The organism is Puia sp., from assembly GCF_035546395.1.
Lineage (GTDB): Bacteria > Bacteroidota > Bacteroidia > Chitinophagales > Chitinophagaceae > Puia.
Genome location: NZ_DASZXR010000002.1, coordinates 57672 through 115342 on the forward strand (window position 1 = coordinate 57672; position 57671 = coordinate 115342).

At 54.4% G+C, this 57671-nt stretch carries 54 protein-coding genes and 1 tRNA gene (2 of these 55 cut by a window edge); 38 read left to right on the forward strand and 17 right to left on the reverse strand.

All coding sequences use genetic code 11. From position 1 onward, the window contains the following. The 7 genes from VHE34_RS01270 to VHE34_RS01300 form a co-directional block, all read left to right on the forward strand. A protein-coding gene (locus VHE34_RS01270) for a SusC/RagA family TonB-linked outer membrane protein (protein ID WP_325583739.1) crosses the window boundary here: on the forward strand, positions 1–417 show its 3' portion. The gene continues 2820 nt to the left of window position 1, outside the view; 417 of the gene's 3237 nt are visible here — the last part of the coding sequence; its start codon lies beyond the left edge, outside the window; it ends in the stop codon at positions 415–417. 30 nt (positions 418–447) lie between these two features. Beyond that, a complete protein-coding gene (locus tag VHE34_RS01275) occupies positions 448–1953 on the forward strand; it encodes a SusD/RagB family nutrient-binding outer membrane lipoprotein (RefSeq protein WP_325583741.1) in 1506 nt (501 codons plus the stop codon). A gap of 21 nt (positions 1954–1974) precedes the next feature. Next, the gene (locus VHE34_RS01280; protein WP_325583743.1) at positions 1975–2916 is read left to right on the forward strand and encodes a DUF1735 domain-containing protein; all 942 of its coding nucleotides are present in this window, start codon (positions 1975–1977) and stop codon (positions 2914–2916) included. Between the two features lie 82 nt (positions 2917–2998). Beyond that, the gene (locus VHE34_RS01285; protein ID WP_325583745.1) at positions 2999–3748 is read left to right on the forward strand and encodes a hypothetical protein; all 750 of its coding nucleotides are present in this window, start codon (positions 2999–3001) and stop codon (positions 3746–3748) included. A gap of 311 nt (positions 3749–4059) precedes the next feature. Then, positions 4060–7317, forward strand: coding sequence for a SusC/RagA family TonB-linked outer membrane protein (locus VHE34_RS01290; RefSeq protein WP_325583747.1), 3258 nt, complete (start codon positions 4060–4062; stop codon positions 7315–7317). Between the two features lie 11 nt (positions 7318–7328). Next, complete coding sequence (locus tag VHE34_RS01295; protein ID WP_325583749.1) at positions 7329–8756, forward strand: SusD/RagB family nutrient-binding outer membrane lipoprotein; 1428 nt, start codon at positions 7329–7331, stop codon at positions 8754–8756. 72 nt (positions 8757–8828) lie between these two features. Further along, positions 8829–9143, forward strand: a complete 315-nt coding sequence (locus VHE34_RS01300; RefSeq protein WP_325583751.1) for a DUF3467 domain-containing protein — start codon at positions 8829–8831, stop codon at positions 9141–9143. On the opposite strand, the gene radC is transcribed toward VHE34_RS01300, so the two are convergent. Next, positions 9140–9841, reverse strand: a complete 702-nt coding sequence (radC, locus tag VHE34_RS01305) for a RadC family protein (RefSeq protein ID WP_325583753.1) — start codon at positions 9839–9841, stop codon at positions 9140–9142. The two genes, VHE34_RS01300 and radC, sit on opposite strands and share 4 nt — an antisense overlap. Before the next feature lie 153 nt (positions 9842–9994). On the opposite strand from radC, the gene VHE34_RS01310 reads away from it, so the two are divergent. The 6 genes from VHE34_RS01310 (at position 9995) to VHE34_RS01335 (ending at position 15409) form a co-directional block, all read left to right on the forward strand. Then, complete coding sequence (locus VHE34_RS01310; RefSeq protein ID WP_325583755.1) at positions 9995–10201, forward strand: hypothetical protein; 207 nt, start codon at positions 9995–9997, stop codon at positions 10199–10201. Positions 10202–10325: 124 nt separating this feature from the next. Continuing rightward, a complete protein-coding gene (locus VHE34_RS01315) occupies positions 10326–11279 on the forward strand; it encodes a ribose-phosphate pyrophosphokinase (protein WP_325583757.1) in 954 nt (317 codons plus the stop codon). A gap of 29 nt (positions 11280–11308) precedes the next feature. After that, a complete protein-coding gene (locus VHE34_RS01320; protein ID WP_325583758.1) occupies positions 11309–11962 on the forward strand; it encodes a 50S ribosomal protein L25 in 654 nt (217 codons plus the stop codon). A 78-nt stretch (positions 11963–12040) separates the two neighbouring features. After that, on the forward strand, positions 12041–12619 hold the full coding sequence (gene pth / locus VHE34_RS01325) for an aminoacyl-tRNA hydrolase (protein ID WP_325583759.1): 579 nt from the start codon (positions 12041–12043) through the stop codon (positions 12617–12619). Between the two features lie 115 nt (positions 12620–12734). Continuing rightward, positions 12735–13346, forward strand: a complete 612-nt coding sequence (locus VHE34_RS01330) for a fumarylacetoacetate hydrolase family protein (RefSeq protein WP_325583761.1) — start codon at positions 12735–12737, stop codon at positions 13344–13346. Further along, a complete protein-coding gene (locus VHE34_RS01335; RefSeq protein WP_325583762.1) occupies positions 13343–15409 on the forward strand; it encodes an alpha-ketoacid dehydrogenase subunit alpha/beta in 2067 nt (688 codons plus the stop codon). The genes VHE34_RS01330 and VHE34_RS01335 overlap by 4 nt, the downstream gene beginning before the upstream one ends. Here VHE34_RS01335 and moeB read toward each other — a convergent pair. The 3 genes from moeB to VHE34_RS01350 are packed head-to-tail and all read right to left on the reverse strand — an operon-like array spanning position 15406 to position 18211. Next, positions 15406–16830, reverse strand: a complete 1425-nt coding sequence (gene moeB / locus VHE34_RS01340; RefSeq protein WP_325583764.1) for a molybdopterin-synthase adenylyltransferase MoeB — start codon at positions 16828–16830, stop codon at positions 15406–15408. The genes VHE34_RS01335 and moeB overlap by 4 nt on opposite strands. A 14-nt stretch (positions 16831–16844) precedes the next feature. Then, entirely contained in the window at positions 16845–17273 is a 429-nt protein-coding gene (locus tag VHE34_RS01345) for a M67 family metallopeptidase (protein ID WP_325583766.1), read from the reverse strand. After that, complete coding sequence (locus tag VHE34_RS01350; protein ID WP_325583768.1) at positions 17270–18211, reverse strand: cysteine synthase family protein; 942 nt, start codon at positions 18209–18211, stop codon at positions 17270–17272. Before VHE34_RS01350 ends, VHE34_RS01345 begins: the two co-directional genes overlap by 4 nt. A gap of 325 nt (positions 18212–18536) precedes the next feature. On the opposite strand from VHE34_RS01350, the gene rpiA reads away from it, so the two are divergent. Genes rpiA through VHE34_RS01365 form a run of 3 tightly spaced genes read left to right on the forward strand, consistent with a single transcriptional unit; the run spans position 18537 to position 22145 of the window. Next, complete coding sequence (gene rpiA / locus VHE34_RS01355; RefSeq protein WP_325583770.1) at positions 18537–19226, forward strand: ribose-5-phosphate isomerase RpiA; 690 nt, start codon at positions 18537–18539, stop codon at positions 19224–19226. A 4-nt stretch (positions 19227–19230) separates the two neighbouring features. Then, entirely contained in the window at positions 19231–21105 is a 1875-nt protein-coding gene (locus tag VHE34_RS01360) for a beta-galactosidase family protein (RefSeq protein ID WP_325583772.1), read from the forward strand. A 32-nt stretch (positions 21106–21137) separates the two neighbouring features. Further along, positions 21138–22145 (forward strand): metal-dependent hydrolase, encoded by a 1008-nt coding sequence (locus tag VHE34_RS01365; RefSeq protein WP_325583774.1) that lies wholly within the window; start codon positions 21138–21140, stop codon positions 22143–22145. On the opposite strand, the gene VHE34_RS01370 is transcribed toward VHE34_RS01365, so the two are convergent. Beyond that, entirely contained in the window at positions 22142–23341 is a 1200-nt protein-coding gene (locus VHE34_RS01370) for a phospholipase D-like domain-containing protein (RefSeq protein WP_325583776.1), read from the reverse strand. The genes VHE34_RS01365 and VHE34_RS01370 overlap by 4 nt on opposite strands. Positions 23342–23529: 188 nt before the next feature. On the opposite strand from VHE34_RS01370, the gene VHE34_RS01375 reads away from it, so the two are divergent. Further along, entirely contained in the window at positions 23530–24084 is a 555-nt protein-coding gene (locus tag VHE34_RS01375) for a hypothetical protein (protein WP_325583778.1), read from the forward strand. Here the strand turns inward: VHE34_RS01375 and VHE34_RS01380 are convergent. After that, positions 24059–24631 (reverse strand): hypothetical protein, encoded by a 573-nt coding sequence (locus tag VHE34_RS01380; RefSeq protein ID WP_325583780.1) that lies wholly within the window; start codon positions 24629–24631, stop codon positions 24059–24061. The genes VHE34_RS01375 and VHE34_RS01380 overlap by 26 nt on opposite strands. 126 nt (positions 24632–24757) lie before the next feature. Here VHE34_RS01380 and VHE34_RS01385 point away from each other — a divergent pair, with 126 nt between their 5' ends. Then, complete coding sequence (locus VHE34_RS01385; protein ID WP_325583782.1) at positions 24758–27136, forward strand: ABC transporter permease; 2379 nt, start codon at positions 24758–24760, stop codon at positions 27134–27136. Here VHE34_RS01385 and VHE34_RS01390 read toward each other — a convergent pair. After that, positions 27122–29377, reverse strand: coding sequence for a helix-turn-helix domain-containing protein (locus VHE34_RS01390; protein ID WP_325583784.1), 2256 nt, complete (start codon positions 29375–29377; stop codon positions 27122–27124). The two genes, VHE34_RS01385 and VHE34_RS01390, sit on opposite strands and share 15 nt — an antisense overlap. Before the next feature lie 156 nt (positions 29378–29533). On the opposite strand from VHE34_RS01390, the gene VHE34_RS01395 reads away from it, so the two are divergent. Continuing rightward, entirely contained in the window at positions 29534–30931 is a 1398-nt protein-coding gene (locus VHE34_RS01395; RefSeq protein ID WP_325583786.1) for a sialate O-acetylesterase, read from the forward strand. A gap of 1 nt (position 30932) precedes the next feature. Here VHE34_RS01395 and VHE34_RS01400 read toward each other — a convergent pair whose 3' ends face one another. From VHE34_RS01400 to VHE34_RS01410, 3 genes are read right to left on the reverse strand one after another with little or no spacing between them, the layout of a single operon-like run. Further along, the gene (locus tag VHE34_RS01400; RefSeq protein WP_325583788.1) at positions 30933–32042 is read right to left on the reverse strand and encodes an AI-2E family transporter; all 1110 of its coding nucleotides are present in this window, start codon (positions 32040–32042) and stop codon (positions 30933–30935) included. A 47-nt stretch (positions 32043–32089) separates the two neighbouring features. After that, positions 32090–33373 carry an RNA polymerase sigma factor gene (locus VHE34_RS01405; RefSeq protein WP_325583789.1) on the reverse strand — a complete coding sequence of 428 codons (1284 nt, stop codon included), beginning with the start codon at positions 33371–33373 and terminating at the stop codon, positions 32090–32092. Further along, positions 33360–33713 carry a YciI family protein gene (locus VHE34_RS01410; protein ID WP_325583791.1) on the reverse strand — a complete coding sequence of 118 codons (354 nt, stop codon included), beginning with the start codon at positions 33711–33713 and terminating at the stop codon, positions 33360–33362. The genes VHE34_RS01405 and VHE34_RS01410 overlap by 14 nt, the downstream gene beginning before the upstream one ends. Positions 33714–33839: 126 nt before the next feature. On the opposite strand from VHE34_RS01410, the gene VHE34_RS01415 reads away from it, so the two are divergent. Further along, positions 33840–34346 carry a GNAT family N-acetyltransferase gene (locus VHE34_RS01415; RefSeq protein WP_325583793.1) on the forward strand — a complete coding sequence of 169 codons (507 nt, stop codon included), beginning with the start codon at positions 33840–33842 and terminating at the stop codon, positions 34344–34346. Continuing rightward, complete coding sequence (locus VHE34_RS01420; RefSeq protein WP_325583797.1) at positions 34343–34816, forward strand: MarR family winged helix-turn-helix transcriptional regulator; 474 nt, start codon at positions 34343–34345, stop codon at positions 34814–34816. The genes VHE34_RS01415 and VHE34_RS01420 overlap by 4 nt, the downstream gene beginning before the upstream one ends. On the opposite strand, the gene VHE34_RS01425 is transcribed toward VHE34_RS01420, so the two are convergent. Further along, complete coding sequence (locus VHE34_RS01425; RefSeq protein WP_325583799.1) at positions 34813–35394, reverse strand: nitroreductase; 582 nt, start codon at positions 35392–35394, stop codon at positions 34813–34815. The two genes, VHE34_RS01420 and VHE34_RS01425, sit on opposite strands and share 4 nt — an antisense overlap. Before the next feature lie 52 nt (positions 35395–35446). Here VHE34_RS01425 and VHE34_RS01430 point away from each other — a divergent pair, with 52 nt between their 5' ends. From VHE34_RS01430 to VHE34_RS01505, 16 genes are all read left to right on the forward strand, one after another. Next, positions 35447–35797, forward strand: coding sequence for an NADH-quinone oxidoreductase subunit A (locus tag VHE34_RS01430; protein ID WP_325583800.1), 351 nt, complete (start codon positions 35447–35449; stop codon positions 35795–35797). Next, the gene (locus VHE34_RS01435; protein ID WP_325583802.1) at positions 35788–36303 is read left to right on the forward strand and encodes an NADH-quinone oxidoreductase subunit B; all 516 of its coding nucleotides are present in this window, start codon (positions 35788–35790) and stop codon (positions 36301–36303) included. The genes VHE34_RS01430 and VHE34_RS01435 overlap by 10 nt, the downstream gene beginning before the upstream one ends. Next, positions 36300–36755: an NADH-quinone oxidoreductase subunit C gene (locus VHE34_RS01440; protein WP_325583804.1), complete on the forward strand. Its 456-nt coding sequence runs from the start codon at positions 36300–36302 to the stop codon at positions 36753–36755. Before VHE34_RS01435 ends, VHE34_RS01440 begins: the two co-directional genes overlap by 4 nt. A 90-nt stretch (positions 36756–36845) precedes the next feature. Beyond that, a complete protein-coding gene (locus VHE34_RS01445) occupies positions 36846–37961 on the forward strand; it encodes an NADH-quinone oxidoreductase subunit D (protein ID WP_325583806.1) in 1116 nt (371 codons plus the stop codon). A 14-nt stretch (positions 37962–37975) separates the two neighbouring features. Then, positions 37976–39052 (forward strand): NADH-quinone oxidoreductase subunit NuoH, encoded by a 1077-nt coding sequence (gene nuoH, locus VHE34_RS01450; protein WP_325583809.1) that lies wholly within the window; start codon positions 37976–37978, stop codon positions 39050–39052. Beyond that, positions 39040–39519 (forward strand): 4Fe-4S binding protein, encoded by a 480-nt coding sequence (locus VHE34_RS01455; protein ID WP_325583811.1) that lies wholly within the window; start codon positions 39040–39042, stop codon positions 39517–39519. Before nuoH ends, VHE34_RS01455 begins: the two co-directional genes overlap by 13 nt. Beyond that, entirely contained in the window at positions 39519–40043 is a 525-nt protein-coding gene (locus VHE34_RS01460) for an NADH-quinone oxidoreductase subunit J (protein ID WP_325583813.1), read from the forward strand. Before VHE34_RS01455 ends, VHE34_RS01460 begins: the two co-directional genes overlap by 1 nt. Beyond that, positions 40040–40348: an NADH-quinone oxidoreductase subunit NuoK gene (nuoK, locus tag VHE34_RS01465; RefSeq protein ID WP_325583815.1), complete on the forward strand. Its 309-nt coding sequence runs from the start codon at positions 40040–40042 to the stop codon at positions 40346–40348. The genes VHE34_RS01460 and nuoK overlap by 4 nt, the downstream gene beginning before the upstream one ends. Positions 40349–40359: 11 nt before the next feature. Continuing rightward, positions 40360–42288: an NADH-quinone oxidoreductase subunit L gene (nuoL, locus tag VHE34_RS01470; protein ID WP_325583817.1), complete on the forward strand. Its 1929-nt coding sequence runs from the start codon at positions 40360–40362 to the stop codon at positions 42286–42288. Further along, positions 42285–43727 carry an NADH-quinone oxidoreductase subunit M gene (locus VHE34_RS01475; protein WP_325583819.1) on the forward strand — a complete coding sequence of 481 codons (1443 nt, stop codon included), beginning with the start codon at positions 42285–42287 and terminating at the stop codon, positions 43725–43727. The genes nuoL and VHE34_RS01475 overlap by 4 nt, the downstream gene beginning before the upstream one ends. An 11-nt stretch (positions 43728–43738) precedes the next feature. After that, positions 43739–45151, forward strand: a complete 1413-nt coding sequence (locus VHE34_RS01480; protein ID WP_325583821.1) for an NADH-quinone oxidoreductase subunit N — start codon at positions 43739–43741, stop codon at positions 45149–45151. A gap of 93 nt (positions 45152–45244) precedes the next feature. Further along, positions 45245–45592, forward strand: a complete 348-nt coding sequence (locus VHE34_RS01485; protein WP_325583823.1) for a hypothetical protein — start codon at positions 45245–45247, stop codon at positions 45590–45592. A gap of 57 nt (positions 45593–45649) precedes the next feature. Next, entirely contained in the window at positions 45650–46585 is a 936-nt protein-coding gene (locus tag VHE34_RS01490; RefSeq protein WP_325583825.1) for a hypothetical protein, read from the forward strand. 18 nt (positions 46586–46603) lie between these two features. Then, entirely contained in the window at positions 46604–47053 is a 450-nt protein-coding gene (locus tag VHE34_RS01495; protein WP_325583827.1) for a hypothetical protein, read from the forward strand. A 57-nt stretch (positions 47054–47110) separates the two neighbouring features. Then, positions 47111–49507 carry an ABC transporter permease gene (locus VHE34_RS01500; RefSeq protein ID WP_325583829.1) on the forward strand — a complete coding sequence of 799 codons (2397 nt, stop codon included), beginning with the start codon at positions 47111–47113 and terminating at the stop codon, positions 49505–49507. A 24-nt stretch (positions 49508–49531) separates the two neighbouring features. Further along, positions 49532–49744 (forward strand): YwbE family protein, encoded by a 213-nt coding sequence (locus tag VHE34_RS01505; protein ID WP_325583831.1) that lies wholly within the window; start codon positions 49532–49534, stop codon positions 49742–49744. A gap of 48 nt (positions 49745–49792) precedes the next feature. Here VHE34_RS01505 and VHE34_RS01510 read toward each other — a convergent pair whose 3' ends face one another. The 6 genes from VHE34_RS01510 to VHE34_RS01535 all read right to left on the reverse strand — a co-directional run bounded on the left by VHE34_RS01510 (position 49793) and on the right by VHE34_RS01535 (position 55502). Further along, the gene (locus VHE34_RS01510; RefSeq protein WP_325583833.1) at positions 49793–50194 is read right to left on the reverse strand and encodes a VOC family protein; all 402 of its coding nucleotides are present in this window, start codon (positions 50192–50194) and stop codon (positions 49793–49795) included. 31 nt (positions 50195–50225) lie between these two features. After that, complete coding sequence (locus VHE34_RS01515) at positions 50226–52400, reverse strand: xanthine dehydrogenase family protein molybdopterin-binding subunit (RefSeq protein WP_325583835.1); 2175 nt, start codon at positions 52398–52400, stop codon at positions 50226–50228. Between the two features lie 278 nt (positions 52401–52678). Further along, positions 52679–52752 (reverse strand) — tRNA-Met (locus tag VHE34_RS01520). Between the two features lie 595 nt (positions 52753–53347). Next, a complete protein-coding gene (locus tag VHE34_RS01525) occupies positions 53348–54547 on the reverse strand; it encodes a pyridoxal phosphate-dependent aminotransferase (RefSeq protein WP_325583837.1) in 1200 nt (399 codons plus the stop codon). A gap of 62 nt (positions 54548–54609) precedes the next feature. Further along, positions 54610–55041 (reverse strand): DUF1573 domain-containing protein, encoded by a 432-nt coding sequence (locus VHE34_RS01530; RefSeq protein WP_325583839.1) that lies wholly within the window; start codon positions 55039–55041, stop codon positions 54610–54612. Between the two features lie 5 nt (positions 55042–55046). After that, complete coding sequence (locus VHE34_RS01535; protein ID WP_325583841.1) at positions 55047–55502, reverse strand: DUF1573 domain-containing protein; 456 nt, start codon at positions 55500–55502, stop codon at positions 55047–55049. Between the two features lie 132 nt (positions 55503–55634). Between VHE34_RS01535 and VHE34_RS01540 the strand changes: the two genes are divergently transcribed. Beyond that, positions 55635–57671, forward strand: partial view of an alpha-ketoacid dehydrogenase subunit alpha/beta gene (locus VHE34_RS01540; protein ID WP_325583843.1) — the 5' portion only. It continues 357 nt past the right edge of the window; only the first 2037 of its 2394 coding nucleotides appear in the window; the start codon lies at positions 55635–55637; its stop codon lies off the right edge, out of view.

The following is a 57671-nucleotide window of genomic DNA, read 5'->3' on the forward strand; positions in this document are numbered from 1 at the left end:
GGTTGGACCACCGCCCAGACCGGCAGACAACGCTTCGTATTCCCCAACTCCGTGATCCTCCAGAATGGGAAATATGTGCCGAATACCAACGTAACGGTTGCCGACGCCAATTTCAACTTCTGGCCCAGCATCTACAACTCGGTTGGCGCCAACTATGTTGTCAGCGCCGCAGCCTGGAAGCTTCGCGAAGTGATGATCAGCTACGATCTCCCCACTGCATGGATCGCGCCTACCAGGATCATCAATAGGGCAACCCTCACGGTTTCCGGCCGGAACCTGCTCATGATCCGCCCGAAGACCAACAAATGGACGGATCCGGAATTCAACGAAGGCACAGGTAACGACGTAGGTCGGACCGGCGAATCTCAAGCGCCTCCCACCCGCATCTTCAGCGCTACCCTCGCCCTCCAATTCTAATCATTGTTAAAGCAGACAAAACGAATTATTATGTTTCAACGAATAAAAAGCTATCTATCAGTTTCCTCGGCGCTGTTGCTCCTGGTCACGGCCGGCTGTAAAAAAGGAACATTCGATATCAACACACCGAATCCGAACCAGCCCTCCAGCGTTTCCCCGCAATTCCAGCTTTCCGCTGCATTGACGGCGTCTGCCTATGCCTCGTTCAACGCCAGCGGATACACCGAATTTGCCAACCTGTATATGGGCTATTGGGCATTCAGCGGTGATTACGGCGGCTATGGAACCACCGCAACCTATAATCTCAACAACGGTAGCTATACCGGCAACTGGGATTATGTCTATAACACCATCCTCGTGAATTACCAGGGGATCATCAATTCCTCCCGGAAAGACGTCAAACAGGCAAATTTCTTCGGGGTGGCCGAGATCATGGAAGCGTTCCATTTTCAGCGGCTCGTCGATGAGTATAACAATATCCCGTACACCCAGGCTCTCCAGGGCGGGATCGTCAACTATCCGAAATACGATGATGGCAAGACCGTGTATGCCGGGATCCTCAAACAAATCGACTCCGGTATCGCGGCAATACAGGGTGCTCCCGCCGATGCCGTAAGCCTCCCGTCGAAATATGATGTCATGTTCGGCGGCGATATGGACATGTGGGTCAAGTTCGCCAACACCGTGAAACTGCGGATCGTAATGAACCTTACCCAAACCGACGAGGCGACGACAAAAGCCGAGCTCAACGGACTTGGCACCGGCGACTTCCTCGGAGTGGGAGAAGACGCGGCCATCAATCCTGGCTATTCCAATGCCAATGCCCAGCAGCAGAATCCATTCTGGGGATCGGTTGGCTTTACCCCGTCAAACTCGCAAACGGGTAATCATCAGTTCTACCGCGCAAACGCCTATGCCGTCAACTTCTATTCGAACCACAACGATCCGCGGCTGAATGCTTTTTATGATACTACATCGGACGGCCAGGTGCATGGTCGCGTCTTTGGTAGCCAAAATGGCGCAGAACATAATACAGTCATCTCCGCGATCGGCTCCGGCGTGCTTCAATCGCCCAGCCAGAATGCCTACATCCTCCCTGCTTTCGAAAGCCTCTTCCTGCAGGCCGAGGCGGCACAACGCGGATATATTTCCGGAACTGCTTCCGCACTTTACAAATCTGCGGTCGAAGAGTCCTTCCGCATCCTTGGGATAGACGATGCAAAGACAGCAGCCGACACCTACATGACTCAATCGGACGCTGTAACCAACTATTCCCTCGCCGGTGACAAGATCACGTTCCTGGTGACCCAGGAATGGGCCGCCCTGAATATGTTCGACCCGGTGACCAGCTGGAATAACTGGAAAAGGCTGAAGGTCCCCGCTACCCTGCCGGTCTCCATCTACCCGGGTACCACGGCGCCGCATATTCCCATCCGGTTGATCTATCCCCAAAGCGAATACACGGCCAATACCGCCAATGCAAATGCCCAGGGAACTGTCGATATCATCAACGGAAAGATCTTCTGGATGCCTTAATCACTCTAATCTTTTACAATCATGAAACGAATCTCAATAATATCTGCTTCTCTCGTCGCCATCAGCCTCTCGGCCTGTCTTAAGGATAAGCCGAACACGGACTTTACCGGTACCCAGAGCCAATACGTCGCTGAGATCTCCACCGCAAGCACCAACGCAACTCCGAATGCCCCCTCGGGTGGAATACAATACTTTGGAGGCGCTACCCTGTCGCTGTTAGGCACCGATCTGGATAGTGTTATGTTTACGGTTAACATTGCTTCGGACTATCCCCCAACAAAGGATATCCAGGTCACCCTGGCTGTGGATCCGAGCGCCATTGCCTCATACAACGCCGGGGGCTACAGCTCGGTGACGTATTCCCAGATGCCCGATTCCATCTACACCTTCGCTCAAAAGACCGGTACGATCAAGGCCGGAAGCCGTCTCGATACCTTCTATGTCGTATTCGATCCTACCAAAGTGGATCTTACCCAAAGCTATATGCTGCCGATCTCCATCACTGCGGCGCCGGGAACCATCATCAGCGGAAACATGGGAACCATTTATTTCCATATGATCGGAAACCCGCTGGCCGGCCCCTACAATTCCGTCGGCTTCCGGTATAACTACACCGGCTCCATCGGCTACACCGGCGGTCCTTATCCCAGCGGCGGCGCGGCTACCAACCTGGCGCCTTTGAGTCCCAAGTTCGGCACTCCTATCGATCAAACGACGCTCTCCATCGATTATGCTAACCTCGGACCCGGCGACTACTATGTGATCAGCTATGACAAGTCCAACCCGGATACCATTTCTGTAACAGTGAACAAAAGCTTCCTGAACAGCATCTCTCACTTCGGAGTTATCACCCAATCCTACAATCACCTGACTAAGACCATGCACATCGTCACGACCTACAATAATCAGCCGGACGGTTCAGGTAATGATCGGATCGTGGATGAGACTTTCGTGCACCAGTAACGATCTCCCAATATTTAAAAAAGGCCGGCATCGCCGGCCTTTTTTTTCTGTTCAAAAGTCGTAAATTTAAAAGAAAAAAATCATGAGAAAAACTGCCTTCCTTCTTATCCTGGCAGCCTCCTCCTTCACTGCTTCAGCACAATCCGATGCCAATTCCACCACCATCAGTAATGCTATTCAGGAGTTGAGCTCCACCGTCGCCGGCAACAGTACCACATCCGCAGTCGGCAGCTTCGTTTCCTTTCACGCCGCCAAAGAGAACACAAAAGGCCGCCGCTTCCTGCTTGCAGACTGGGCAAAAGGAAGTGTGACCACCAACCAGGAACTCGTTCTCCAGAACGACAATCTCGCGATCAATTATGATAAAGTATCGCATGACCTCTACTATTCGCTCGACCATAAGAATGTCATCGAAGCCGAACGGTCGCATATCAAGAGTTTTCACCTGATCGCCGCCGACGGAACAACCATGGATTTCTGCCGCCTCGATCTCATAAAGCCCGAGGTCTTCTTCCAACTGTTCGTCCCCTTCGACAACGCCCACTATGGGCTGTACTCCCTTACAACGACCACATTCAAAAAAGCCGACTATCGCACCGACGGCATGGTCGAGACCGGCAACAACTATGATGAATATGTAGATAATGTACAATATTATATCGTGTCGCCCGGCGGAAAAGCTTACCAGCCCGTTGATTTGAAGAAAAAATCGGTACGCGCATCCATGCCGAATGCAAAAACAAAAGTAGAAGAGTATCTGTCGCAACACAAAAATGACGACATCAACGAACTATTCTTAAAAGGTCTAATAGACTATGTCAATAAAAGCTAGTGCATTGGGTTAACCAGGTGTTAACAAAAATGAACCCAGCATGATTATTGCATACCACCCTTTTCTCATCTAACAAAGGCCCACTCTGAAAGGCCCGCCCTCACTGGTTTGCCGGGAATGCGCTCTTATCGCACGATGCGCTTTCCCGGCAGTTCTTTTTCTGCCTCTACAGGTTTTTTTTACCTCTTGCAGCATCCCGTATTATTTTTTTGTCAAACTAAATACTTAATCTTTGCAAATCTTAACTATTTGATAAGTTAAGATTTCACCCGGCTGTAGAGTTAACATTAAGTCACACAAAACCTGTAAACATGAGGAAACTTTTGACCTTGTTTGCAGTGGCCATGCTTTGTTCCATCCTGGCCATTGCACAGACAAAAACCTTGTCCGGAAAAATTACCGATGCGAAAGGGCAACCTGTACCCTTCGCCACTATCCGGATAAAGGGAACGAAGATTGGAACGAGCGCAGATGCAGATGGCAACTACACCATCAAAGTAAGTCCTTCCCAAACATTGATCGTCTCCGGCGCCGGAGTTAACACGAAAGAAGTGGTAGCTCCCGACGCATCGGTATTCAACATCAACGTCACCATGAAGGATGCCGCCATGACCGAAGTGGTGGTCACTGCCCTCGGCATCCGCCGCAGCAAGAACGAACTGCCCTATGCCGTTCAACAGATCGGCGGGGACGAGGTTAGCAAAGAACGCTCCAGCAACTTCATCACCAACATGGAAGGCAAGGTCTCCGGCGTCACCATCAACCAGTCCAACACACTGGGTGGCTCGACCAACGTGGTTCTCCGCGGGTACAAATCCATCCTTGGTGACAACCAGGCGCTCTTCGTCATCGACGGGGTACCCTTCGATAACGCGAACACCAACCAAACAAATAACACTCCGGACAACGCGAAGCGTCAGACTTCGGGCCTCGGCGGCTATGACTATGGCAATGCCGCCGCCGACATCAATCCCGACGACATCGCTTCCATCAGCGTTCTCAAAGGGGCGGCCGCAAGCGCGCTTTACGGCGAACGCGGCTTCAACGGCGTTATTCTCATCACTACCAAAAAAGGCCGCAAAGGTTTGGGTATCACCGTTAATGGCGGCGTCACAACCGGCGCCATCGACAAGAGCACCTTCGCTAAATACCAACACCAGTATGGGGCGAACTACGGTTCTCTCAATGGCTATGGCTCGCCCGACGGCAACTTCCTCTATTTCGACGTCAACGGCGACGGCACTCCGGACCTCGTAACGCCGACCACGGAGGATGCTTCCTGGGGCGCCAAATTCGATCCCAACCTGATGGTCTACCAATGGGAGGCGTTCGATCGGACTTCTTCTACTTATCATAAGGCAACACCCTGGGTGGCAGCTGCCCACGATCCGACTACCTTCTTTGTCAAGCCGTTCTCCTACAACACCAGCGTATTGATCGATGGCGGCAACGACAAGGCAACCTTTAAGGTTGGCTACACCCGCAACAGCGATAAGGGTATTCTTCCCAACAGCCAGGTCCTCAAAGACCTCGTCAACAGTTCCGCCACCTGGAACCTCAACAGCAAGCTCACCGCAGGTGCAAGTATCAACTTTTCCAAGATCAGCGGTCTCGGCCGCTACGGTACCGGATACGATCCCAATAACGTCGCAACCAATTTCCGCGAGTGGTGGGAAACAAACGTGGACATCCAGGACCTCAAGAATGCGTACTTGCGCACTCATAAGAACGTCACCTGGAACTGGGCCGACCCTTCCGACGAGGTCAACGGACTGGTACCCATCTACTGGAACAACCCCTATTACAATCGCTACGAAAGCTACGAGACGGACAGCCGTTACCGGTATTTCGGCAATGTCTATTTGAACTACAAACCCACCGAAGGCCTGAACTTCCTTGCCCGTATCTCGCTCGACAGCTATGACGAGACGCAGGAAGAACGGTACGCCATTGGTAGCATCGGAGTTCCTTACTACTCCCAGTACAACCACACGTTCCGCGAATACAACTACGACTTTCTCGCCAACTACAACAAGGACCTCACGTCTGATCTCAACCTGAAGGCCCTCGTCGGAACGAACCTCCGGCAGGACCTCAATAACTCGGTATTCGCTCAGACCAACGGCGGCCTGTTCATCCCTCGCTTGTATACGCTCGCCAACTCCATCAATACGCCAAATCCTCCCACGGAAAATAACTCCAATGTAGAAGTAGGTGGAGTATTTGCCGGAGCGACGCTGACCTGGCGCCGGATGCTGACCCTGGACGGTACTATCCGCCGGGATGTCTCTTCTACGCTGCCAAAGGGTAATAACTCGTACTACTATCCCTCGGTTTCGGGCGGCTTTATTTTCTCCGAGCTCATGAAGGACGTGAGCTGGCTGTCTTACGGAAAATTAAGAGCCAACTACGCCGAGGTCGGTCACAGCGCGCCTTCGTATTCCATCTATGACACTTACACCATCGGTACCTCCTTCGGTTCTCAGCCCGTTACTTCTGCGAACGGCGTCAAGAACAATCCGAACCTGGTCCCCGAAAGGAACAAAAGCTATGAGTTCGGTTTGGAATCCCGGTTCCTGCATGACCGCGTTGGCTTCGACGTGACCTACTACAATGCAAGGACCTTACACCAGATCCTGCCTACCCAGATCTCCGATGCCACCGGCTATGACGCTCGCTTCCTTAATGCGGGCGAAGTAGAAAACAAAGGCTTCGAAGTTTCCGTCACGGGAACGCCTGTCAAGACCCGCGACTTCTCCTGGGATATCACGGTAAACTGGACCCGGAACCGCAACAAAGTGATATCGCTCTATGACACGGCCTCCAATATCCAGATTGCGGCCTTCCAGGGTAACGTGACATTGAATGCTACCAAGGGTCAGCCCTATGGTACCATTCGTGGTAACGACTTTGTCTATCTTAACGGGCAACGTGTTGTCAAGGCCAGTGGCTACTACCAGATGACCTCGACTTCCAACAGCATTATCGGAAACCCCAACCCGGACTGGATTGGTTCTGTTTCCAATACCTTCCGCTATAAAGGCTTCTCGCTTAGCGCGCTGATCGATGCCCGCAAAGGCGGCGACGTCTTCTCCCTGGATATGTACTATGGCCTGGCAACGGGTCTCTATCCCGAGACCGCCGGCAAGAACGATCTCGGCAACCCGGTCCGCAACTCGGTCGCAGACGGCGGCGGGATCATCTACAAAGGTGTGACGGCAGACGGCCACACGAACACGAAACGGGTGGATATCAGCTCCCTGTTCGGTGCGTACGGTTACTATCGCAATCCCGCCAAGGCCTTTGTCTATGACGCCGGATTTGTCAAGCTTCGTGAGGTCGCCATCAACTACTCCATTCCCGAAAAGGTGGTGTCGAAGATCGGCAATAATGTCTTCAAAGGTATAGACGTATCCCTCGTAGGTCGCAACCTCTGGATCATCCACAAGAACCTGCCTTACGCCGATCCCGAAGATATCATCAGCAGTGGCAACGCCGCGCTGGGCTACCAGGTAGGATCTTATCCCACCGCGCGTACCTATGCCTTCAATCTTAAATTACGTTTCTAAACTTATCGGACATGAAAAGAATACTTTCTTTCTCCCTCCTCATATTGACGTTCGCATCCTGTCAGAAAAACATGACGGGACTGAACACCGATCCAAAACATCCGACCGAAGTTCCGTCGTCCACACTCATTACCCAGGCAGAACTGAACCTGGCGAGCAACCAATCCAGCTCGAATGTCAACCTCAATATCTTCCGCCTCATTCAGCAATACTGGACGGAGACCACTTACACGGATGAAAGCAACTACATCCTCGCCACCCGCGCCATCCCGGACAACTGGTGGAACGCCTGGTACCGGGATGTGCTGAACAATCTGCAACAGGCAAAGAGCTTCGCACGAACGGATGTAACGGCCGCCGATCCCGGCGTCCTGCAGAACGATACGACCATCATCGATATCATGCAGTGCTATTCCTTCTATACACTTGTGACCACTTATGGTAACATCCCGTACACGCAGGCGCTGGATCCCAACAACACCTTCCCGAAGTACGACGATGCCAAGACGGTGTATTATGCGTTGCTCACCCGTCTCGACACGGACATTAAGAACCTCGTCTCCGGCTCGGCCAGTTGGGGAAGCGCGGATGTGATCTACAACGGCGACCCCGATGCATGGAAGAAATTCGCATATACCCTGGAATTGAAAATGGGTGCATTGATCGCCGATGATGATCTCGCCAAGGCAAAGGCCGTAATGGAAGCCGCAGCACCCAATGTCTTCACCTCCAATGCAGACAATGCGATATTCCCCTTCCAGTCGGCGCCCCCCAACACGAACCCCATCTGGGTCGACCTCGTTCAAAGCGGCCGGCAGGATTTCGTTGCAACGACCACCATCATCAATATGATGAATTCACTCAACGATCCGCGTATCCCGAATTATTTTACTCAGGATGCCAACAACTCCTATTCCGGCGGCGTGCCGGGCAAGAGCAACACCTACTCCCTGTTTTCTCACGCCGGCGCTTCTATCGTGCAACCGAATTACCCGGGTGATCTGCTGGATTATGCCGAAACGGAATTCTACCTGGCAGAAGGCGCGGCCAGAGGATTCAATGTTGGCGGCACCGCCGAGCAGCATTATAACAACGCGATCACGGCTTCCATCACCTACTGGGGCGGTACGGACGCGCAGGCAACTACCTACCTGGCCCAACCCACGGTAAATTACGCCACCGCAGTCGGTACCTGGCAGCAAAAGATCGGTACCCAGCTGTACATCGCATTGTATAACCGGGGATTCGATTCCTGGACGGCTTATCGCCAGCTGAATTATCCTACCCTGGTCGCACCGTCGACGGCTTCATCCGTCTTCCCGCAGCGCCTTCTCTATCCTACCAAGGAAGAGAACGCCAACACCGGAAGCTGGGAGGCCGCATCCACCGCTATCGGCGGAGATGATGTGGGCACTAAGCTCTGGTTCGACAAGAATTGAGGATCGCATATTTACTTCCTGCAAAAGGACGCCTGTAAAGCGTCCTTTTGTATTTTTACGAAAATATTTCGCATGACAGACCAACAAGCAGGGAATAACCAGCTGAATATCGAGATCAGTGAGGAAGTGGCCGAAGGCCAATATGCCAACCTGGTGATCATCACCCATTCGCACGCCGAATTTGTCATCGATTTCGTCAATGTAATGCCCGGGACGCCCAAAAGCAAGGTGAAATCCCGGATCATCCTTACCCCTCAACACGCCAAACGGTTTATGAAGGCCCTGACGGAAAACATCACCCGTTTCGAGGCCGGCAACGGGAAGATCCAGGACCTCGAGGAAGTGCAACTGCCGATGAATTTTGGCGGCCCTACCGCACAGGCCTAAGCCGCCAGCAAACCTTCATCCGCAAAGCTGAAATACCCTTCCCTTCCGATAATGACATGGTCTAATAGTTTGATATCCAAAAATTTAGACCCTTGTAGAAGCTTTTGGGTCAAGGCTTCGTCCGCCTTACTGGGCTGCACGTTGCCCGAAGGATGATTGTGAGCGACGATCATGCTGACCGCCCCTATTTCCAGTGCGCGACGGAAGATCTTTCGCGGGTCCACCGTCGTACTGGTGATGCCCCCGGTACTGATGATCTCGAAATCTTGCTTGATCTTCCCGGACTGCGCCAGGTATAATACCCCAAAGACTTCATAGGGTTGGTGCTCCAGCAGCGGTCGTAGATAGTTTTCGGCGCCGCGGCTGTCCTTTAATATAGGATAGAGTTTTGCCGCCAGACCGCTATTCCAGCGCCGCCCTAATTCCAGCGCGGCAACCAGCGTACAAGCCTTGGCCATTCCGATCCCCCGAATCTTCATCAGATCATGCACCGACTGCCTGCCCAGTTCCAGCAAATTTTGCTGACAGTTATCAAGAACGTCCCTGGCCAGTTTGACGGCATTGGTCTCATAACCCCCCCGTATAAAAATGGCTAATAACTCCGAATCGCTCAGGGCCGCCGCCCCTTTCAGCACCAGCTTCTCCCTCGGCCGGTCGTCCGGCGCCCAGTCCTTTATCGTTCGTTTCTTCCCTTCCATAAAATAACAGTTTTCACTTGCAAATATCGAAATTTAGGATTATTTTGTGATTCTAAACGGGAGGATGAAATAAGCGTTCCATTCTTCCGTTCTGTAGTCCGGTACGTACAGTTTATCATAACTGTAGCCTTTTGAAAACTAATCTAAAATCCAATGAATCGAACTACCTTTAACGCAATCGGCGGCTGGCAGCCCTTCTTCTTCTGTGTAGGTATGTATGTTGTCGCCCTCTTCTTTTCCATTTTCGTTTGTTCCTCGATCTTTTACGCGTTCAACGCTAAGTCCCAGGCAAAAGCTGCCGAGAAGACTGCCGTTATCGCAGCTCCTGCCACCAATCAGCTGGCATCGGTGAACCATTAACAGGAACAACTGACCCCTCCAAACGAATTGAGGCCGCCTCCGTTGTATAGCACGGGGCCGGCCTTTTATTGCCTTTTATTGTTGCAAGGCATGCCCTATCTTCGCCACATATTTTACCATCTCTATGCAGCATTTAGCCAAGATTTTTTCCGGTACAGGCTCCCAGTACCTCGCCGAAAAGATTGCCCAGCAATTCGGCCATCCCTGCGGAAAGGTTACCATTCAGCATTTCAGCGACGGCGAGATCCAGCCAATCTTTAATGAAAGTATCCGTGGCGACATGGTCTTCCTGGTGCAAAGCACCTGCGCGCCGGCCGAGAACCTCCTCGAACTGCTATTGATGATCGACGCCGCCCGCCGTGCCTCCGCCTATAAAGTGGTTGCCGTTATCCCATATTACGGCTATGCCCGGCAGGACAGGAAGGACAAACCCCGGGTGGCAATTGGTAGCAAATTGATAGCCAATATGTTAGTCGCTGCAGGCGCCGATCGGGTGGTTACCATGGACCTTCATGCTCCCCAAATCCAGGGTTATTTCGACATCCCCGTCGACCACCTGGACAGCTCGGCTATTTTTATTCCCTATATTCAGCAACTTCCGGTGGAAAATCTTACCTTTGCGGCCCCTGACGTGGGCAGTGCCAATCGCATCCGGGAAGTCGCCAGCTATTTCAATGCCGAAATGGTCATTTGTGACAAGCATCGGAAAAGGGCAAACGAGATAGCCAGCATGGTGGTCATCGGGGATGTGACGGATAAAGACATCGTGCTGATCGATGATATCTGCGACACAGGCGGCACGCTGGCGAAGGCCGCCGGGCTGTTGAAGGAAAAAGGGGCCCGTAGCGTGAGAGCGCTCTGTACGCATCCGGTGCTCAGCGGCAAAGCCTACGAGAACATCGAGAACAGTGTGCTGGAAGAACTGGTGGTCTGCGATACGATACCGTTGAAGCGGTCCAGCCCGAAGATAAAAGTGCTCAGCGTGGCGGAACTTTTTGCAGTCGCCATCCGCAACGCGCATGAGAACAGGAGTATAACGGGCTTGTTCATCCACTCGCAGCTGAAGGAGAAACGGTAAGAAAGTCAATAATAAACACTCATAACAAAATGAAGACAATTACAATCGAAGGACAACTCAGGACCGAAATTGGCAAACAAGCCACCCGCCAACTTCGCTCTGAGGAAAAAGTGCCCGGTGTAATTTACGGGGGTGCAAAAGAGGTGAATTTTTCAGCTCCTTTGGCGTCGTTTAAAACACTGGTGTATACACCTGATTTCCAGCTGGCCGAGATCAAAGTAAATGGGCAGTCGTACAAATGCATCCTGAAGGACCTGCAGTTCGACAAGGTGAGCGACGACCTGATCCATGCCGATTTTCTCGAGCTGGTCGAAGACAAGAAGGTCATCGCTACCATCCCGATCAAATTCACCGGCGCCGCAAAAGGCGTAAAGGATGGTGGTAAGCTGATCACCAAGATGAAGGCGCTGAAGGTAAAGACCTTCCCGAAATTCCTGAAGGAAAATATCGAAGTGGACCTGACTAACCTGGAACTGAACGGTAACGTTCGCGTCGAGGACGTGAAGGCGGAGAACTATGAGATCCTCAACTCTCCCCGGATTCCTATCGCGTCGATCGTGCTGACCCGTCAGCTGAAACAGGAAGAAGCAGCAGGTACTCCTGCGGCAGGTGCTAAACCCGCAGCAGCCGCACCGGCAGCAGCCGCTCCCGCAGCAGCAAAACCTGCGGCAGCCAAAAAATAAATGATTTAATTAGCAGGAACCCGGTTAGACATTAACCGGGTTTTTTGTTATTTTAGTCCCCCCCAGCCCGCCGAAACTATGGGAAAGTATTTAATTGTCGGCCTCGGTAACATAGGCGCCGATTATGCCGGCACCCGCCACAACATCGGTTTCGATGTGGTGGACGCCCTCGCAGCAAGCCTCAACGGGCAATTTGCTAATGTGCGTCTGGCCGAAAAGGTAGAACTGAAATGGAAGGGGCATAGCTTTATCTGTATCAAGCCCACCACCTATATGAATTTGAGTGGCCAGGCCGTGAAATATTGGATGGACAGGGAAAAGATCCCGTTGGATCATATCCTGGTCATCGTGGACGAACTGGCTCTTCCATTGAGCAAGCTAAGGCTGAGACCCGGCGGTAGCGACGCCGGACACAACGGCCTCCGTAATATCCAGGAAACACTCGGAACCGATGCCTACCCCAGACTCAGGTTCGGCATCGGCAACAATTTCCCAAAGGGAAGACAGGTGGATTTTGTGCTGGGCAAATGGTCGGACGACGAATTACCCATTGTCCGTAAGAAGGTCGGAATATGCGTCGAGATCGTTGAAAGCTTTGCTGCTATTGGACTTGAGCGGACCATGAACCAGTACAATAAATTGGAGTTTGAACTATGATTTGTAAAGGGGAATCTTTATTTTCGCATAAATATTGCATTCATCCTTAATGAGTAAGTATTTTGATATTCAATATGCCTATGATATATTGTCTATTTAAAAACCCTGATTGAATATGAAAATATTCTGCGTTGGCCGTAACTATGTGGCTCATGCCAAGGAATTGAATAATGAGATTCCGGATGAGCCGATCATTTTTATGAAGCCGAAGAGCGCATTGCTCCAGGCACATACCCCGTTCTATTATCCCGAGTTCACTAACGAGCTGCACTACGAGTGCGAGCTTGTTCTTCGCATATCCAAGAACGGGAAATACATCCAGGAACGCTTCGCCTCCAAATACTATGACGCTGTCACTGTCGGCGTCGACTTCACCGCCCGTGATATCCAGAACGAGTTGAAGGAAAAAGGGCTGCCCTGGGAAAAGGCGAAGGCCTGGGATAATTCCGCCGCCATCGGCAAATGGATCCCGTTGCAGAATATCAAGAACAAGAAGGATATCAACTTCTGTATGTATAAGAACAAGGAATTGGTGCAGCAGGGCAATTCCAGTCTGATGATCAATAATTTTGACAAGATCGTTGCCTATATCTCCAATTACTTCTCGGTGAATATCGGCGACCTCGTCTTTACCGGCACACCCGCCGGTGTCGGCGAATGTGTTGTTGGCGACGAACTGGAAGGCTTTATTGAAGACGATAGTCTGTTCACAGTGGAAATAAAATGATCTCCCTCGATATCTTGCTAAAAGGCTGGCGGCTGATGTGCACAGCGGCAGAGATGGCTGCCACCTACGAGAACAATCGATCCACCTGTAAATACGTTCATTCTACTTCCCGCGGGCACGAAGCCATTCAGCTGGCGACCGCCTTTCACCTTCTTCCCTGTGATTGGATAAGTCCCTATTATCGGGACGAAAGTATTCTACTGGGCCTGGGTTTCGAACCCTACAAGCTGATGTTGCAGCTGCTCGCCAAAGGAGAAGATCCTTTCACGGGCGGACGGGAATACTACAGCCACCCAAACTACTCCGGCGAAGACCGGCCCCGCATTCTCCATCAGAGCAGTGCCACCGGTATGCAGGCAATACCCGCGACAGGCATCGCGCAGGGACTCCAATATCTTGAAAGTATCTCTTCTCCTCAACTACGCAGGGGTCCGCAGCATGAATCTCCCATCGTCGTTTGCTCGCTGGGGGACGCCAGCGTCACCGAAGGCGAAGTCAGTGAAGCCTTTCAATTCGCAGTGCTCAAAAAGCTTCCCATCCTCTATCTCGTCCAGGATAATGGCTGGGGCATCAGCGTCCGTTCGGACGAAGCCCGGGCCATGGATGCCTACGACTATGCAGGCGGTTTCAAAGGCATGGAACGCATCCGCATCGATGGAAGCGATCTTCTCGGCGCATACGAATCGATGGGCGAGGCGATCCGCCAGGTCCGCAGCTGGCAGGGGCCCTGGCTCGTACAGGCCAAGGTACCCTTGTTGGGGCATCATACCAGCGGAGTTCGCAGGGAATTCTATCGGGACGCCGAAGACATGGCCAAACACTCTTCGGACGATCCATTGCCAAAGCTAAAGGCGCGCCTGCTGGCGCTGGGTGTCGAAGAATCCCTGCTGGTCTCCATCGAACAGGAAGCAAAGGAATCGGTAACCCGCCAATTCCAGCAGGCGGTGGCCGCTGCCGAACCAGATCCGGCCACCGTCGCAGATCATGTCTTCGTGCCGACACCCGTCATCGAAGAAGCAGGCGTCCGTACCCCGGAAGGCGGCCAGAAAGTGATTATGGTCGACGCTGCTTTGTTTGCCATCCGCGAGATCATGGCGGAACACGCCGAAGCCCTCCTGTATGGCCAGGACGTCGGCCGCCGGCTTGGCGGAGTTTTTAGAGAGGCGGCGACTCTTGCAGAACAGTTCGGCGATCACCGCGTGTTCAACACCGCCATCCAGGAAGCCTACATCGTAGGTTCCACCGTCGGAATGAGCGCCGTCGGAGCCCTGCCCATCGTCGAGATCCAATTCGCGGACTATATCTATCCCGCCTTCAACCAGCTCGTCACCGAGATATCGAAATCAGCCTATCTCAGCCAGGGCAAATTCCCCGTCCGTACCATCATCCGTATCCCGATCGGCGCCTATGGCGGCGGCGGCCCCTATCACAGCGGCAGCATCGAAACGACCTTACTTTCCATCAAGGGAATAAAAATAGCCTATCCTTCCAATGCGGCGGATATGAAGGGCCTCATGAAAGCCGCCTTCCTCGATCCCAACCCGGTGATCATGCTCGAACACAAAGGTCTCTACTGGAGCAAGGTTCCCGGAACCGAAGAGGCAAAGACGATCGAACCCGCCGCGGACTATATCCTTCCGCTGGGCAAAGCCGCCCGGGTGCTCGCCGCGGAGGATTCCCTCATCGCCACTGGCGAGTCGGCCTGTATCATCACCTATGGAATGGGCGTATACTGGGCAAAAGCTGCCGCCGCCCGTTTCCCGGGCCAGATAGAGATCATCGATCTCCGGACGCTGTTCCCGCTGGATGAAGAAAAGGTGTTCGAAACGGTCGGCCGTCATGGAAAATGTCTCGTGCTGACGGAAGAACAGCAGAACAACTCTTTTGCCGAAGCCCTCGCCTGGCGTATTACCCGCAATTGCTTTACCCGGTTGGACGCGCCGGTGGAAGTGGCAGGCGCCCTCGATCTTCCCGCCGTGCCGATGAACACGGGCCTGGAAAACGCAATGCTTCCCAATCCCGACAAGGTCAGCCAGATCCTCGACCGGTTACTCTATTCTTAATATTTGGTCAGCTCCGGTTGTATCTGATCCACCCAGGCAAGGATACCTCCCTTGAGATTATAAAGATTGGTGAACCCGAATTTCTCTTCCAGTTCCCGGATCGCCTTGGCGCTGCGACCACCCACCTTGCAATGCACGACAACCTTCCTGTCCCGGTCGAACCGCTCGCTGTTGGCCGCTACCGTCGCCAATGGGATCAGCTCCCCACCGATATTGACGATGTCGTACTCGTGAGGTTCCCGGACGTCGATCAGCTGGAAAGGCTCGCCCTTCACCTGCCAGCCATAAAGCTCCTTCACCGTGATCTCCTTCAATGGTTTCTCTTCCACCGCCCGCATTCCGCAGAATTGCTCGTAATCCATCAGCGCCGTTATTGTCGGATTCTTCCCACTGATCGGATTGTCTTCCCGCGGCCTGATACGGAAGGTCCGGCTTTCGAAATTCAGCGCGTCAAAAATATAGAAACGGCCGGAAAGCGTTTCGCCTACGCCGGTGATCACCTTGATCACCTCCAACGCCTGCAGACTGCCAATGATCCCCGGTAACACACCCAGCACTCCACCTTCGGCGCAGCTGGGCACCAGGCCCGGCGGGGGCGGGGTAGGGTAGAGGTCCCGGTAGTTCGGCCCCAGCTGCCCCTCCTTGTCGCGGTAATTGAATACGGAAACCTGCCCTTCGAACTGGAAGATGGACGCGTAAACATTCGGTTTGCCCAGCAGCACCGATGCGTCATTCACCAAATACCGCGTAGGGAAATTATCCGTTCCATCCGCAATGACATCGTAGTCGCGAAGGATATCCAACGCATTCGAAGAGTTGAGATGCGTATTGTAAATGTTGATCTGAATATAAGGGTTCAGGGCCTCCAGCCGGCGCCTGGCAGCCTCCACCTTCGGCTTACCGATCTCATCGACCCCGAACAACACCTGCCGTTGGAGGTTGCTGTCGTCGACGACGTCGAAGTCCACGATCCCGATGGTGCCGACACCCGCCGCCGCCAGGTAGAGCAGCACAGGGCTGCCAAGCCCACCCGACCCGATCACCAGCACCCTCGCCGCCTTCAATTTCTGCTGCGCCTCGAAGCCGAATTCGGGGATGATGATATGACGGTTGTACCGGGCAAGTTCTTCTTTTGTGAATACGGCGCCGCTGCCACCGGCAATGGCCGGAACTATGCTGATCACCGCATCCTCTTTTACCTCGCTGTTCTCCTGCTGAAGATCGCGGATATCATCGTTTCCGATGAAAATATTGACAAAGCTGCGAATCCTGCCGTGTTCGTCGAGCAGGTGTTTCTTCAGATCGGGAAAGTTTTGCGTAAGCTCTTTGACCGTGTCCTGGACCGTACCGGCGCCGACATGCAGCCGCGCCGTATTATTGGTGAATTTCCGTAAAGGAGTGGGAATAATAACCGTTGCCATTTTAGTGATGCTTTTTATGAGTATATATAATCAAGAATTTGTTCTTCTTCGAATTGCCGCTCGTCGTTGAGCAGCCAGCTACGCAGCTCGATGGTATCTTTATCCATCACCGAGACGATCACGTAGGAAAAATAAGGTTGCGCCGCCAGCCTGTCCGTCTCCGAGGGAATGGCCGGATGCTTGGGATGCGAATGATAAATACCCAGCAGGGTCCAGTCATGATCCAGCGCATGCGCCTCCGCCGCCATATAATCCTGCGGCGAGATCTCGAATCGCCTGGTCTTGTCGCCCTCCTTGCTATTGTCGACGACAAGGATATCGACCACCAGCCGGGTGCCGTCATGCTCCTCTCTGCCGAAAAGAAAGCCGCAACACTCATCCGGAAAAGTATTCAACGCGTCTTCCACTAACAATTGCCTTACCCTGGGTTCGATAATGATCATACGATGAGTTTTTGGATGATTTCACTGTATTTGTCTGCGTTGTCGGGAAGCACCGTAACGACGATCCCCTCTTCCAGCCGCCTGGCCACCCGGATGGCGCCGGCCAGGTTCGCGGCGGCCGACGGACTTAGCTTCAGCCCTTCCTGGCGCCAGGCCTCCACTATCCACCTTTGTGCTTCTTCGGTACTGACCTCCTCATTTTCATCTGCGACCAATGGGTCATAGATGCCCGGAACGATGGCTGTTTCGAGATGCTTCCATCCTTCCAACCCGTGCATCGGCAGGTCCGGCTGCAGCGAGATCAGGCGGATATCCGGATTTATCTCTCGCAGCCGCCGTCCCGTCCCCACAAACGTCCCGGTAGTCCCAAGGCCCGCCACAAAATGCGTGATCCCCGGCAGCGCCCCGGCGATCTCCAGGGCCGTACCATTATAATGCGCCTTCCAGTTGTTGGCGTTCTTGTATTGATCAGCATAAAAATACGCATCCGGATCGGCTTCCGCCATAGCCCGGGCAACCTGCTGGGCCCCGTCCGTCCCTTCAAACCGCGAGGTCAGGATCAGGCGGACCCCAAGGGATTGCAGGATATCCTTGCGTTCCCGCGAAGCGTTCTCCGGCAGGCAGAGGGCGACGGGAATGTTCAATCGCCCGGCGATATGGGCGTAGGCGATGCCGGTGTTGCCGCTGGTGGCGTCCAAAAGGGTCTTTCCCGGCGTGAGTTGCCCTTCCTCGATGGCCCGGCGGATGATCGAGTAGGCGGCCCGGGCCTTGACGCTACCCGACAGTTGCATCCATTCTTTCTTGGCATAGATCTTAACCCTGGGATGTTGAAAGAGATTTGTCACCGTGTGCAGCGGGGTGTGACCGATCTCCTTTTCCAGGGCCCGAACCTCGGAAAGAAGCGTTGCTGTTGAAGGATATAAAGTTGTCGTTGACATAATTCGCGTTTAAATAAAAAAAGCTCCACTTTTGGTGGAGCTTTCACTATTGTATCAATACAGTTCGATCAGCTTACAAGAGGTCATCCTCCACCCATATAGTCGTGGCTTGCCGACAACAGCAACAACAACAATTCTTATATACAACTATCTGGGTCATGATAAAAGAGGACCATACAAAACTAGGGAAATTTGCGATATTTCCTACCGATCTACTAGGAATTAGGTAAAAACCCGGGAAAATTAATGATGGACGGTATCCCGATCCCCCCTATTTTTACAACCAAAAGCCCCTGCAAGGGGGCCAAATCTAACTACTTTTCTCATGGACAATCAAGCCGTTAATGGCAAAAAGATCGCGGCAGGCAAGGCCATCGAATACATCCGGAATGGTATGACGCTCGGTTTGGGCACCGGCTCCACCGCCTATTGGGCTATCCAGGGTATCGGTGAAATGGTAAAGCAGGGACTCAGTGTTCAAGCCGTGGCCACGTCGATCCAGTCGGAAAGCCTCGCCCGCGAACTGGGCATTCCACTCATGCCTTTCTCTGAGGTCGATCGCCTTGACATTACCATCGACGGAGCAGACGAGGTCGACGAAAAGCTCAACCTCATCAAAGGCGGCGGTGGCGCCCTGCTTCGCGAGAAGATCGTAGCCGCGGCTACCCGATTCTATATCATTATCGTCGACGAGAGCAAGCTGGTGCGTCACCTCGGCAAATACCCGCTGCCGGTAGAAGTCGTTCCCTTTGCCTGGGAACTCACCCAACGCCGGCTTGCCGAATTGGACTGCAAGCCACACATGCGCATGGCCGGCGACAAACCCTATCTCACCGACAACCATAATTATATTTTCGACTGCCAGTTCGGCGAGATCCTGGATCCTCCTTCCCTGCACAAAAAAGTAAGTGCCATCACCGGTGTGATGGAAGATGGATTCTTCATCAATATGGCCGATATCGTCATAGCGGGCTCGCCAGGTGGAGAGACCCGGATCATCAATAAGCCTTCCTGATCAAATGAACGCCAACAAGATCACCGCAGCCCTGCTTGCCGTATGCCTTCTCGCCGGCGCTTCGCTGCGCGCACAAAGCAGCAGTCCCCAAGCCAGCCGGCCGCAAACCAACAGCCCACAAGACAGCCGGCCTCAAACCAGCCAAAGCCTCCACCGTTTCTCACTGGGCAACACCGATTTCCTGCTGGATGGCAAACCCTTCCAGATCATCAGCGGTGAAATGCACCCCGCCCGCATTCCCCGCGAATACTGGCGCCACCGCATCCGCATGGCGAAGGCCATGGGCTGTAACACGATCGCAGTATATGTTTTTTGGAACTATCAAGAGAGCTCACCGGGCGTATTTGACTTTACCACCGGCAACAAAGATATAGCTGCCTTCATCCGCCTTTGTAAAGAGGAAGGACTGTGGGTCCTGCTCCGGCCGGGGCCTTATGTCTGCGCCGAATGGGATTGGGGCGGTCTGCCCAGCTACCTCCTGAAGATACCCGATATCCGCATTCGTTGCAGCGACCCCCGCTACCTGAGTGCAGTCACCCGCTATGTAACGCGCCTCTCGAATGAGATCGTCCCGCTGCAATGCGATCATGGCGGCCCTATCCTCATGGTGCAGGTGGAGAATGAATATGGCAGCTATGCCAATGACAAGACCTATCTGGAAACCCTTCGCCGTCTCTGGCAACAGCGGGGGATCACCGTGCCCTTCTACACGGCCGACGGCCCTACCGACTTCATGCTCGACGCCGGTAACCTGGACGGTTGCGCCATCGGCCTCGACAGCGGCGGAAGCGACGGCGACTTTGAAGTGGCCCACCGCCATAATCCCCATGTCCCAGCCTTCAGTAGCGAGACCTATCCGGGCTGGCTCACCCATTGGAAGGAAAAATGGCAGCACCCCGATACGGCAAGCATCCTAAAAGACATACGATATCTTTTGGAACATCACCGTAGCTTCAATCTGTACGTCATCCATGGCGGCACCAATTTCGGCTATACGGCCGGAGCCAACGCCTTCACCCCCGTGCAGTTCCAACCCGACGTAACCAGCTATGACTATGATGCGCCCATTAACGAACAGGGCCGCGCAACGGCAAAATACGATGCCCTGCGGCAGCTGATCGCAAAATATACCGACCACCCGTTACCCGAGCCGCCGGCGCCGGTCCCGGTGATGGAGATCCCGGAGATCGCGATGGAAAAGGCCGGTTCGCTCTGGGACCATCTGCCCAACCCGAAGTTCTCCCCACAGCCCCAACCTATGGAACACTTCGATCAATCCTGCGGCATGGTCCTCTATCGCACCAGGCTCATCGGACATAAGAGTGGAACGCTGACCATCACCGAACCCCACGACTTCGCGTTGGTATTCCTCAACGGCCGGTTCATCGACACGGTCTACCGCGACGGAGGCAACTGGACCGTCAAACTGCCCAAAACGGACGTGAAAGATCCGCAGCTGGATATCCTCGTCGAAGGCATGGGCCATATCAATTTCGCACAATATATGATCGATCGGAAAGGCATAACCGATCGGGTCACCCTCAACGGCATGACGCTGTTCAACTGGGAGACCTATAACCTGCCCCTGACAGCGCCGCCGCCAATGGCAAAAATCAGGGATGCTCACGACAACGGGATTTTCTTCAAAGGCCACTTCACCCTCGATCACACCGCCGACACCTATTTCGATCTTAGCGCCTATAAAAAAGGGGTCATCTGGGTCAACGGCCATAATTTGGGCCGCTATTGGTATGTTGGACCGCAACAACATCTGTACTGCCCCGCCTCCTGGCTGAAGAAAGGTACAAACGAGATCGTCGTACTCGATCTGCTCCAGGATACTCCGGCCCCGGTCAAAGGCGTCAAAACCCTGGAATAACCCCGGGAACAATTTTTGATCCGGCAACCGCAATGGACTCACTAACCCATATCGTCCTCGGGGCCGCCATCGGCGAGCTGCTGGCCGGTCGCACTCTCGGCAAAAAAGCCATGCTCATCGGTGCCGCGGCCAACAGCCTCCCCGACATCGACTTTGTTGCCGCGATGTGGCTCCCCACCGCCCGGGACGTCTGGGCCCACCGGGGAATAACTCACTCGATCCTGTTCGTCATAGTCATGAGCCCGTTGCTGGCCCTGCTCGCCCAACGAGCGCTCCCCCGGAGCAATATGAGCCGGCGCCGCTGGCTGATCTTCTTCGGCATCGAGCTGCTCACCCATATTTTTATCGATGCCTTCAACGCATACGGCACCGGTTGGTTCGAACCCTTTTCCCACCAGCGTATCTCCTTCCACGTTCTCTTTGTGGCGGACCCCTTCTATAGCGTCTGGCTGGGTATCGCCTTTGTGGCCCTGTTGATCCTGAAAGCAAGACACCCGGCGCGGCGGAAATGGGCGGCCGCAGGCCTCCTGCTCAGTACCCTGTACCTGGTGTACGGCATCTCTAACAAGCTGCGGATCGACAACCATGTAAAAGACGATCTGCAGGCGCAGCATCATCCCTATACCCGCTATTTCTCCACGCCGACCCCGCTCAATACCTGGCTCTGGTACGTCGTTGCCGAAGACAGCGACGGGTTTTATACCGGCTACCGGTCCATGTTCGACCACCAGCCTACATCATTCAGGTGGCAACCCAAGGCAAAACGCCTGCTGAAGCCCTTTATGGAACATCCGGACGTTCATTATCTGCTGCGGTTTTCGCAGGGATTCTACACCTGCGAGCAATGGGGGGACACGGTCGTGTTCAACGACCTGCGTTTTGGAGAAATGAAAGGATGGGAGGACCCGAAGGCCCGGTTCGTGTTCCACTATTTCCTGCAACGACCCGACGCCAATGAAGTCGTTGTACAACGGGGCCGTTTTGCCGGCTGGGACGGCCGCACCCTGCGGATCTTCGTCCGTCGCATCCGGGGCAATTAATGGTTACCGTGCTCTTTTTCCTGCCGCCAGTAAAAAGTAAATAAAAAGAAGATCACGCGTACGATCTCATAGGCGCCCCATTGGAGGAGCTGCCGCAGCGGCCCGGTCTTTTTAAAATATTCCTCGGGTACTATCTCCTTGCAATGGTCGCGGATCACTGCCTCCAGTTCCCGCTCGATACATGCCGCGAACTTCTCATTGCGGACGTCCAAATTCAATTCTACACTGGCATAGGCGCTGATCTGGTTGACATTGTAGGATCCGTCGGTCATCCAGATCCCATCATAGGTCGCCATCTTGCCGTGTAATACGGTATCCTGGTATTCGAACACCCTGATCTTGTTTCGGAACAGCCAGCGATACATATACTGCTCGGCCAGCCGCGAAATACGGACGTCCGAAACCGCCCCGACGATGATCCGGATCGCAACCCCGCGCCTAGCCGCCTGGGCCATCAGCTTGCGGCCGACCGCGCTGGGTAGAAAATAGGCCGAAAGCACGATGACATGCGACTTCGCCTGGCGGAATAGTTCCACATAGCTGCGCGAGATCTCGTTCTTTCCCTGTACCCAATCGTTTTGCCGCACCCTTACCAGACACTCTTCGTCGGGCACAAATGCCGGCACCCACGCGAATTCATCCTTCTTCGAACGCCCCGACTTCCAGTAGGCCTTGGTCCACATATCCCGGCAGACGACGTGCAACTTTAAGGCAGCCTGCCCCTCCACCAATAGGGCAAAATCCAACCAGGCCTTGACACCGCCGATGTCATTGTATCTATCGCTGATATTCACCCCGCCTGCCATTCCCCGCGCCGCGTCCACCACGATCACCTTGTGATGCATCCTCCGGCCCAGGTAGAATTTCTTCGCCTTCAACAACGGCCAGAACCAACGGAAACGGATACCCGCCGATTTCCAGCCGGCGATCATCTCCCGCGAAAGATGCTGCGAGGCATAACCATCGAGCAGAACAAATATCTCCACCTTCCGCCCGGCGGCGCGAAGCAGCGCATCCGAGACCAGCCGGCCCGTTTCGTCCCCGTCAAAAATATAGGTCTGTAAATGGATCGACTTTTGCGCGCCGTCGATCAACTGTACGATCGTGTCGAAAAAGTCTTTGCCGCCATGGACCAGGCGCACTCTGTTATGATGCGTATAACCCTTTAATAACCTTGGGGTCTTTTTTCTGGACATAGATTCAGTGAGGTCAGTAGTGGCCCCGAATTTCGGCAAAAACCGGCACACTCTCGCTTCGCCCCGTCCGCTCTGCGGCCGCCAAATGCCATGGGCGAAAAAAACCAATTAAGGTAGGTGAAAAAATATTTCAGTGTGTATTATTAAATTGTTAACTTAAAGGAAGGAAAGACCAAAAGCCATACATAATGAAAGCTTGCCTTAATTGGTTGATTGGGAGCCTTGTAGCCGTTTTGGCCCCCACAATCGCGTCCGCTCAGGCCGACATCCACAACGCCATCTACACCCCCAACCAGGGTGGCTCCGCCTTCTCCGGCAACGTTCCAATGAACGAGATCAACGCTCATGCTTACCGGCATTTCCAAAAGCTCTTCCCCGTCGGCACCACCAATGAATATTGGTTTGCCTCCGCAGACGGCTACCAGGTCTCCTTTCAAAAAGAAGGCCATCAGTTCCAGGCCTGGTTCGACAAGCACGGCGCCTATCGCTACTCGTTGCAGTATTATCCGGGAAAAGAGATCCCCCGGCTGGCGGGGGATCTGATAATGGCCAAGTATCCTGGTTACCGTATTGACGTTGTTACCGAGATCACCGATGGGGAAAAAACCTTCTATCTCGTCAAGATCGTCAATCCCATCAGTATAAAAACCCTCTCCGTCTCCGATGGCAAGATCGATCTGCTCGAAGAGCTGGCCAATGCAGGGCTGGAGACGCCGCTTATTTCCCTACGGTCCTACCCTTGAGGGTCCTGGACTTCCGTTCCATTTTGTCCAGCACGCTCTTCTTGATCACCAGCGTTGCCGAAGCAACATCCGAACAATCCCCACAACGCGCGCGGTACTTGTTCGAATCATAGGTCACCAGCGCCGTTCCGTTCTTCCACTCCGTGCCATATAACACATATTGATTATAGCTGTAGCCGCTTCCTGGGCCAAAGGCCAGGTCGTTATTCCCTTTTTCAAAATTGATCATCAGCCTGTCCCCATCGACGTTGTCGCATAGACCGGGGGTCAGAGAGGGAATGATCACCTCATTGATGTACTTGCCATTCTCCAGCTTGACGACACCTGAGCTCACCACCACCTTCTGGTCACCCAGGTTGCGGTTGAGGATAAGTTTCTGATCTACGTAGAATTGCACTTGCTTCAGGTCAATGTTCTCTTTTTCAAGCTTTTGCTTAAGGTCACGGGTAAAAGGTACGTAGCCGGACAACTTCCGGCTGCTGCTGCAGCTGCTCAACAGCAAGGTTAGCGATGCAAAACAAAGGATCACGGTGAGGATTCTTCTCATATTGAACGAAATTATGGTCTGTTTGACCGCCGTCGGGCCAAAAAGTTTAAAAACGACGTCATTTTTTGGCGGTTTCCTGCAACATACGGGTCGTCACTAACGTCTATTTAACAAATTCCCGCTTCCATGCTAAAGAACTTCCTGAAAGTCGCCCTCCGCAACCTCTGGAAACACAAAGGATACAGCTTCCTCAACATCTTCGGCCTGGCCCTGGGGATCACCTGCTGCCTCCTCATCCTCCTCTGGGTCAACGATGAGCGCAGCGTCGACAACTACCACGCCAACGGCGCTCGGCTCTATAGCGTCTACGAGAACCAATTTTATGACGGCAAGATATCCTCCGGTTTCTATACCCCCGGCATCATGCCCGAACAAATGAAGAAGGACCTGCCCGAGGTCGAAATGTCCACTGGCTTCACCTGGATGAACAACTATACCTTCCAGGTGGGCAATAAGATCCTCAAGCAACAAGGCCGCATCGCCGGCGCCGACTTCTTCCGCATGTTCAGCTACCCCCTTCTTGCCGGCACACCGGCAACCGCCCTGGCCTCGCCCGTCAGCATCGCTATCTCCCGTAAAATGGCCAATGATTTCTTCGGGAGCCCCCAGGCCGCCATCGGCAAGCCGATCCTTTACGAGAACAAAAAACAGTTCAGCATCACGGCTGTCTTCGAAAATGTACCCGACAATACATCGAACAAATTCGACTTCCTCATCAATTGGCCCGCGTGGCTCGAGGACAACACATGGGCAAAGGATTGGGGCAACAATGGCCCGCAGACCATCCTGCTCCTCCGCAAGGATGCCGACCCCGTCGCCTTTGAAAAAAAGATAAAGCACTATCTCGATACCTATAACAAGGACCAGGGGAAATCATTCCGTATCGAACTGGCCATGGAACGTTACGGCGACGTCTATCTGCACTCCAATATCAAAGACGGTAAGATCGAAGGCGGCCGGATCGAATATGTCCGCCTTTTCAGTATTGTAGCCGTCTTCATCCTCCTGATCGCCTGCATCAATTTCATGAATCTTACCACTGCCCGATCGGTAGGCCGGGCAAAGGAGATCGGCATCCGCAAGGTCGTCGGCGCACTGCGCCCCGCCCTCATCCGGCAGTTCATCGGCGAGGCCATCGTCCTCTCGGTCTTTTCCGTGATCCTCGCGATGGGCATGGTGCTGCTGATCCTGCCCGCATTCAATCACCTTACGGAAAAGAATATCCACTTCCCCTTTACCGTCACCTCGTTCTGGCTGACCATGGCGGCGCTCACCCTCATCACCGGGCTGGTCAGCGGCAGCTATCCCGCCCTCTTCCTATCCGGGTTCCAGCCGATCCGCGTTCTAAAAGGTACGCTGAAGTTCTCGTCCGGTACTGCCTGGTTCCGGAAAGGCCTCGTCGTCTTCCAATTTGTGCTCTCCATCATGCTGATCATCGGAACCATCGTCATCTCCGAACAGGTGAACTACGTGCAATCGATCAACCTTGGGTATGATCGCGACAACCTGGTGTCCATCCCGCTCGATGGCGATCTCCCGGCAAAGTATAAGGCTTTCAAACAAGCGGCGCTGCAACTTCCTACCGTCGCCGCCGTGACAAGGAGCACCGACAACCCCACTCAGATCGAAAACGGCACCGGAGGAGTTCAATGGGACGGCAAGGATCCGAACAACCTGGTCATGTGGACCAATGTGGCGGCGGGCTATGATTTCGTCAGCACGCTGAAGCTGAAGCTGACCCTGGGCCGGGAATTCTCCCCTGAATTTGCCACTGACACCGTCAGCTATTTGGTCAACGAGGAAGGCCTGCGTCGCATCGGCTACAAGGATCCCATCGGCCGCAACCTCACCATGTGGGGTAAAAAAGGCAGGATCATCGGCGTGATCAAAGATTTCCACTTCGCTTCCTTACACGAGCCGATCCGCCCCCTCATCGTCCGGTTTGGCGACGAAGGCTCGGAGATCAATTGGGGGAGCGCTCTGGTCCGCATCCGCGCCGGGCAAACAAAACCTGCACTGAGCCAGCTCGAGGCGCTCTGCCACAGCCTGAATCCAAAATTCCCTTTCACCTATCGCTTTATGGATGAGGAATACCGTAACCTGTATAAGAGCGAGGCGATCGTTCACAGCCTCTCCAACGGCTTTGCTATTCTCGCCATCGCGATCTGCTGCCTCGGCCTGCTGGGCCTCGCGATGTTCACCGCCGAGCAGCGCACCAGGGAATTCGGTATTCGTAAGGTGCTTGGCGCCAAAACCGGCACTCTCTTCGGCCTGCTGTCAAAGGATTTTCTCGTGCTGGTGCTCATCGCCTTCATCCTCGCCTCTCCGCTGGCCTGGTGGGCCATGCATACCTGGCTCCAAAACTTCGCCTTTCATATTGAAGTGTCCTGGTGGGTCTTCGCCCTGGCCGGTATCATGGCCCTGCTCATCGCCCTGCTGACCGTCAGCTACCAGGCGTTGAAGGTGGCAATCGCCAACCCGGTGAAGAGCCTACGAACCGAGTGATGTTTTACTCAGATATCTGAAATGGTTCACGACCGCGCGGATTTCGGCAAACGAATATCCATCGCCCAACCGCGATTTGATCGGTCCCAGCGAACCTGTCCCCAGGACACGCACCACCGATAATATCGCCTCTACCTTCCTTTCATCCACCAGCTCCTTTACTGACACTTCACCCGTAAAAATAAAGGAAGCCAGATGGCTCTCGATCGTCGACACCGTCAGCTCCCGCTGGGCCGCAATCTCCGCGATCGACCGGCCCTCGCGAAACCATTGTAAGCTCAGCTTATTCGAATCTCCGCGCGCAGCACGGCCCGCTACAGCCGCCGAAGCAGGCTCCGAAGGAGCCTCCGCCCGGCTCTTCCGCTCACCCTCCAGGCCTGTCAGCAACCGCCCCGCATCCAATCCCTCCCGTAGCCCTTCCACAATCTTCACCGCATCCTCCATCTGTTGCTTCTTCCGGGCGACCACCCCCTTCAACGCCTGGATTTCCTGTAAATACTTGCGCAGTTTGGCCTTCCCTCGCAATTCGCCGATATGCTCCTGTAAGGGGGCGATCAGCTCGGTCTCCAGCTGATTGAGAAAGTATCCTGCCGCCGCCGCCGCCCGTTCACTCAACTGGCGGTAACCGTCCTTCTGTGCACCCGGCATCAACTGATCCAGTTGCCGGATGAACTTTTCGGCCACCTCCTTCTGTGCAAGACAACGATCCAGCCACCTCCTTGCCATCACCACCGCCGCCTCCCGTCCGGGTATCTTCCGATGCGCATAACCGGTATAGTGGTCCTGTAGCTGATCCACCAGGCGGTCCCACTGAAAGGCCTTCCGCATCGTCTCGCCGATAAAGGCGATCTGCTCCTGTTCCAGCTGCGCCGCCGCCGGTTCGGCCTGCCGATCCTCGACATAGAATACCACCCGGGGATCGGTGCTGATCGACGTGGAAGGAATGCGACTCCGCAGCACGAGACCCTCGAGGCCGCGCAGGCGGCTCAACGCCACATACACCTGCCCGGGCGCAAACGAAGCGCCCGCATCGATGATCGCCTTATCGAAAGTAAGCCCCTGGCTCTTGTGGATCGTGATCGCCCACGCAAGCCGGATCGGGTATTGCCGGAAACTCCCCAGCTCCTCCTCTTCGATCTCATCCCTCTCCCGGTTATAAGCGTACCGGATATTCTTCCAGGTCTCCTTCTCGAGCACCAGCTCATCCGGCTCCTCCGGAAACTCGATCGTCAGTTTGTCTTCCGCCATCCCCTTGATGGTGCCGATCTTCCCGTTGTAATATCGCCGCACTTCCCCCTTATCATTCTTGATCAGCATGATCTGCGCCCCTTCCTTCAAAGTCAGCGTCTTCTCCGCCGGATAGGCCTTGTCGTTGAACTCACCCGTCACCGACGCCTCGAATGCCCGGGACCGGCCCCGCAGCTTCGACAACTCCTCCTGGTTGATCGCATCCGCCTTGGCATTGTGTGAAGTCAGCGTAATATAGTTCTCGCCCTTCGGCGTCATGAATTCGGGTTGATAGTGATCATGCAACCGCTCGAGGTCTTCCCAGGATGCCCGGTTGTTCCGGATATTGTTGAGGATCTCGATGAACCGGCCCTCTTTCTGACGGTAGATCTTCTTCAGCTCGAGATACACCGGCGGCGCCTGCCGGATCACCTGGGCGTCAAAAAAGAAAGGACTCGCATAATACCCCTTCAGGATATCCCATTCGGCAGGCGATACAACCGGCGGCAACTGGTACAAGTCGCCGATGTACAACACCTGCAGCCCCCCGAACGGCAATAAGGGCTGCTGCCGGAAATGCCGGAGTATCGTATCCACTGCATCCAGCGTGTCCGCCCGAACCATACTGATCTCGTCGATGACCAGCAATTCCAGCTCCAGTAATAATTCCCGCTTGGCGGCATTGAACCGGATATTGCGGAATAGCGTGTTGGCATCCGAAAAACCCGGCTGCTCGGGATTCCACCCGCCGCTAACCCGGGGTAGAAAAGGGCCGAAAGGCAGTTGAAAAAAAGAATGCATCGTGACCCCGCCCGCATTGATCGCCGCAACGCCCGTCGGAGCAACGACGGCCATCTTCTTAAAGCTGTTCTCCCGAATATATTTGAGAAAGGTAGTCTTGCCCGTGCCGGCCCTACCGGTCAGGAAGATCGGCCGCGCAGTCTGGTTCACATACTGTACGGCTAACTGAAACTCCGCATTGGCGACATCCGTCAACATGATCTTTACCTCCAAATGGAACGCAATTTAATCTATTCCTCCTTTCCGGATCGATTTCGTGGGCGTCGGCCACTTGTTTGGTTCACCCGTAGCAGTATAATTTTTACTTGGAGAAGACAATTTACTCGATTTATAATGATTAATTTCAAGGACGTTATTAAAATGTCCCACATGAGAAAACTTCCTTTGCTGGCCTTGCTTACTGTCACTTTTCTTTACGTAAAGGCCAATGTACGACTCCCGGCTGTCCTTTCCAGTAATATGGTGCTGCAACAGCGAGCGGCAGCAAATCTCTGGGGCTGGTGCGAGCCGGGGGAAAAGATCCGCATCGTCGCGTCCTGGAACGACAGGGTGGATTCCGTATTGGGCACCCGCGATGGTCACTGGAAGATCACTGTCCCTACTCCTGCCGCCGGCGGCCCTTATGTCATTACGATCAAAGGAGAGAATACTATTGTGTTGGACAATATCCTCGTCGGCGAGGTTTGGGTCTGTAGCGGCCAGTCGAACATGGAAATGTGCGAAACCTGGGGCCTCCCGGATGTAAAGGCCGAACTGCCGTCCTGCAGCAACCCCAACATCCGGTTCTTCCATATCCCCCGCACGACATCGACCAATCCGCAGGATGACTGCCCCGGGAAGTGGACCGCCTGCGATTCCAACCAACTGAAGTCGTTTAGCGCCGTGGCTTATTTCTTCGGCAAAAAGCTGAACAAAGAGCTGAACGTGCCGGTCGGGCTCATCGAAGCCTCCTGGGGCGGGACTCCCGTCGAAGTATGGACACCTTCGAACATGATCACCGGTGACCTTACTCTGAAGACCTCCGCTGAACGTCTCCAGCCCGCCAACGGCTGGCCTTACCTTCCCGGCTATTGCTTCAATGGGATGATCGCGCCGATCACCCCCTTTGCCATTGCCGGCGCCATCTGGTACCAGGGAGAAGGCAACACCGCCAACGCCGACACGTATAACAAGGCCTTTACCACGATGATCGCCGCCTGGCGCAGCGCCTGGAACGCACCCCTGCCTGTTTACTACGTGCAGATCGCCCCCTTTACCTATGGCGCCAACAACATGGGCACCATCGTTCGCGAGCAGCAGGCCAAAACGATGCTTCTCGAAAATACGGGGATGGTGGTCGTGAGCGATCTCGTGGATGACACCGCAGATATCCATCCGAAGAATAAACACGATGTAGGCCTCCGGCTCGCCAACTGGGCGTTGGCCGAAACCTATCATTACACCGGGATAACCTATAAAAATCCCACCTACCAAAGCATGGAGGTAAAAGGCGACAAGGTTACACTGACGTTTGACAACGCGTCGGACGGGCTCGTCCAAAAGGGCAACGAGGCAAGAACGCTCGTCATTGCCGGGGAGGACCGTGTATTTTATCCGGCAAAGGCGAAGATCGAAGGCAACAGGCTCATCGTATCAGCCGCCGCCGTAAAAAGACCCGTTGCCGTCCGGTATCAATACACCAATGCGGCGATCGGCAACATTGCCGGCAAGGACGGACTGCCGCTGGCGCCCTTCCGCACCGATGACTGGCCACTGCCGCTGCAATAAGTTATAATGGTACATCTGACCGCTGGTGCGGCGTCATGGTCATGGGGACATTCCGCCGCTCCAGCCAGGAGTCGAAAAGCGTATAAGACACCGAAAGGATGATGGCGCCCTTGAACATCCCGGTAAAGCCCCAGGCCGCCAGGCCGCCCACGACGCCGAGGAACAAAACCAAAAAAGGAAGCTTGCCCCCGCTCTTGGCGATCAGCACGGGCTTTAGTAACCCGTCGACGATCAGCAGCGCGACGCCGTAGATGATCAGGAAGATAGTCGTCCCCGTATGGCCCTGGCTCGCCATCCAGATCACCAATGGCACCCAGACCGCCAGCGGCCCCAGCTGGATCAGTACCAGGAAAAAGATCAGCGCAGAAAGCAGGATGGCCAGATGGATGCCGGCAATGAGCAAGCCTATATAGGAAATGATCGAGGCGATAAAGGCCGTTCCCATCACCCCGATCGAGACGCTTCGAATGGCCACGGTTGTGGCCTGGATCAACGAAAGCCCGTCCCGCCTGCCCAACAGGTGTACGGTCACGGCCTTTATGGGGTGCATCACCTTATCACCCGATACCAGCAGGAACGCCGAGATCACGATCCCCGCAATGAATTGCAGGGCCGTACCGACCATTCCCGCCCCGCTGGTCAGGATATGCCGCAGCGCTGTTCGGATAGGTTCCCCATGCGTCGCGATCGTTTCCCGGGGACTGTTCTGCAACTGCTGCCAGAAACTGCTGATATCCTCCCCGGCCAGCGGCAGATTCGTGATCCACTTCGGTAACGGCGGCAACCCGTTCGCCTTGATATCGTTCATCCAGCCAATCGCCTCCCGCACATGGTGCCGCAAGGCCGAAATGATCAGCGTTATGGGCAGGGCGATGATCGCGATCAGCAATATTGTATAGATCACCGCCGCAAGGACCCGCCGGCCGCGGACAAGTCGAACCAGCCATTCAAAGGCCCCGGTAAAGGAAACGGAGAAGATCAATGCAAAGGTCAGCACCCCAAAGAACACCCGTAACACATCATATACGGCCAGCAAAAGGCTCAGCAAAAGCAGGACCACGAGGATGGTCTCGATCATGCTGCGCGAGTTGGAGGGAAAAGATTTGCTCATAGGTTTGCCCGATGTCTTCCAATGACAAATTAAGTCATTTCCCCGTCTTAAAAAAAGTTATCAATAGCCCTTTGGATCGCTCCCTTGTCGGCAGGAGTTCTCGCAAGAGCAAGCGCCCTTTTATAGTTCTCCATCGCCTTATCGGCGTTGATGCCGGTATAAAGCGCTCCCAACAGCGTATAGTAATAGGGGTTATCGGTAAGCTCCAGCTTTTCCGCGGCCGCAATGGCCTCAGGCTTCCCCCGGACCCGCGATAGCGCGAATGTCCGGTTCAATGCGGCGACCGGCGAATAGACCATCGCCAGCAAGTGGTTGTACAGTTGTAGGATATTCTCCCACTTTTCAATAGTATCGGGCTTCATCGTATGCCGGTAGGCAATGCTGGCTTCCAGGTGATATTTTGTCAATACGTTCCCCTGCGACGCCCGGTGAAGATGAAAGGCGCCACGGGCGATCAGTTGCCGGTCCCAGCGGGATTCATCCTGGTCACCGTAAAGGATCATCTCGCCGTTCTCCCCCTTCCGGGCCGGAAATCGGGACGCGTGAAAGCACATCAGCGAGAACAGCGCGTCGACGGCCGGAACTTGCGTCGATCGGTCCCCGAGCAGGAGTTCCGTCAACCGCATGGCCTCCGCGCAGAGGTCCTCCCGCAGGACCGTATCCTGGCTCTCGGAATAATAGCCTTCGTTGTACAACAGATAAAGGGTCAGCAATACCGGCTCCAGCCGCCGGGTCAGCTCCGTCCCCTGTGGAAACTCGAGCTCCGCCCTTTCCGTCCTGAGCTTCTCCCGCGCCCTGAACAGCCGTTTATTGATCGTCTCCTTGTTGGTGAGAAAGGCCGTGGCGATCTCCTCGATGCCGAAACCGCAAAGGATGCGCAACGCGAGGCAGATCTGCCCCTCGGCGGGAAGCGAAGGGTGACACACCGCAAACAACATCCGCAACTGGCTGTCGCTGATATTGGCTTCGGACAGATCGATCTCCGGCTCCGCGGCCGCCGCCAATTCTCCCGCCTCGCTGGCCCCTGCGCGTTTTAGCGCCGGCGCCACCTTGGATTTAAAGATCTGATCCCGGTGCAGGTAGTTCCTGGCCTTATTCTTGGCGATGGCATAAAGCCAGGCGGTCGGATTGGCCGGAATGCCCCTGTACGGCCAGATCTCCAACGCCGACAAAAAGGTCTCGCCGGCAATATCTTCCGCGATCCCGATATGCTCGATGCCGAACAATCTCGAGAGCACGGCGACAATGCGTGTGAATTCCCGCCGGAACAAATGGGGGATCAGAGTCCCGGTGGATTCCCCGGGACTCTGAAAAGGGCTAATGGGTTCCATCCCCTTTGGCGATCTTTCTGACTTCCACGGTATTGCCGTCACCCTGCAGCACCGGCGAGCCCTTTGCAAATTCCACGGCCTCTTCTACAGAACCGGCCCTGACGATGATATACCCGCCAATGGTCTCTTTTATTTCCCCAAAAGGCCCATTGGTCACCACTCCTTTGTGATGCACTACCCGCGCGCCGTCAAAAGGCAGGCCATTGCCGGCGACGAATTTGTTCTGGGCGGCAATTCCGCCAATCCAGTCCATGGTCTGCTTCATCCATACCTGGATCTGCTCCGGGGAAGCGACCTTATTACCATCGGGGTGCCTGAAAATCAAGATGTACTCGTCCATTTTTCAAAATTTTAAAGTGAATGTTATTGCTTACAGGAGAGTATAAAATGAAGTTAGGCAAATTGGACACCGCCGTCACAAAAAAATATGTAGTTAACTACGTAGATAAATACATATCTTTGCCGTATGGAACCGAAAATGACGATCCTCCCGCTGTCCAACGCCCATCGCGACGCCGCGGCAGCCCTGATCCTGCCGATCCAGCAAGGGGAATTCAACGTTCCCATCACCCTCGCGGACCAGCCGGATATCCTCGATCTGGAAGCTTACTATTTCCGCCCCGGCGGCCATTTCTGGGGCGCCTTTGCCGGCGATGAGCTCGTCGGCACCATCGGGTTGCTGGCGCCTGCCCGAATTGGCGTCATCCGTAAAATGTTTGTAAAACAAGCCTTTCGTGGCAAAGAATGGCGCATCGCCCAACAGCTGCTGGATACGCTTCTTGCTTATGCGCAAGCCCACGGCATGGACGATATCTATTTGGGAACGCTCGATCACATGAAAGCCGCCCACCGCTTTTACGAGCGTAACGGCTTCACCCGCATTGCAAAAGAGAACCTCCCGGCCGCCTTCCCCCTTATGCCCGTGGACAACGTCTTCTATCATTTACCCATCACCAAATCCGCCCGGCCATGAGCATCATCGACGATTCGGGAGTCCTCGCCGTCGCCACCCGCCTGATGCGCCTCAGCGAGCAGCTGCGCAAGGACGGGGCCCAGGTATATAAGGAATATGGCATCGATTTCGAGCCGAAATGGTTCCCCGTCATCTATGTCCTCTATTACAAGCCCCAGCTTGGCGTGGTCGAACTTGCCGCAGAGATCGGCTATACACACCCCTCGACGATCAGTCTGCTGAAAGAATTGGAAATGCAAAAACTGGTCCGGGGACAAAAAGACAAGACCGATCAGCGGAAACGCCTGATCCAACTGACCGCGCAGGGGCATGCCCTCGTCGCACAAATGGAACCCGTCTGGCAGGTATTCCGGGAGGCCTTCGCCGGATTGTTGGACACCCCGCACAACCTCATGCAGGCGATCACCGAGGTGGAGAACAATTTCAGGGAAAAGAGCCTGCTGCAGCGCGCGCTGCAACAGCGGCGCTAACGATGCCAGCTCGTCTTCTCTTCCACGGGCCCGCGCTTTCCCGCATTGACCGGTTCATCCGCATATCCCATATAGAGCATTCCCAGCAGCACGTCTTCGTTGCCCAGCTCAAAGTAGTCTTTCATTACAGGATGTAACAACATGCCGCCCGTGCTCCAAAGCACGGCGATACCCAACGCTTCGGCGCCCAACAGGATATTCTCGACGGCCGCGGCAGCAGCGCAGATCTCCTCCAGCGCGGTGATATTGGGATTGTTTCCCCGCTTCATATAGACGACGATCAAATGCGAGGCCTTGTCGCCGTTATGTCGCTGCTTCTCATATTTGGCCGGGGTAAATTTGTCGGGCGCCGTATATTGCCGGTAGAGCTCCGCATGCTCGTGACAAAACCGCTGCACCGCATTGCCGCTATAGACAACAAATCTCCAGGGCTCCGTATTGGCATGGGTTGGCGCCCAGTTGGCCAGGTCCAGCAACTGCCGGATCTGCAGATCGTCGATCTTTTTCCCGTTCAGCACCGTCGGTTTTACACTGCGCCTTCTTATAACTGTTTCCTGTACTGCAGTAAATTTATTCATGGCGGACCAAAAATAAATCTTTATATTAGTATCGGGTCAAAATCAATTACCCATGGGAAGCTCTTCGTTAATCGTTCTTTTCTTCGCCGGGGTCGCGTTTGCGGCGGGAGGCATCGCCGTCGCCCGTCTCTTCGTCAAAGGCAGGAAGAACGCACAAAAAGGGCAGGCCTACGAATGCGGTATCCCCACTACGGGAACTCCCTGGAATCAGTTCAACGTCGGATATTACTTGTACGCGCTGATCTTTCTCATCTTCGACGTTGAGCTCGTATTTATGTATCCCTGGGCCGTAGTGGTAAGAAAAGTCGGGATGGCGGCTTTCCTCGAGATCCTCGTCTTCCTCTTCATCCTGTTCATGGGATTTTTATATGCACATAAAAAGGGAGCGTTGAAATGGATGTAAACCCGCAAACAAAAGACGCGAAACCATTTCCTGGCGAAGTGCATCCCACAGCCGGAGGCGGCTTCCTGGTGACAAAGCTCGACGAGGTGATCAACTGGGCGCGAAGCAATTCCCTGTGGCCGCTCGTCTTCGGCACAAGTTGCTGCGCCATCGAGATGATGTCCACCGCAGCCGCGAAATATGACTGGTCCCGCTTCGGCTTCGAAGTGGCAAGGGCTACCCCGCGCCAGGCCGACGTCATCATCATCGCCGGGACGATCGTCAACAAGATGGCCCCCGTCCTGAAGCGCCTGTATGATCAGATGCCCGACCCGAAATACGTCATTGCAATGGGCGCCTGCGCCACCAGCGGGGGCCCCTTCTTCTATAACACCTATTCGGTGGTAAAAGGCGCGGATCATGTGATCCCGGTAGACGTCTATGTTGCGGGTTGCCCGCCCCGGCCGGAAGCCCTGCTCCATGCCCTTATTACCCTGCAGGAAAAAATAAGGAGCGGCGCCTCATGAACCCGCAGGAACTAAAACAACAGCTCGAAGCCCTGCTCCCTTCCCCAACGTTCGAAGAAGGCGGTGAATGGACGACCGCGTTCGTCGACCCGGCAACCTGGGCCGAAACGGCGCGCCTGCTCCGCACGACCACGGATCTCGATCTCGATTACCTGTTCTGCGTGACGGCGGTGGACTGGAAGACCCACTTTACCATGGTCTACCATCTTAGCTCCACAACCCATCGCCATACCCTGGTCGTGAAGATAAAGCTGGATCGTGAACATCCCGAAGTGGCAACGGTATCCGATATCTGGCGCACGGCGGAATTTCATGAACGCGAAGCCTATGACCTCATGGGCATAGTGTTCATCGGTCATCCCGATCTTCGCAGATTGTTCATGACCGACGATTGGAAAGGCTGGCCCTTGCGTAAAGATTACGAGGATCCCATAAATATGATAAAGTTGTGACCGGGCGGAGCCCGGTCCGCGCATTTCGTGCGCAGACATTCTGGTTTTGAGACATAAAATTATTCTTTTGAAAATTTTTTGGCGAAAATTATGATAGAGGAGATTGGCACGACGGAACTCGGTGAACTGGTGGTCAACCTTGGCCCCCAGCACCCCTCCACGCACGGCGTGCTGCACCTCGTGATCACTCTCAGCGGGGAAACCATCAAAAAGGTGGAACCGCACCTGGGCTACATCCATCGCAGCATCGAAAAAATGTGCGAGAGCCTTTCCTACCGGCAGTTCATCTATGTCACCAGCCGGATGGACTATCTCTCTTCGCATATTAATAATCATGGTTGCGCCCTTTGCGTCGAGAAAGGGATGCAGATCGAAGTCCCGCCCCGCGCAAAGGCCATCCGCGTCCTCATGGACGAACTGACCCGCCTGGCCTCCCACCAGCTCTGGTGGGGCGCAATGGCCATGGACGTAGGCGCGCTGACACCCTTCTTCCACGCCTTCCGCGAACGCGAAGCCATCAACGACATCATGGAAAAAACCTGCGGGGCCCGTCTGACCATGAACTATATGTGCCCCGGCGGAGTCTCCTTTGACCTCCACCCCGATTTTCAACGGGAAGTAAAAGCGTTCCTGGCTTTCTTCCGCGGCAAGCTCGATGAATATGACGAACTCGTCACGGACAACGTCATCTTCCGGGGACGCATGGAAGGGGTTGGATGTCTTTCCCGCGAAGACGCCATTTCGTATGGCTGCAGCGGCCCGACGGCGCGGGCCAGCGGCGTCAACTGCGATATCCGGAAACTGTCTCCTTATGAAGTGTACGATCAGGTGAAATTCGAGGAAGTGACCGATGCCGGCGGCGACTGCTTTTCCCGATACAAGGTCAGGATGGGGGAGATGCGGCAGTCGATCACCATCATCGAACAGCTGATCGACAATGTCCCGGAGGGGGACTTCCTGGCAAAGACCAAGGCCGTACTCAAGTTGCCAAAAGGGGAGTTTTATTCAAAAGTGGAGACGGCAAGGGGAGAATTCGGGGTCTATATCATCAGCGAAGGCGCGACGACACCCTACCGAATCAAATTCCGTTCTCCCGGCTTTTCGAATCTCTCTGCGCTGGATCATATGGCGCGGGGCCACAAGATCGGCGACCTGGTGGCCATCATGGGAACCCTGGATTTAGTCATTCCGGACATTGACCGGTAACAGATATAGGAACGATGCTTAGCATAGAAAATATTACCCAGTCCATCGACACATGGCTGAACCGCGCATTCAGCCCCTCCGTGGCAACAGTCCTCGAAGGGGTGCTGGTCGGCCTGGGCGCGATCACTTTCTTCGCCGTCCTCGGCCTCGTCCTCGTCCTGATGGAACGCAAGGTCTCCGCCTATATGCAGATTCGCCTGGGACCCAATAGGGTAGGCCCCGGGGGATCGCTTCAAACCGTTGCCGATACGCTCAAGCTCGCCATGAAGGAAGGCCTTACCCCCGACGGCGCCGACAAATTCCTCTTCAACCTCGCACCCTTCATGGTCATCGTCGTCGCGATGCTGATCCTTGCCCCCATCGCCTTTGCAAAAGGCTCCCAGCTTTGGGACATCAACATCGGGATACTCTATGTCTCGGCGATCTCATCCCTCTCCGTCATCGGCATCCTGATGGCCGGCTGGGCCAGCAACAATAAATATTCCCTGCTCGGCGCCATGCGCAGCGGCGCCCAGATCGTCAGCTACGAACTCTCCGCCGGGTTCTCCGTTCTCTCCATCGTCGTTCTCACCGGCAGCCTGCAGATCTCGGACATCATCGCCTCGCAGCAGGACGGCTGGTGGCTGTTCAAAGGACATATCCCCGCGATCATCTCCTTCGTCATCTTCCTCATCGCCGTCACCGCCGAAACCAACCGCGCCCCCTTCGATCTCGCCGAAGCGGAATCGGAACTCACCGCGGGATTCCACACCGAATACTCGGGGATGAGATTCGCCCTCTTCTTCCTGGCCGAATACGTCAATATCTTCATCGTCTGCGCCATCGCCGCGACGCTCTATCTCGGCGGCTGGATGCCGCTGCACATCGGGCATTGGTCGGGTTTCAACCAGGTGATGGACTATATCCCATCCTCCCTTTGGTTCCTGGGTAAGACCTTCTTCCTCATCTTCGTCATCATGTGGTTCCGCTGGACCTTCCCTCGCCTCCGCATCGACCAGCTGCTGGACCTCGAATGGAAATATCTCCTGCCCCTGAGCCTGTTCAACTTATTATTAATGACCCTTATCGCAATAGAAGGATGGCATTTTTAAAAGACTACATATCGAACATCTATCGGGGCGCCCGCTCCCTCCTGAAAGGGATGAAGCTGACCGGATATTACTTTACTCACCGGAAAGAGATCATCACTCAACAGTACCCCGACAACCGCGCTACGATGGTATTGCCCGAACGATTCCGCGGCGAGGTGGTGATGACCCACGACGAGAACAACGAGCACGCCTGCACTGGCTGCACCGCCTGCGAGTTGGCCTGCCCCAATGGAACCATCAAGATCATCACAAAATTCGACACTACCCCCGAAGGAAAGAAAAAGAAGGCGCTGGATACGTTCATCTATCACCTGGAGCTTTGTACGATGTGCAACCTTTGTGTCCAGGCATGTCCGACCGATGCGATCAAAATGGCGCAAAATTTTGAACACAGTGTGTACGACAGGAGTAAGCTGACAAAAAAATTAAATAAACCCGGTTCTAAAATCAGAGAGGGCGTTGAATAATGATCGGTTCTGAACTAGTCTTCTATATCCTTTCCGCATTTATCCTGGTGACCGGTGGCCTCGCGGTCACGACCAGGAAAATATTCCGTTCGGCCATCTGGCTGCTCTTTTGCCTCACCGGTATCGCCGGACTCTATTTCTGGCTGGGGATGCTGTTCATCGCCGCCGTTCAGATCGTCGTCTATGTCGGCGGCGTCGTCGTCCTGATCATCTTCTCCATCTTCCTGACGCAACAGGCGGGCAAGGATCTGCCGCCGCCCATTCGCAGCCGGGCGATCCTTTCGGCGCTGGCGGTCTGCATCGGGTTCGTGCTCACTTGTATCCTGCTCCGCCAGCATTCCTTCGGCGTGGCCACCAACCCGGACCTCGCTGATCACGCAAGCATTGCTGCCATCGGAACCCAACTCCTCGACACCTCCGAACACGGCTACGCCCTTCCTTTCGAGGTCATCAGTCTCCTCCTGCTGGCCGCCCTCATCGCCTGTATCGTCCTCGCCATAAGATCAAAACCCGAAGAAAAATGATCCCCCTGCACTATATCCTCTTCCTCAGCACAGCCCTTTTCTTCATCGGGATGTACGGCCTGTTCACTCGCCGGAACATCATCACGATACTCATGTCGGTCGAGCTGATCCTCAACAGCGTCAACATCAATTTTATCGCCTTTAATAAATATTTGTACCCCGACAGGCTCGAAGGCCTGTTCTTCAGCCTGTTCATCATCGCGATCGCCGCTGCCGAAGCGGCCGTCGCCATCGCTATCATTATCAATCTGTACCGGAATATCCGCTCCGTCGATGTGGAATCGGCCGATGATATGAAATTCTAACAAACCAAACGATGCCAAACACTGCTTATATCCTTTTGATTCTGCTGCTGCCGGTCTTCGGCTTCGCGCTGCTCGGGCTGTTCGGCAGGAGATACACCCGCGGCTTTTCAGGCGTGATCGGCACCGCCTTGCTGTTCGTCTCGACGCTGTGTGCCCTATACGTTGCGTACAAATATTTTTCCGGCAACACCGGAATGCCGGCCCTTCGTCACACCTATACGCTCTTCGAGGCTGCCTGGCTGAGTTTTGGCCCGGATCTGTCAATCAATATGGGCGTCCTCATCGATCCCATCTCGGCAATGATGATCGTTGTCGTCACGGTTATTTCCCTGATGGTACACGTCTTCTCACTCGGCTATATGAAAGGCGAGGAGCGGTATTCCACCTATTATGCCTTTCTCGGCCTTTTTACCTTTTCCATGTTGGGCCTCGTACTATCCTCCAATATCTTCGAGACCTATATTTTCTGGGAGCTGGTCGGCGTCTCGTCGTTCCTGCTTATCGGCTTTTACTACGATCGCCCTACAGCCGTTGCGGCGGCAAAAAAGGCCTTCATCGTAACCCGCTTTGCCGACCTGGGATTTCTCATCGGCATTCTCATCCTTTCCTTTCAGGCCCATACACTCGATTTCGGCCGGTTGATCAATAACCTGAGCTCGTTTGAGCATTCGCCCTTCACCGAACCTCCGGTATTTTTGGGGCTGCCCCTCGTCGACTGGGGCCTCATCCTGGTATTCATCGGCGGCGCAGGCAAATCGGCCCTCTTTCCACTGCATATCTGGCTTCCGGATGCCATGGAAGGCCCTACACCCGTTTCCGCCCTCATCCATGCGGCGACCATGGTCGTGGCCGGCGTTTACCTCGTCGCCCGCCTGTACCCACTCTTCACGCTGACACTGGATGTCCAACAGGTGGTTTTATATGTCGGCGCCATCTCGGCCCTTCTGGCGGCTGTCATTGCCTGCACTCAAACCGACATCAAACGGGTACTCGCATATTCAACGATGTCGCAGATCGGCTATATGATGTTTGCATTGGGCACTTACCGGTTGTTTCCCCCAAGCCTTGTCGACCCGAAGATTGGCTTCATCGGCTCCATGTTCCATCTCTTCACCCATGCCTTCTTCAAAGCCCTCCTCTTCCTTTGCGCCGGCGTCATCATCCATTTGGTACACAGTAACGAAATGAAGGACATGGGCGGCCTTCGAAAACAACTGCCACTCGCCCATATTTGTTTCCTGATCGCCTGCCTGGCCATTTCCGGCATCCCCCCATTCTCGGGGTTCTTCAGCAAGGAAGAGATCCTTTCGGCGGCATGGCGGGCCGACAGGTTCATCTATACGATCGCCCTCTTCACCTCCGGGTTGACCGCTTTTTATATGTTCCGCCTTTACTTCTCGGTCTTCTGGAACAAACCGGCAACCGGCCATCCGCATGCACAACCCCTCGTCGAATCGATCCCGCTGGTGATCCTCGCGATCGGTGCCGCCTTTGCCGGCTTCATCCCCTTCTCCCACTTGCTCATCGTCGGAGGACATCCGTCCGTGCACTCGAGTATCGGCCTCAATGCCGTTCCCCCGGTCCTCATCGCCCTGCTGGGCATCGGCATCGCCGCCTGGCTCTATTACAAACAAAGCGACCGCCCGCAAAAAGCCGCGGCCGCCTTCCGCGGTCTCTATACAGCCGCCTACCATAAGTTCTACATCGACGAGCTCTACCTCTTCGTCACAAAGAAGATCATCTTCAATTGCATCGGCCGTCCCGCCGCCTGGATCGACCGGAATATCGTGGATGGATTGATGAATGGGCTGGCGACCGCGACAGCGCGCATCTCCGCCACCATCAAAGGAATTCAATCCGGCAGGGTCCAGGACTATGCCTGGTTCTTCTTCGTCGGGATAGCAGGATTAGCCATATTATTCATCTATATAGTCAAATGAATTTATCACTACTGATCATATTACCTCTGCTCATCGTCCTCGTCCTGCTCTTCTGCCGGCGCCAAAGCCAGGTCCGTTGGGTATCTTTTATCGGGGTAACGGTGCAGCTGATCCTGTCGCTGGTCCTGCTAACCCTTTATTGGCGCGAACATTCCGTTCACGGCGCCACGCGCTTCCTTTTCGAATCGCGCCAATCCTGGTTCCCTGCGCTCAATATCCAATACCATGTGGGTGTCGACGGCATCTCGGTCGCAATGATCCTCCTCACGGCACTGGTGATGGTAGGGGCGGTGTTGGTATCCTGGAGTATCGGTACCCAGGTCAAAGAGTTCTTTGTCCTGTTGCTGCTGCTCAGCGCAGGAGCCTACGGGTTCTTTATCTCGCTGGACCTCTTCACTCTTTTCTTCTTTCTCGAAGTCTCTGTCATCCCCAAATTTCTGCTCATCGGCATCTGGGGTTCCGGACCGAAGGAATACGCTGCCATGAAGCTGGCCTTGATGCTCATGGCCGGCTCTGCCCTGACCTTCGTCGGCGTCCTTGGCGTCTACTACCAGGCACACAGTTTCGACCTGGCCAGGATGTTTAGCGAAGGCGCAATGCCGCTGTCCGTCCAGCGCTTTTTCTTCCCCTTCCTTTTCGTCGGCTTTGGCATCTTTTCCGCTCTTTTTCCCTTCCACACCTGGGTACCCGACGGCCACTCCTCGGCGCCGACGGCGGCATCGATGTTCCTCGCCGGTATCTCCATGAAGCTCGGTGGTTATGGCTGCCTGCGGGTGGCGATTGCCCTCATGCCAGACGCCGCAAGAGAATATTCGCCCGTCATCGTTACGCTCGCCACCATCGGCATCGTCTATGGCGCCTTTGCCACGATGATGCAGAAGGACCTAAAATACATCAATGCCTATTCCTCCGTCAGTCATTGCGGCTTTATCCTGCTGGGCGCCGGCATGCTGACCCCGACGGCTCTCACAGGCGCCTACCTGCAGATGATCTCCCATGGACTGATGACGGCCCTTTTCTTCGCGGCGATCGGGATGATCTATGACCGGACCCATACCCGCCTGGTCGAACGGCTCGGCGGCCTCCAGAAAATAATGCCCTTTATCGCCACCATCTTCGTCATCGCCGGCCTCTGTTCGCTCGGTCTGCCCGGCCTCAGCGGGTTCGTGGCGGAGATGACGGTATTCATGGGCTCCTGGCAACGGTCGGCGAGTGGTTACCGCCTGGCGACCATTCTGTCCTGCGCCTCCATCGTCGTCACAGCCGTATATATACTGAGGGCGACGGGCCAGACCCTGATGGGACCCGTAAAAGACCCCCAATACAATAGCCTCACCGATGCGAAATGGAACGAGCGGCTGACCGGCATCCTGCTGGTCACAGGTATCCTTGTCATCGGAACGGCGCCGTTTTGGCTGACCGAATTGATCAATAAATGAACTAAGCGCTTATGTTGAATGGAATTATCATTTCTTTGAGACAGGAGCTGATCGTAACAGTTATCCTCTTCCTTTTGCTGTTCATAAAGGTCGCCGGTAACGAGCCCCGGCCCGGCGTCATCCTCAATCTCATCAACATCCTGCTGACCATCAATCTCGTCCTTGGCTTCTTTCCCGGACCCGACGCGGCCCTTTTCAACGGCATGTTTCACACCGATCGCCTCATCGTGCTGGAAAAGAACATCCTCAACCTCGGCACCCTCATCGTTTCCCTACAGGCATACGATTGGCTAAAAGCCCACCGGCAACTGCTGGAATTTTACATGTTGCTCCTTGCGACGCTGACGGGCTTCTTCTTTATGATCTCCGCCGGAAACCTGCTGATGTTCTATCTCGGCCTCGAATTGTCGACCATCCCGCTGACCGCCCTCTCGGGCTTCGACCTGGAAAAACGACAATCCTCCGAAGCTTCGATGAAATTCATCATCTCCTCGGCTTTTTCTTCGGCCCTCCTGTTGTTCGGTATCTCCTTATTATATGGCGCCACCGGCACGCTCGGTTTTGAAGGCATCGTCCACAAGCTTGACGGCAGCGCCTTCCAGCTCTTTGCCTTTATTCTTATCCTTTCCGGCTTTGCCTTCAAGGTTGCTGCCGTCCCCTTCCATTTGTGGACGGCGGACGTCTATGAGGGTTCTCCCGTCCCTGTCACCGCCTATCTCTCCGTGATCTCCAAAGGGGCCGTCTTCTTTATCTTAGTTCAGACCCTATACACAGCCTTTAAGCCGTTGGTCGGGGACTGGCAGAAGATCCTGATCCTGCTGTCCGTGCTGACCATGCTTACCGGCAATCTCTTCGCGCTTCGACAAAACAAGCTCAAGCGGCTGCTGGCGTTTTCCTCCATCACCCAATCTGGCTTCATCCTGGCCGGGATCATCGGCGCCTCAAGGGCGGCCGACGCGTCGGTCGTTTATTTTGTGCTGATCTACATCTTCTCCAACCTCGGCGCCTTTGGCGTCGTCGCGCTGATCAGCGCACAGACGGGCCGGGAGACCATCGATGATTATCGGGGTCTTTATGCCGGCAATCCTATGCTTTCCTGGGTCATGGCGATCTCCTTGTTTTCCCTCGCCGGTATCCCGCCCACCGCCGGTTTCTTCGGTAAGTTCTTCCTGCTGATGGCCGGCGCGGGGAAAGGAAACTATATCTTTATTACCATCGCGGCGCTCAACATGGTCATTTCCCTGTATTACTACCTGCGGGTAATAAAGGCTATTTTCATGGATACCCAGCCCGCACCCATCGGCAAACTGACGATCCCGCTGCTGCCAAACATCGCCTTCCTGATTTGCCTGACGGGGATTTGTGTCGCCGGGGTGATGGGATGGGTGTATGATTATATTTATTCATTGAGCATAGGATTATAATTCAAAAGACGCCACAGGCGTCTTGTCCAAAGGACAGACATTGGCGCTTTGCGGGGAATGCATTATTTTTAGCAAAGCGCATTCCCTGCAATTATGGCGATCAATCAAAATCATCTGTTCGAAGAGCTCAACGGCGTCAAATGCGCCATCGTGGAGAAGAATGTCCTTCCCGCCCGCGTCGGTTTCCTGCGTAGTCTGCTGGAGGCCAACGGGTATACCGTCGTCGTTGTACCCAGCCCTCCCCCAAAAGCAGCTCCTGCACCTGACACCCCCCAACAAGAAACCTTCACCATCGGCGTCACCGACGTCACCTTCAACCCCATCAACGCCATCTTCGGCCGCCTGCTCAAAACCCCCGGTGGCCACACAGTCACCCTGGCCTACTGGCAACAAAAAGACGCCGAATCACACGACGAGACCCCATACTTCGCCACCCCCTAACTTTCGTTGTATTGATTTTGCCCCTGGCACATCCTATGTTTGCCCAAACGCAAAACCATGAACGTCATCCTCGGGGCACTCCTCCTTTTGACGCTGACCGCAACGGGTCAATCCCCACAAGCCGCCGGCCAATCCCTGCAAACCGGCACGCTCGCCGACTATGTCTTCACCTGCCCGCCGGGCTGGACCCCCACCCAATATTCGGATGGCATCGTCCTCAACGCCCCCGTTTCCAACACCGGTGAAAAATGTGTGCTGACGCTTTGGCCCATGCGAACGCCCAGTGCCAATCTCGCCGCCGATGCGGTACAGGCCTTCCGGGAGGTATTCAAGGCCTTCGTACCCAGGAACAGCGAATACGCCACCCGCAACTCGATCATCCGCGGAGTCTCCGCCCAGGGTTGGGAATATTTCATGATCAAAAATGCGATCCAGCCGCCCAATGGCAACTATCAGATCGTCTGGGGCTTCGTCTTCGTCGCTGGACTCGGCAACCGGTTGGCCATGATCTCCGGTATCTCCAAAGACCCGTTAGTCAGTTCCTGCTTTGGGCTCAATCTGACAGATGTCTGGCCGAAATTCTTCTACAGCTTGCAGTTCAAAGGCTGGAGCCCAACCTCTTCTGCCCGGCAGCTGATGCGGCGAATGGCCGGGGTCTGGACCATCGCTACCGCGACGGCCGCCGATCGCTGGGTCTTCGCACCCAATGGCCGCTATGCCAGCGCCGCCGCCGCTCAGCGCTATGTCGCCACCTCCTATAATGAGATCCTGAGCGTCACCGACGCTTACTTTGGTAACGGCTCCTACACCCTCAACGGCGCCTCCATTCTCCTCACCGAGGATAACGATAAGTCCAATCCCAAAAAAGGATTGATCCGCCTCGAACAGGAAAGTTATGACAACGGCAACACCTGGACGGACAAACTCTATCTTCTCCGTACCAGTACCGTCGACGGTAAAGAATACGAAGTGGCCTACAGCCGGCCGCGGTAAATTCTTTACCTTTCCCCTATGAAACTCCTTCGAATTTGCGGGTCACTCCTGGTCCTGCTGGTCGCCGCAGGCCCCATATTCGCCCAGGCGCAGCATCGCTACCTTTACGTCGCCACCCCCGGCATCCGCGACTGCCTCGGCTATGGCGGTCACGGCCTGCTGGTCTTCGATATCGACAAGGATCATTCCTTCGTAAAACGTATCCCCCTCCGCGGCTTTCACCCAAATGGTAAACCCGCCAACGTAAAAGGCATAGCCGTCAGCATCCCGCTCAACAGCATCGACGGTAAATATGTCTATTTGTCAAGCGGCGAGGTCATCGATGTAAGAATGCGAAAGATCCTCTGCACGATGAAGGACGAGTTCAATAACAGCGTGGCAAGCGGGAAGATGGTGGAAGTCGACTTCGATGGGGAAAAGCCCGTGCGCGCGGGTGACCAGTTCGGTATCGGCCATGTAACCTTTTAAGGAAACGAAAGTAGTCATACCAGGTCAAACGATTGACCCGGTAATAACCTTTTAACTATGTTCCGCAACTATCTCAAAACCGCCTGGCGCAGCCTGTTTAAAAACCGGCTCTCTTCTTTCATCAATATTGGAGGCCTTTCCATCGGCATGGCCGTAGCCATGCTCATCGCCTGCTGGATCTACAATGAATGGTCCTTCGACCGGCAGTTCGGCAACTTCGCCCGCATCGCCCAGGTCTGGGAAATGTACCCCGGTAAACATGGCGCTCAGCCCAACCTGCCCGAACCGGTGGCGGACGAACTGAGGGCCAAATTCGGCAGCAACTTCAAGCAGGTGTTCTCGTCCTCCAAGCCGTTGGAACATGTGTTTGCTCTCGGCGACAAGAAATTGATAAAGACCGGCAGTTTTATTCAGCCGGCAGGGCTGAATGTGCTGGCTCTTCCAATGCTGCGGGGAAGCCATTCCGGATTGAATGATCCCCATTCGATCCTATTGTCGTCGACCCTGGCCGAGACGCTTTTCTCCGGCGCCGACCCGGTTGGTAAGATCCTGAGCATGGATGACACGGTAGCCCTTAAAGTGACCGGCGTATACCAGGATTTTCCCTATAACAGCTCGTTCAGGGATATCAGTTTCCTGGCTCCATGGGATTTGTATGTCGCCAACGATCCGGAGACAAATTATCAACAACATAATTGGGGGGACAACAACTGGTACGCTTATGTGCAGCTCGCGGATAACACGGATTTCTCAACGGTTTCCACAAAGATAAAAGACGTAAAAAGGAACAACGATCCCTGGATCGACTCCACGGGGAAAAACCGCAATACCATGGAGCTGTTCCTGCATCCCATGAGCCGTTGGCATCTCTACTCCGATTTCAGTGATGGTTATAACGCCAGTGGGAGGATCAAGTACGTCCGGTTATTTGCCCTCATCGGTACCCTGGTGCTTTTGCTGGCCTGCATCAATTTTATGAATTTAAGCACCGCGCGTTCGGAGAAACGGGCCCGGGAAGTAGGCATTCGCAAAGTGGTCGGCTCCCTGCGCAGCCAACTGATCGGGCAATTCTTCAGCGAATCCTTGCTCGTGACCTTTTTCGCCCTGGCAATAGCGCTGGGGTTGCTTCAATTGTCCCTGCATTTCTTCAATCAACTGGCCGACACGAAAATGTCCATCCCCTGGCAAACCCCGGTCTGGTGGGGCGCCTGCATCGGCTTCTGCCTCTTCACCGGCCTCATCGCCGGCAGCTATCCCGCTCTCTATCTTTCTTCTTTCCAATCCATCAAGGTATTGAGGGGCGTTTTCAGAGTGGGTCGTCTGGCCGCACTGCCCCGTAAAATCCTCGTCGTAGTGCAGTTCACCGTCTCCATCGCCATGATCATCGGTACGATCATCGTTTTCCGGCAGGTGCAGTATGCAAAGGACAGGCCAATCGGCTACGACAAGAATGGCCTCGTTACCATCCAACAGCACACAAAGAATATCCAGGATCATTTTGAGGCCTTCCGAACCGATCTCTTGCATTCCGGCGCAGTAGTCGAAGTCGCCGGGTCGGTAGCGCCGGTGATGGCGGCCTGGAACCAGAATGGCGGCCTGACCTGGTCCGAGCACCCCCAGGCCGGCCCTAACGATCCCGATTTTTGTATGAAAGGCGTTACGCAAAGCTTTGCAAAAACGGTGGGCTTACAGTTCGTTAATGGAAGGGATTTTCGCACGGGCCCGGACGGCGCCGATGCACAAACGATGATCTTGAATGAAGCGGCGCTCAAAGCAACCGGCTGGAAAGATCCGCTCGGTAAGATCATCCACTGGTCGAACGCCGATTTTGCCGTTATTGGCGTGGTAAAGAACGTGGTCATGGAATCCCCCTATGAAACACCCTATCCCGCCTTGTATTTTATGGCCCCGTACACCATGCCTTATGTCACGATGAAGATCGATCCCCGGACCAACGCCCGGGAAGCCATGCGCCAGGTGGCTCCCATCTATGCAAAATATAATCCCGCGGAGCCATTCGAATATAAATTCGTCGACGAGCAATACGACGCCAAATTCCGCGATGAGGTGCGGGTCGGAAAGCTGGCCGGTTTTTTTACCGCGCTGGCGATCCTCATTTCCTGCCTGGGATTGTTCGGTCTCGCCAGCTTCGTCGCCGAACAACGGATCAGGGAGATCGGCGTCCGCAAAATTCTCGGCGCATCCGTTTTCAATCTCTGGAAATTGCTGTCAAGGGACTTTGTCCTCCTCACCGGCCTTTCCATTCTCATCGCCATCCCCGTCGCGGGGGGCCTCCTTCACCAATGGTTGCAGGGCTATGCCTACAGAACAACTATCCCTTGGTCCGTCTTCGCCCTCGCAGGCGCCGCTCTGGCGATCACGTTGCTGACCGTCAGCTTTCAGGCGGTGCGGGCGGCGCTCGCCAACCCGGTGAAGAGTTTACGATCGGAGTAGGCCTACTCGCTTACCTTTGTATCCATGAACGGCCAATACAGAAAAGACATCCATCCAGGATTGGAGGTGGCGATCATTCTCAAAAAAGACCAGCGCAGTGGCAGGCTCACGTATGGCATTGTAAAAGATATTCTCACTTCAGCTGCCTTTCATTCGCGGGGCATAAAGGTCCGGCTGGAGGACGGCCAGATCGGTAGGGTAGCAGAGACCGATGTGGTCGACCCTGAAGGGGACTAAGGGCCTCAGTGGACCTATAATAAAAGGATCGATGCTGAGTGCATTAGCTCAGCAATTCCCTTCCCGTTCGGGAGTAGCAAAATCATAAAAGACGCGAAACAGGTTGCCGTCGGGATCCGCCGCCGTGAACTCATGCAATCCATACGGTTTGGACTCTGGCGACGAAACGATCTTCGCCTGGGCGATGTTCCAAATCCGGTACAGCTCGTCGACCTGTTCCTTGCCATCGAGATTGAGCCAAATCAGCACCGGCCCGGCATTGCGATAACGCTGTCGAAAGGCGCCGTCGGCAAGGAACATTCTGCAGCGCCCTTTTGAGATTCCCGCAAGCCCTAGGTCCTCGACAACCCAGTCGATGGTGAAACCGAGATTGCTTTCGTAATAGGCAGTCGCCCGATTCAAGTCGCTTACGGGTATCTCCGGCACGGCCGCAGGAAATTCCATATTCATAGTGGGTCAATTTTAGGAAATGAAAAGCTCCTTACACCTGCGCGAGATTAAAAGGCAACCTGCGTATGCGTTTGCCGGTGAGATCAAAAATGGCATTGCAAAGCGCAGGAGCAAACGGGGGCAGGCCGGGCTCTCCCACGCCACCGGCGGCCTCGTCATTTTCCATGATGTGCACTTCAATTTCCGGTATCTCGTGAATCCGGGGCATCGGGTAAGTGTCGAAGTTTTTTTCAACCGCCATCCCGTCCTTAAAACGGATTTCGTGCTTTATGGCAGCCCCGAGGCCCATCACAATGCTCCCTTCCACCTGGGCGCGGATGATGTCCGGATTCACATACCAGCCGCAATCCATCACGGCGAAGACTTTTTCGATTTTTATCTTGCCATCCGGCTTCTTCGCAACTTTTACTATATGGCCTACTTTGCTGCCAAAGCACTCGGTGATCGCTGCGCCCCATCCTTGATTCCTGCCGCGCCCTTTCCATCCGCTGACGATCTCAAGCTTATCTACCAGCGCCTGGTAACGTACACCGGGTAAATGCGCCCTTCTGAACTCCAGCGGGTCCCTTCCAGCCGCAAAAGCCAGCTCGTCAATAAAACTTTCACAGGCAAAGCTGTCGCTATGGGCATTAGGCGCGCGCCACCAAATGGTGGGTATCGGCGACTTGACGGAACACCAGCCAAAACTATAATGGGGGATCGATTGGAGATATCCAACCGGCAACCCACTAATATTACCACTGTTGTAGGAAACGGGTCCAGGGCTATCATCCCTATCCGTGCCTTCGCCAAAAGGCTGCGAAGCCGTAATTGCCTGAAAGGCGGATATATCGCCACCGGTATCCAAACCACCGCGGCATGCATATGCAGAGCCGGTTCGGAAAGGTCCTCGGGTCGTATCGTCCTCTCTTGTCCATACCACCTGCACCGGCGCTTTCATTTCCTTTGAGATCCATGCCGCTTCATACGGATAATCCGGCGATGCCTTACGCCCAAAACCGCCCCCGAGAAAGGTCATGTTCACTGCGATCGTGGCGGCCGGCATTTTCATGCGATCGCTTAGATCCGCCTGTATCCAGTTTGCTTCCTGTATCGGTCCCCAGATTTCAATCCTGTCTTCCCGTACGTCGGCTATGCAATTAAGCGGCTCCATACAGCTATGGCTCTGGTAAGGCGTTTCATAAATTGCCTCCAGCTTTTTGGCAGACTTCACATAAGCCGCTTCAAACTTTTCCGAGACGCCTGGCTTTTTTAGGCCTTCCAGCATCCGGGCCGTGAGTGTTGCTGAGTCAAGATGGTCAAACCCGTCGTCGTCCCATTCCACTTTCAATGCTTTTCGGCCCTGCATAGCGCCCCAAAGGGTATCGGCGACAACGGCTACCCCCTCATACATCGCTCCAAAAACCGGTCGCTGTACCTTCAACACCCGCTTTACGCCTGCTATAGCCAAGGAGGCGGAATCGTCAAAGCTCCTTACCTTCCCCCGGAATCGCGGGCTGCGCTCCACCACGGCATATAGCATGCCCGGAAGTTTTTTATCCAGCCCGAATATAGCCGAGCCATTGGTCTTAAGCGGTGTGTCCAGTCGCGGCATCGGCTTGCCGATAAGGGTATAATCTTTCCTTTCCTTTAATACCACGTTTTGCGGTGGCTGCAGCTTTGCCGCCTCTTCCACCAGCGCCCCATAGCCGAGTTTTTTGCCCGAAGGGCCATGTATCACTTCGCCCGCTCTTGCATAACATTCGGACACAGGGACTTTCCACCGGGCGGCAGCGGCAGTTATCAGCATTTGCCGCGCTGAAGCCCCCGCCACTAAAAGCTGCTTACGCCATCCCCGCACCGAAAAACTCCCGTCCGACGGCTGCGGCCCATATTTTTTTGAGTTAGCAGGGGCAGACCTTAGAGTCACCTGGTCAAGCGTTACCTCAAGCTCTTCGGCAATCATCTGGGGTATGGCTTGTGAGGTGCCCTGGCCCATCTCGCTGCGGTGGTTCACGATATGCACTATGCCGGACTGATCTACCGAGATCCAGGACATTAGCTCGGTTCCCACTACGGCGCCATTGCTCTGCGAGACATTAACAACAACACCCGCCTTGTCATTCGCACAATCCGGAAGGGTTATACCGATAGTCAACGCCACGCCCGCCAGGCCCGTTTGTCGGATAAAATTGCGGCGTGACATATTTGAACCTGTGCTTTGCATGACGGGTCGTATTTGCCAAAACGCATCCAACTGGATGCCAAGCGAATAAAATAGTGATCTTTAATTTCTTAGGATGCGCGTGGGCTGCGAGGTTGTTCGATATTGATACAGGCGATGTACGATTAACAAGGGTATCTTCAGTTTGACTAGTAACCCCCTAACCTTTATAATTATGCAGGAGCAACATTCAGTGTAAGCAGCACTGTAGACGAAATTTTAATTTCCGGAATAAAAAAAGTCCCATAATAAATTGAATATCAAATTATTATGGGACCATGTAGCGCGATCGAGATTTGAACTCGAGACCTCAGGGTTATGAATCCTGTGCTCTAACCAACTGAGCTATCGCGCCGGTTACTTACAGATCCGGCATTCAGCCTTTCCGTAAAGGGACGCAAAAATAGAGAAATTCCCTCGGAAAACCACACATTCAACTCCCGAATTGCAAAAGGAAAGAAAGAAAAGCAGCCGGCTCCGCCAAACCCACACGCACGAAACAAAACCACACCCGCGAACCAAAAACAAAAAGGCCCTCTGTAGAAACAGAAGGCCGTCTAACGATTGCTTGCCATATGAAAAATTGTCAAAAGATCGATGTAATAGCCGCAACTCTCTTTCCTTCCCTGCACTTTCCGATCACGTTGCGGTTACAAATTTAAAACCCTCGGAACACTTAAAAAAGAACCCAATAATATCAAAACGTTAAAAAGCTAAATCCTTTTATCAATCCCACTCTTTCGCTCAATTCTGAATGCAATATCGGAGATATTTCTGAAAAAAGGAAATTCTATCGCGGACATTTTTGTTTTTTCCGACAAAAAAATCTCAAAAATGAAATATGTAATTATTTATAATGTTATTATTGAGGTCTAATTGAGCCAAAATAGCCGTATTTACCATGATAATTCACTCATATCAATAAATCAATAGACAAATATAAAAATAAGCTAATTCGATTTTCCGCCGGGATACTCCTTCAATGCCCGCTCCAGGCAATCCATCGCCTTCCCAAGATCCCCCGAATTCAGCACATAAGCCAACCGAACCTCCTTCTTCCCCAAACCCTTCGTCCCATAAAACCCGCCCGCCGGGGCCAGCATCACCGTCTGGTTATTATAAGAGAACTTCTCCAGCAACCACTGACAAAAAACATCAGTGTCATCCACCGGCAGACTCGCCATCGCATAGAATGCGCCGCCCGGATTGGGACAGTACACTCCCGGCATCTTGTTCAGCCGCTGCACCAGCACATCCCGCCGCCGTAAATACTCCGCCTTTGTTTCGTTGAAATAATCCGCGGGAAGTTCGGTCGCCGCCTCTCCCAGTATCTGCGCAAAAGAAGGTGGGCTCAGCCTGGCCTGGGCGAACTTCATCACCGTATCCAGTACGGCCTGGTTACGCGTGACAAGCGCGCCGATGCGGCCGCCACAAGCGCTGTATCGCTTCGAGATGGTATCCATCATCAGCACATTCGCTTCAGCCCCGGCCAAATTCATGGCGCTGATATGTTCGCCGCTATAGCAGAAATCGCGGTACGCCTCGTCGGAGAACAGGTACAGCCCATGCCGGATTACGATCTCCTTCAGCCTCTCCATTTCCTCCCGGCTATAGAGATAACCCGTCGGGTTATTGGGATTGCAGATGACGATCGCCCGGGTTCTCGGTGTGATCAGCTTCTCGAATTCCGCCACCGGCGGTAACGCAAATCCATTGTCGATATACGAGGTCAGGGGCTTGACCACCACATTCGCGGCAACGGCAAACCCATTGTAGTTGGCATAGAATGGCTCGGGAATGATTACCTCGTCGCCCGCATCAAGGCAGCTCATAAAGCCAAACAGGATGGCTTCCGACCCCCCCGTAGTAACGATGATCTGCGAATAGTCCACATCGATCCCCACCCGCTTGTAATAGGCGGCCAGCTTCCGCCGGTAACTTTCATTGCCTGCACTGTGGCTGTACTCCAGAACCTTGAAATCGAAATGCCGCACCGCGTCTAAAGCCATTTTCGGCGTCTCGATATCGGGCTGCCCGATGTTTAAATGATAGACCTTGATCCCTTTCTTTTTGGCGGCCTCGGCGAAAGGTACGAGTTTCCGGATCGGCGAAGCCGGCATCTGTTGTCCGCGCTGACTGATAGTTAACATGGCGCAAAAGTAAAAAAAAAGCTGCCCGTTGGAGCAGCCTCTATATGATTTGAATGATGAAGCTATTTACCGCTCTTGCTCTTGGCCGCCTCATACTTGGCATAAGCCTCCGCAGTCAGCACCTCGCCGGTAATATGCAGAACGACCGGCAGATCGATCCCCGCAAGCTTTATCGTGATGTTCTTATTGAACGGCCCCTGTGCAGCGGCGTTGAAGGCCGCGGTGATCTTGTCTTCCTTACCCTGGGGAATCGCCCCTTCCGGCTTTGAAGGCGTCGTACAGCCGCAGCCCGGAATGGCCGATTCGATGATCACCGGCTTATTGCTGATATTGGTGAATACAAAATCATGGCTTACAGGAGCGTTCTGTTTGATCTTACCAAAATCATAGGTAAGCTCTTTGAACTTCACGACATCCTCTGCCTTCTTGGCCTGCTGAGCAAATACACCGATGGATAATACTATCGCGCCGGCAAATAGGAACAGTTTCTTCATGTTGATCAATTTATTTGTTTTAGTAATTGTACAGATGCATTGTCCGGCGCCGAAGTGGCCGGCGTCTTATAGACCTCGCCCGAGATGGTCAGGAGCTTCGTCATATTCGTATTGTAAACGACGGTGACCGTCTTTGTAAACGCCCCTTCGCCATAAGCATTGTAGCCGACGACGATCTTGGCGGTAGCCCCGGGCGCGATCGGGTCCCGGCTCCAGACCGGCGTGGTACAGCCGCAGGAAGCCTGGACATTATCCAGCTTCAGGGGCGTCGTCCCCGTATTCACGATCTCGAAGGTAGTGGTAGCCGGCCGTCCCTGCGGGATCTTGCCGAAATTATGTGTATTCTCTTTTATATCGAGCACATCCGGACGGGTCAATGCCGTCCCATGGGTGTTCACCGCCTGCGCCCGGACAGCCAGCGATGTGACAAAAAGGGCAATTACAATTCCTAATTTTTTCATAGTTTGGCCCAATTAAAGACTGCTAAAATTACTTAATTAACGTAATCTTTGCCAACAAATTACCCCGTATTTTATTTTTTTAACAATCAATAAGATACAGGTAATTTTGCTCGTCCATCAATAATCACCCAAATGGAAAATCTAGCTCCCATAGAACTGCTCGATCCCGAAAAACTGTCCTTCGACAGGTTCCGGGAAGAAGTGCTGAAAGACTACCGGTTGGCTTGTGAGAGCCGCGAAGCCAGTCTCCTCGGCCGTAAAGAGGTCCTCACCGGGAAAGCCAAATTCGGTATTTTCGGCGATGGCAAGGAAGTCCCCCAGGTAGCCATGGCAAAGTTCTTTAAGCCGGGTGATGTCTATGCCGGGTATTACCGGGATCAAACCTTCGCCTTCGCGACCGAAGCCGCAACCATCGAAGAGTTCTTTTCACAACTATATGCCGATCCGGACCCCAAACACGACCCGCACAGCGCCGGCCGGCAGATGAATTCACATTTCGCCACGGCCTTTGTCGACTCCGACGGGTCGACGCTCGATCTCGTCAACCGCAAGAACCTCACGGCCGGGCTGGCGCCCACCGCCGCCCAGATGCCCAGGGCCCTCGGTCTCGCCGCCGCCTCAAAAGCCTTCCGCGAGGTCAAAGCATTGAAGCCCTTTACCGAGCTCTCCAATAACGGCAACGAGATCTGCTTCTGCACCATCGGGGACGCCTCCACCAGCGAAGGCCATTTCTGGGAAGCTGTAAACGCCGCAGGCGTCCTGCAGGTACCCCTTGCCATCTTCGTTTGGGACGATGGCTACGGGATCTCGGTCCCCCGGCAATACCAGACGACAAAGGGATCCATCAGTGAGGCCCTGAAGGGCTTTCAAAAGGAAGAAGGCACCAACGGCATCGATATTTATAAAGTCAAGGCCTGGGATTATGCTGGAATGTGCGAGGTCTTCGAAACCGGCCTCCGCGCCGTTCGCCAGACGCATACCCCGGCCATCTTCCACGTCGAAGAAGTGACCCAGCCGCAGGGCCATTCGACCTCGGGAAGCCATGAGCGCTATAAATCCCCCGAACGCCTGGAATGGGAACGCGACTGGGACGGGATCAAAAAGATGAAAGAATGGATCGTCGATAACGCCCTGGCCAGCGAGGAAGAGTTGAATGACATCGAGACTGAAGCAAAGGAATCCGTCCGCAACAGCCGGAACCTGGCCTGGGAGAAATACCAATCACCCATCCGCGTACAGGTCAACCGCAGCGTAGAGCTCATCCGCGAAATGGCCAGCCAGTCGGCCGATCACGCCGAACAATTGAGCCATCTCGCCCAGGCCCTTTCAGCAAACCGCGAACCGGGTCGCAAAGAAGTGCTGGAGACCTTGCATGAAGCTACTCTGTTGGCAGGCGACGGCGTCGCCGCACGTAACGGAGCCACCTACTACAAAGAACTTAAACATGACAACGCCGCCCTGTACAACACCCACCTCTATCATGAAGGCGCCCGCAAGATCACCCAGGTGCCCGAGATAAAGCCGGTCTATGCCGACAACGCCCCGGTACTGAACGCCTACGAAGTACTCAACCGCTACTTTGACGAGCTGTTCACGCACAACCCCAAAGTCTTAGCCTTCGGAGAAGACCTCGGCAAGATCGGGGACGTCAACCAGGGTTTCGCCGGACTCCAGGCCAAACACGGGGCCGACCGCATCTTCGACACCGGTATCCGCGAGCTTACCATCATGGGCCAGGGCATCGGGATGGCCTTCCGCGGCCTGCGCCCCATCGCCGAGATCCAGTACATCGACTATTTATTATACGGTCTGCAGCCGCTGAGCGACGACCTCGCCTCGCTGCAATACCGGACGGCCGGGAAACAAACCGCCCCTTTGATCATCCGCACCCGTGGCCATCGCCTCGAAGGCATCTGGCACAGCGGCTCGCCCATGGGACTGATCCTGAATTCCCTCAGAGGCCTCCACGTCTGCGTCCCCCGGAATATGGTTCAGGCCGCCGGGATGTACAACACCCTGTTGGAAGGGGTAGACCCGGCCCTGATGATCGAATGTCTCAACGGCTATCGCCTCAAGGAAAAGCTGCCGTCCAACCTGCTGGAGTTCCGGGTGCCCCTCGGGGAACCCGAAGTGATCCGGGAAGGGGAGGACATCACGGTCGTTTCCTAT

Bases quoted from the DNA above. Each gene is read 5' to 3' on its own strand.
- VHE34_RS01375 (WP_325583778.1), top strand. From the start codon at position 23,530: ATGAAAGCTTGCCTTAATTGGTTGATTGGGAGCCTTGTAGCCGTTTTG.
- VHE34_RS01330 (WP_325583761.1), top strand. From the start codon at position 12,735: ATGAAAATATTCTGCGTTGGCCGTAACTATGTGGCTCATGCCAAGGAA.
- pth (WP_325583759.1), top strand. From the start codon at position 12,041: ATGGGAAAGTATTTAATTGTCGGCCTCGGTAACATAGGCGCCGATTAT.
- VHE34_RS01310 (WP_325583755.1), top strand. From the start codon at position 9,995: ATGAATCGAACTACCTTTAACGCAATCGGCGGCTGGCAGCCCTTCTTC.
- VHE34_RS01505 (WP_325583831.1), top strand. From the start codon at position 49,532: ATGAACGGCCAATACAGAAAAGACATCCATCCAGGATTGGAGGTGGCG.
- VHE34_RS01485 (WP_325583823.1), top strand. From the start codon at position 45,245: ATGGCGATCAATCAAAATCATCTGTTCGAAGAGCTCAACGGCGTCAAA.
- VHE34_RS01525 (WP_325583837.1), bottom strand. From the start codon at position 54,547: ATGTTAACTATCAGTCAGCGCGGACAACAGATGCCGGCTTCGCCGATC.
- VHE34_RS01495 (WP_325583827.1), top strand. From the start codon at position 46,604: ATGAAACTCCTTCGAATTTGCGGGTCACTCCTGGTCCTGCTGGTCGCC.
- VHE34_RS01425 (WP_325583799.1), bottom strand. From the start codon at position 35,394: ATGAATAAATTTACTGCAGTACAGGAAACAGTTATAAGAAGGCGCAGT.
- VHE34_RS01335 (WP_325583762.1), top strand. From the start codon at position 13,343: ATGATCTCCCTCGATATCTTGCTAAAAGGCTGGCGGCTGATGTGCACA.
- VHE34_RS01320 (WP_325583758.1), top strand. From the start codon at position 11,309: ATGAAGACAATTACAATCGAAGGACAACTCAGGACCGAAATTGGCAAA.
- VHE34_RS01500 (WP_325583829.1), top strand. From the start codon at position 47,111: ATGTTCCGCAACTATCTCAAAACCGCCTGGCGCAGCCTGTTTAAAAAC.
- VHE34_RS01295 (WP_325583749.1), top strand. From the start codon at position 7,329: ATGAAAAGAATACTTTCTTTCTCCCTCCTCATATTGACGTTCGCATCC.
- VHE34_RS01315 (WP_325583757.1), top strand. From the start codon at position 10,326: ATGCAGCATTTAGCCAAGATTTTTTCCGGTACAGGCTCCCAGTACCTC.
- VHE34_RS01440 (WP_325583804.1), top strand. From the start codon at position 36,300: ATGAACCCGCAGGAACTAAAACAACAGCTCGAAGCCCTGCTCCCTTCC.
- VHE34_RS01275 (WP_325583741.1), top strand. From the start codon at position 448: ATGTTTCAACGAATAAAAAGCTATCTATCAGTTTCCTCGGCGCTGTTG.
- radC (WP_325583753.1), bottom strand. From the start codon at position 9,841: ATGGAAGGGAAGAAACGAACGATAAAGGACTGGGCGCCGGACGACCGG.
- nuoL (WP_325583817.1), top strand. From the start codon at position 40,360: ATGCCAAACACTGCTTATATCCTTTTGATTCTGCTGCTGCCGGTCTTC.
- VHE34_RS01300 (WP_325583751.1), top strand. From the start codon at position 8,829: ATGACAGACCAACAAGCAGGGAATAACCAGCTGAATATCGAGATCAGT.
- VHE34_RS01480 (WP_325583821.1), top strand. From the start codon at position 43,739: ATGTTGAATGGAATTATCATTTCTTTGAGACAGGAGCTGATCGTAACA.
- VHE34_RS01445 (WP_325583806.1), top strand. From the start codon at position 36,846: ATGATAGAGGAGATTGGCACGACGGAACTCGGTGAACTGGTGGTCAAC.
- nuoK (WP_325583815.1), top strand. From the start codon at position 40,040: ATGATCCCCCTGCACTATATCCTCTTCCTCAGCACAGCCCTTTTCTTC.
- VHE34_RS01535 (WP_325583841.1), bottom strand. From the start codon at position 55,502: ATGAAAAAATTAGGAATTGTAATTGCCCTTTTTGTCACATCGCTGGCT.
- VHE34_RS01400 (WP_325583788.1), bottom strand. From the start codon at position 32,042: ATGAGCAAATCTTTTCCCTCCAACTCGCGCAGCATGATCGAGACCATC.
- VHE34_RS01385 (WP_325583782.1), top strand. From the start codon at position 24,758: ATGCTAAAGAACTTCCTGAAAGTCGCCCTCCGCAACCTCTGGAAACAC.
- moeB (WP_325583764.1), bottom strand. From the start codon at position 16,830: ATGGCAACGGTTATTATTCCCACTCCTTTACGGAAATTCACCAATAAT.
- VHE34_RS01435 (WP_325583802.1), top strand. From the start codon at position 35,788: ATGGATGTAAACCCGCAAACAAAAGACGCGAAACCATTTCCTGGCGAA.
- VHE34_RS01365 (WP_325583774.1), top strand. From the start codon at position 21,138: ATGGACTCACTAACCCATATCGTCCTCGGGGCCGCCATCGGCGAGCTG.
- VHE34_RS01360 (WP_325583772.1), top strand. From the start codon at position 19,231: ATGAACGCCAACAAGATCACCGCAGCCCTGCTTGCCGTATGCCTTCTC.
- VHE34_RS01490 (WP_325583825.1), top strand. From the start codon at position 45,650: ATGAACGTCATCCTCGGGGCACTCCTCCTTTTGACGCTGACCGCAACG.
- VHE34_RS01420 (WP_325583797.1), top strand. From the start codon at position 34,343: ATGAGCATCATCGACGATTCGGGAGTCCTCGCCGTCGCCACCCGCCTG.
- VHE34_RS01380 (WP_325583780.1), bottom strand. From the start codon at position 24,631: ATGAGAAGAATCCTCACCGTGATCCTTTGTTTTGCATCGCTAACCTTG.
- VHE34_RS01410 (WP_325583791.1), bottom strand. From the start codon at position 33,713: ATGGACGAGTACATCTTGATTTTCAGGCACCCCGATGGTAATAAGGTC.
- VHE34_RS01510 (WP_325583833.1), bottom strand. From the start codon at position 50,194: ATGAATATGGAATTTCCTGCGGCCGTGCCGGAGATACCCGTAAGCGAC.
- VHE34_RS01290 (WP_325583747.1), top strand. From the start codon at position 4,060: ATGAGGAAACTTTTGACCTTGTTTGCAGTGGCCATGCTTTGTTCCATC.
- VHE34_RS01530 (WP_325583839.1), bottom strand. From the start codon at position 55,041: ATGAAGAAACTGTTCCTATTTGCCGGCGCGATAGTATTATCCATCGGT.
- VHE34_RS01285 (WP_325583745.1), top strand. From the start codon at position 2,999: ATGAGAAAAACTGCCTTCCTTCTTATCCTGGCAGCCTCCTCCTTCACT.
- VHE34_RS01395 (WP_325583786.1), top strand. From the start codon at position 29,534: ATGAGAAAACTTCCTTTGCTGGCCTTGCTTACTGTCACTTTTCTTTAC.
- VHE34_RS01345 (WP_325583766.1), bottom strand. From the start codon at position 17,273: ATGATCATTATCGAACCCAGGGTAAGGCAATTGTTAGTGGAAGACGCG.
- VHE34_RS01405 (WP_325583789.1), bottom strand. From the start codon at position 33,373: ATGGAACCCATTAGCCCTTTTCAGAGTCCCGGGGAATCCACCGGGACT.
- VHE34_RS01475 (WP_325583819.1), top strand. From the start codon at position 42,285: ATGAATTTATCACTACTGATCATATTACCTCTGCTCATCGTCCTCGTC.
- VHE34_RS01515 (WP_325583835.1), bottom strand. From the start codon at position 52,400: ATGCAAAGCACAGGTTCAAATATGTCACGCCGCAATTTTATCCGACAA.
- rpiA (WP_325583770.1), top strand. From the start codon at position 18,537: ATGGACAATCAAGCCGTTAATGGCAAAAAGATCGCGGCAGGCAAGGCC.
- VHE34_RS01280 (WP_325583743.1), top strand. From the start codon at position 1,975: ATGAAACGAATCTCAATAATATCTGCTTCTCTCGTCGCCATCAGCCTC.
- VHE34_RS01460 (WP_325583813.1), top strand. From the start codon at position 39,519: ATGATCGGTTCTGAACTAGTCTTCTATATCCTTTCCGCATTTATCCTG.
- nuoH (WP_325583809.1), top strand. From the start codon at position 37,976: ATGCTTAGCATAGAAAATATTACCCAGTCCATCGACACATGGCTGAAC.
- VHE34_RS01430 (WP_325583800.1), top strand. From the start codon at position 35,447: ATGGGAAGCTCTTCGTTAATCGTTCTTTTCTTCGCCGGGGTCGCGTTT.
- VHE34_RS01455 (WP_325583811.1), top strand. From the start codon at position 39,040: ATGGCATTTTTAAAAGACTACATATCGAACATCTATCGGGGCGCCCGC.
- VHE34_RS01370 (WP_325583776.1), bottom strand. From the start codon at position 23,341: ATGTCCAGAAAAAAGACCCCAAGGTTATTAAAGGGTTATACGCATCAT.
- VHE34_RS01350 (WP_325583768.1), bottom strand. From the start codon at position 18,211: ATGTCAACGACAACTTTATATCCTTCAACAGCAACGCTTCTTTCCGAG.
- VHE34_RS01415 (WP_325583793.1), top strand. From the start codon at position 33,840: ATGGAACCGAAAATGACGATCCTCCCGCTGTCCAACGCCCATCGCGAC.